Source organism: Burkholderia sp. GbtcB21, assembly GCF_019091065.1.
Classification (GTDB): domain Bacteria; phylum Pseudomonadota; class Gammaproteobacteria; order Burkholderiales; family Burkholderiaceae; genus Burkholderia; species Burkholderia pyrrocinia_C.
In genome coordinates, this window is the sequence record NZ_JAGXKA010000030.1 from 1 (window position 1) to 42,609 (window position 42,609).

38 protein-coding genes, 1 pseudogene and 1 riboswitch are annotated in these 42,609 nt (G+C 68.2%); of the genes and pseudogenes, 13 read left to right on the plus strand and 26 right to left on the minus strand.

Annotated elements, in window-relative coordinates; genetic code table 11:
• Positions 1–212: 212 nt before the first annotated feature.
• The 5 genes from KVT39_RS34780 to glyQ are packed head-to-tail and all read right to left on the minus strand — an operon-like array spanning position 213 to position 5,655.
• Complete coding sequence (locus KVT39_RS34780; protein ID WP_034179426.1) at positions 213–1,100, minus strand: M48 family metallopeptidase; 888 nt, start codon at positions 1,098–1,100, stop codon at positions 213–215.
• Positions 1,101–1,146: 46 nt separating this feature from the next.
• Complete coding sequence (locus KVT39_RS34785) at positions 1,147–1,911, minus strand: 1-acyl-sn-glycerol-3-phosphate acyltransferase (RefSeq protein WP_034178979.1); 765 nt, start codon at positions 1,909–1,911, stop codon at positions 1,147–1,149.
• Between the two features lie 43 nt (positions 1,912–1,954).
• The gene (gene gmhB, locus KVT39_RS34790; RefSeq protein WP_034178978.1) at positions 1,955–2,518 is read right to left on the minus strand and encodes a D-glycero-beta-D-manno-heptose 1,7-bisphosphate 7-phosphatase; all 564 of its coding nucleotides are present in this window, start codon (positions 2,516–2,518) and stop codon (positions 1,955–1,957) included.
• A 10-nt stretch (positions 2,519–2,528) separates the two neighbouring features.
• Positions 2,529–4,628, minus strand: a complete 2,100-nt coding sequence (glyS, locus tag KVT39_RS34795) for a glycine--tRNA ligase subunit beta (RefSeq protein ID WP_034178977.1) — start codon at positions 4,626–4,628, stop codon at positions 2,529–2,531.
• Between the two features lie 22 nt (positions 4,629–4,650).
• Positions 4,651–5,655, minus strand: coding sequence for a glycine--tRNA ligase subunit alpha (gene glyQ, locus KVT39_RS34800; protein WP_082729061.1), 1,005 nt, complete (start codon positions 5,653–5,655; stop codon positions 4,651–4,653).
• A gap of 321 nt (positions 5,656–5,976) precedes the next feature.
• Here glyQ and KVT39_RS34805 point away from each other — a divergent pair, with 321 nt between their 5' ends.
• Positions 5,977–7,632: a hypothetical protein gene (locus tag KVT39_RS34805; RefSeq protein WP_217591222.1), complete on the plus strand. Its 1,656-nt coding sequence runs from the start codon at positions 5,977–5,979 to the stop codon at positions 7,630–7,632.
• 31 nt (positions 7,633–7,663) lie between these two features.
• Here KVT39_RS34805 and lnt read toward each other — a convergent pair whose 3' ends face one another.
• The 8 genes from lnt to KVT39_RS34845 all read right to left on the minus strand — a co-directional run bounded on the left by lnt (position 7,664) and on the right by KVT39_RS34845 (position 16,058).
• Positions 7,664–9,355, minus strand: coding sequence for an apolipoprotein N-acyltransferase (lnt, locus tag KVT39_RS34810; protein WP_034178975.1), 1,692 nt, complete (start codon positions 9,353–9,355; stop codon positions 7,664–7,666).
• A 52-nt stretch (positions 9,356–9,407) separates the two neighbouring features.
• Positions 9,408–10,295, minus strand: coding sequence for an HlyC/CorC family transporter (locus KVT39_RS34815; protein ID WP_034178974.1), 888 nt, complete (start codon positions 10,293–10,295; stop codon positions 9,408–9,410).
• Positions 10,296–10,680: 385 nt separating this feature from the next.
• The gene (locus KVT39_RS34820; protein WP_165948079.1) at positions 10,681–10,830 is read right to left on the minus strand and encodes a hypothetical protein; all 150 of its coding nucleotides are present in this window, start codon (positions 10,828–10,830) and stop codon (positions 10,681–10,683) included.
• 70 nt (positions 10,831–10,900) lie between these two features.
• Positions 10,901–11,533, minus strand: a complete 633-nt coding sequence (locus KVT39_RS34825) for a gamma-glutamylcyclotransferase (RefSeq protein WP_034178973.1) — start codon at positions 11,531–11,533, stop codon at positions 10,901–10,903.
• Positions 11,534–11,545: 12 nt separating this feature from the next.
• Positions 11,546–12,322, minus strand: a complete 777-nt coding sequence (gene ybeY / locus KVT39_RS34830; RefSeq protein ID WP_034178972.1) for an rRNA maturation RNase YbeY — start codon at positions 12,320–12,322, stop codon at positions 11,546–11,548.
• A gap of 142 nt (positions 12,323–12,464) precedes the next feature.
• The gene (locus KVT39_RS34835; RefSeq protein WP_105391414.1) at positions 12,465–13,508 is read right to left on the minus strand and encodes a PhoH family protein; all 1,044 of its coding nucleotides are present in this window, start codon (positions 13,506–13,508) and stop codon (positions 12,465–12,467) included.
• A 29-nt stretch (positions 13,509–13,537) separates the two neighbouring features.
• Positions 13,538–14,911, minus strand: coding sequence for a tRNA (N6-isopentenyl adenosine(37)-C2)-methylthiotransferase MiaB (gene miaB / locus KVT39_RS34840; RefSeq protein WP_034178970.1), 1,374 nt, complete (start codon positions 14,909–14,911; stop codon positions 13,538–13,540).
• A 214-nt stretch (positions 14,912–15,125) separates the two neighbouring features.
• Positions 15,126–16,058 (minus strand): LysR family transcriptional regulator, encoded by a 933-nt coding sequence (locus KVT39_RS34845; RefSeq protein WP_034178969.1) that lies wholly within the window; start codon positions 16,056–16,058, stop codon positions 15,126–15,128.
• 146 nt (positions 16,059–16,204) lie between these two features.
• On the opposite strand from KVT39_RS34845, the gene KVT39_RS34850 reads away from it, so the two are divergent.
• The 4 genes from KVT39_RS34850 to KVT39_RS34865 all read left to right on the plus strand — a co-directional run bounded on the left by KVT39_RS34850 (position 16,205) and on the right by KVT39_RS34865 (position 19,866).
• Positions 16,205–17,380: an MFS transporter gene (locus KVT39_RS34850; protein WP_217591223.1), complete on the plus strand. Its 1,176-nt coding sequence runs from the start codon at positions 16,205–16,207 to the stop codon at positions 17,378–17,380.
• A 217-nt stretch (positions 17,381–17,597) separates the two neighbouring features.
• Complete coding sequence (locus tag KVT39_RS34855) at positions 17,598–18,281, plus strand: helix-turn-helix domain-containing protein (RefSeq protein ID WP_072443458.1); 684 nt, start codon at positions 17,598–17,600, stop codon at positions 18,279–18,281.
• A 186-nt stretch (positions 18,282–18,467) separates the two neighbouring features.
• Positions 18,468–18,616: riboswitch (FMN riboswitch) on the plus strand.
• Between the two features lie 118 nt (positions 18,617–18,734).
• The gene (gene ribB, locus KVT39_RS34860) at positions 18,735–19,445 is read left to right on the plus strand and encodes a 3,4-dihydroxy-2-butanone-4-phosphate synthase (protein WP_034178966.1); all 711 of its coding nucleotides are present in this window, start codon (positions 18,735–18,737) and stop codon (positions 19,443–19,445) included.
• Between the two features lie 187 nt (positions 19,446–19,632).
• Entirely contained in the window at positions 19,633–19,866 is a 234-nt protein-coding gene (locus tag KVT39_RS34865) for a hypothetical protein (RefSeq protein ID WP_152603871.1), read from the plus strand.
• Positions 19,867–20,073: 207 nt separating this feature from the next.
• On the opposite strand, the gene KVT39_RS34870 is transcribed toward KVT39_RS34865, so the two are convergent.
• The 5 genes from KVT39_RS34870 to KVT39_RS34890 all read right to left on the minus strand — a co-directional run bounded on the left by KVT39_RS34870 (position 20,074) and on the right by KVT39_RS34890 (position 25,175).
• Positions 20,074–20,760: an HAD family phosphatase gene (locus KVT39_RS34870; protein ID WP_217591231.1), complete on the minus strand. Its 687-nt coding sequence runs from the start codon at positions 20,758–20,760 to the stop codon at positions 20,074–20,076.
• Positions 20,761–20,945: 185 nt separating this feature from the next.
• Positions 20,946–21,932, minus strand: coding sequence for an inositol 2-dehydrogenase (iolG, locus tag KVT39_RS34875; protein ID WP_217591224.1), 987 nt, complete (start codon positions 21,930–21,932; stop codon positions 20,946–20,948).
• A gap of 132 nt (positions 21,933–22,064) precedes the next feature.
• Positions 22,065–22,892: a TIM barrel protein gene (locus tag KVT39_RS34880; protein WP_175750269.1), complete on the minus strand. Its 828-nt coding sequence runs from the start codon at positions 22,890–22,892 to the stop codon at positions 22,065–22,067.
• A 38-nt stretch (positions 22,893–22,930) separates the two neighbouring features.
• Positions 22,931–23,965: a xylose isomerase gene (locus KVT39_RS34885; RefSeq protein WP_217591225.1), complete on the minus strand. Its 1,035-nt coding sequence runs from the start codon at positions 23,963–23,965 to the stop codon at positions 22,931–22,933.
• Positions 23,966–24,110: 145 nt separating this feature from the next.
• Positions 24,111–25,175, minus strand: a complete 1,065-nt coding sequence (locus tag KVT39_RS34890; RefSeq protein WP_105391431.1) for a LacI family DNA-binding transcriptional regulator — start codon at positions 25,173–25,175, stop codon at positions 24,111–24,113.
• 177 nt (positions 25,176–25,352) lie between these two features.
• On the opposite strand from KVT39_RS34890, the gene KVT39_RS34895 reads away from it, so the two are divergent.
• The 3 genes from KVT39_RS34895 to KVT39_RS34905 are packed head-to-tail and all read left to right on the plus strand — an operon-like array spanning position 25,353 to position 28,032.
• Positions 25,353–26,435 (plus strand): fatty acid desaturase family protein, encoded by a 1,083-nt coding sequence (locus KVT39_RS34895; protein ID WP_217591226.1) that lies wholly within the window; start codon positions 25,353–25,355, stop codon positions 26,433–26,435.
• Between the two features lie 36 nt (positions 26,436–26,471).
• The gene (locus tag KVT39_RS34900; RefSeq protein WP_034178961.1) at positions 26,472–26,780 is read left to right on the plus strand and encodes a non-heme iron oxygenase ferredoxin subunit; all 309 of its coding nucleotides are present in this window, start codon (positions 26,472–26,474) and stop codon (positions 26,778–26,780) included.
• 4 nt (positions 26,781–26,784) lie between these two features.
• The gene (locus KVT39_RS34905; RefSeq protein ID WP_217591227.1) at positions 26,785–28,032 is read left to right on the plus strand and encodes an NAD(P)/FAD-dependent oxidoreductase; all 1,248 of its coding nucleotides are present in this window, start codon (positions 26,785–26,787) and stop codon (positions 28,030–28,032) included.
• Positions 28,033–28,116: 84 nt separating this feature from the next.
• Here the strand turns inward: KVT39_RS34905 and KVT39_RS34910 are convergent, their stop codons facing one another.
• The 3 genes from KVT39_RS34910 to glpD all read right to left on the minus strand — a co-directional run bounded on the left by KVT39_RS34910 (position 28,117) and on the right by glpD (position 32,046).
• The gene (locus KVT39_RS34910; RefSeq protein WP_105391421.1) at positions 28,117–28,833 is read right to left on the minus strand and encodes an MIP/aquaporin family protein; all 717 of its coding nucleotides are present in this window, start codon (positions 28,831–28,833) and stop codon (positions 28,117–28,119) included.
• Positions 28,834–28,914: 81 nt separating this feature from the next.
• Positions 28,915–30,417, minus strand: coding sequence for a glycerol kinase GlpK (glpK, locus tag KVT39_RS34915; RefSeq protein WP_111016167.1), 1,503 nt, complete (start codon positions 30,415–30,417; stop codon positions 28,915–28,917).
• A gap of 105 nt (positions 30,418–30,522) precedes the next feature.
• Positions 30,523–32,046 carry a glycerol-3-phosphate dehydrogenase gene (glpD, locus tag KVT39_RS34920; protein ID WP_217591228.1) on the minus strand — a complete coding sequence of 508 codons (1,524 nt, stop codon included), beginning with the start codon at positions 32,044–32,046 and terminating at the stop codon, positions 30,523–30,525.
• Positions 32,047–32,208: 162 nt separating this feature from the next.
• Between glpD and KVT39_RS34925 the strand changes: the two genes are divergently transcribed.
• Positions 32,209–32,577 carry a hypothetical protein gene (locus KVT39_RS34925; protein ID WP_034178956.1) on the plus strand — a complete coding sequence of 123 codons (369 nt, stop codon included), beginning with the start codon at positions 32,209–32,211 and terminating at the stop codon, positions 32,575–32,577.
• 97 nt (positions 32,578–32,674) lie between these two features.
• Here KVT39_RS34925 and KVT39_RS34930 read toward each other — a convergent pair whose 3' ends face one another.
• Entirely contained in the window at positions 32,675–32,872 is a 198-nt protein-coding gene (locus KVT39_RS34930; protein WP_034179421.1) for a hypothetical protein, read from the minus strand.
• 314 nt (positions 32,873–33,186) lie between these two features.
• Entirely contained in the window at positions 33,187–33,966 is a 780-nt protein-coding gene (locus KVT39_RS34935; RefSeq protein WP_006493999.1) for a DeoR/GlpR family DNA-binding transcription regulator, read from the minus strand.
• Positions 33,967–34,188: 222 nt separating this feature from the next.
• Here KVT39_RS34935 and KVT39_RS34940 point away from each other — a divergent pair, with 222 nt between their 5' ends.
• The 3 genes from KVT39_RS34940 (at position 34,189) to KVT39_RS34950 (ending at position 37,547) form a co-directional block, all read left to right on the plus strand.
• Complete coding sequence (locus KVT39_RS34940) at positions 34,189–35,829, plus strand: gamma-glutamyltransferase family protein (protein WP_217591229.1); 1,641 nt, start codon at positions 34,189–34,191, stop codon at positions 35,827–35,829.
• Between the two features lie 313 nt (positions 35,830–36,142).
• Complete coding sequence (locus tag KVT39_RS34945) at positions 36,143–36,970, plus strand: ferritin-like domain-containing protein (protein ID WP_034178954.1); 828 nt, start codon at positions 36,143–36,145, stop codon at positions 36,968–36,970.
• A gap of 70 nt (positions 36,971–37,040) precedes the next feature.
• A complete protein-coding gene (locus tag KVT39_RS34950; RefSeq protein WP_034178953.1) occupies positions 37,041–37,547 on the plus strand; it encodes a hypothetical protein in 507 nt (168 codons plus the stop codon).
• Here KVT39_RS34950 and KVT39_RS34955 read toward each other — a convergent pair.
• The 3 genes and pseudogenes from KVT39_RS34955 to KVT39_RS34965 form a co-directional block, all read right to left on the minus strand.
• Positions 37,541–38,980, minus strand: coding sequence for a DEAD/DEAH box helicase (locus KVT39_RS34955; protein ID WP_217591230.1), 1,440 nt, complete (start codon positions 38,978–38,980; stop codon positions 37,541–37,543). The two genes, KVT39_RS34950 and KVT39_RS34955, sit on opposite strands and share 7 nt — an antisense overlap.
• Positions 38,981–39,053: 73 nt before the next feature.
• Positions 39,054–40,346, minus strand: a pseudogene (locus tag KVT39_RS34960) (cytochrome c); the annotation flags it as partial.
• Positions 40,347–40,365: 19 nt separating this feature from the next.
• Positions 40,366–41,130 (minus strand): c-type cytochrome, encoded by a 765-nt coding sequence (locus tag KVT39_RS34965; protein ID WP_072443436.1) that lies wholly within the window; start codon positions 41,128–41,130, stop codon positions 40,366–40,368.
• A gap of 378 nt (positions 41,131–41,508) precedes the next feature.
• Here KVT39_RS34965 and KVT39_RS34970 point away from each other — a divergent pair, with 378 nt between their 5' ends.
• Positions 41,509–42,441 (plus strand): CopD family protein, encoded by a 933-nt coding sequence (locus KVT39_RS34970; RefSeq protein ID WP_034178949.1) that lies wholly within the window; start codon positions 41,509–41,511, stop codon positions 42,439–42,441.
• The last annotated feature ends 168 nt before the right edge of the window (positions 42,442–42,609 follow it).

Below are 42,609 nucleotides of genomic sequence, written 5' to 3' on the forward strand. Positions count from 1 at the left end.
TGCAAACGCAACCTCGATGTCTCGCACACTAAAACCCGACCTTGCCAACAGGGAGGTGTTCATATAAGGACGTCAACCAGAAGAAGGCGCACTGAGCGCGGGATGAGCAGGCCGCGGCGCGCGATGCATGTGGCGGCCGGTCGAACGAACGGGCGGTGCGGGGTGACCCGCAGCGCCCGTTTGCATTTGCGCGCGAGGAAAGACTGCGCGCGTTACAGCGACGGCAGCAGCTCGGGCGGGTGATGCTTGAGCGTGTGCCGCGCTTCGCGGAACTCGGGGAAGATCGATTCGACGGTCTGCCAGAAGGCGGGGCTGTGGTTCATCTCGCGCAGGTGCGACAGTTCGTGCGCGACCACGTAGTCGACGATCGACATCGGAAAATGGATCAACCGCCAGTTCAGGCGGATCTTGCCGTCGCTCGAGCAGCTGCCCCAGCGCGTCGCGGCCGACGACAGCGCGTACATCGAATACGTGACGCCCAGCTTTTCCGCATAGACCGCGAGGCGTTCGCCGAAGATCCGCTTCGCCTCGCCCTGCAGCCAGCCCTGCACGCGATCCTTGATCTGCTGCATGTCGGCCTGCGCGGGCAGCGGCAACGACAGCCGCAGCGCATCGGCGTCGAACCCGACGGCGCCCGCGCCGAGCGCGATCGTCACCGTCTTGCCGAGATACGGAAGCTGCGCGCCGTCGCGCCAGTCGATCTGCGGCAGCGCGCGCTGCTCGGTGCGCGTTTTCCACTCCGCGAGCTTCGCGAAGATCCAGCGTTGTTTCTCGGAGATCGCGGCTTCGATGTCGGCGAGCGTGACCCAGCGCGGCGCGGTGATCGACAACCCGCTGCCGTCGATCGTGAAGCCGATCGTGCGGCGCGCCGAGCGCTTCAGGCGGTATTCGAGCACGCGGCTGTCGAGTGCGAACGTGCGCACGCGCGAGCGGTCGGGGGCCGGGCCCGGATCGAGCGGTGCGGCGGGCGCCGCTTCAGGCGGCGCCGGCGGCGTAGCGGGCGCCGACGGTGCGGCGGCCGGCCCGTCGAAGAGCGGCAGATCCATCTGGCGATGATCGAGAGCCACGACGGCTGGCCGTGGCCGCGGACGCTGTTTCATCAGTTCGCTTCTTTTTGACGTACGCAACGGCTGCAACCCGCGGGATTCAGACTCGCGCGGCATCGCGCGTGCCGGCATTGCCCGCTTGACGATACGCATCGGGATCGATACGGCGCATTTCCGCTTCGATCCATGCTTCGACCTGCGAGTTCAATGCATCGGGCGTGAGGCCGGTCGAATCGATCGGCTTGCCGATCGACACGGTGACGACGCCCGGGAATTTCATGAACGAGTTGCGCGGCCACACCCGTCCTGCATTGTGCGCGATCGGCACGACGGGCGTGCCGGTTTCGATCGCGAAGCGCGCGCCGCCCGTCTTGTACTTGCCCTGCTTGCCGACCGGCGTGCGCGTGCCCTCGGGGAACATGATCATCCATGCGCCTTCCGACAGGCGCTTCTTGCCCTGGCGGATCACCGAGTTGAACGCGTTCTTGCCTTCCTTGCGGTTGATGTTGACCATGTGCAGCATCCCGAGCGCCCAGCCGAAGAACGGCACGTACAGCAGCTCGCGCTTGAACACGTAGCAGAGCGGCTTCGGCATCAGCGCCGGAAACGCGAGCGTCTCCCACGCGGATTGGTGCTTCGACAGCAGCACGGCCGGGCCGTCGGGCAGGTTGTCCATCCCTTCGATCCGGTAGCGGATGCCGTTCAGCCAGCGCACGACCCACAGCGTCGACTTGCACCAGCCGGCCGCCATCCAGTAGCGCGCGTCGGGGCGCATGAACGGGAACGCGATGAAGCACGCGGTGGCATACGGCACCGTGTACAGGATGAAGTAGATCAGCAGCAGCAGGGAGCGGACGAAGCGCATCGGCGTGAGTCTGGCGTTGGGGAGGATGCGCGCGGCAGCCGCATCACTCGTGTTCGTGTGAAAGGAAATCGAGCGCAAATGCGCGCAGGTCGTCGTGGACCTTCGTGCCGGGCGGCAGATTGCCGGCGGCGAGCGTTTTCTTGCCCTTGCCGGTCAGCACGAGGTGCGGCTGGAAGCCGACCGCGACACCGGCCTGCAGGTCGCGCAGCGAATCGCCGACGGCCGGCGTGTGACCGGGATCGATCTCGAAGCGCTCGGCGATCATCTGCATCATCCCGGGCTTCGGCTTGCGGCAGTCGCAGTGATCCTCGGCCGTATGCGGGCAGAAGAACACCGCGTCGATGCGCGCGCCGACCGCGGCCGCCGCGCGATGCATCTTCAGGTGCATCTCGTTGAGCGCGGCCATGTCGAACAGCCCGCGACCGATGCCGGACTGGTTGGTCGCGACGACCACGCGATAGCCCGCGTGGTTGAGCCGGGCGATCGCCTCGAGGCTGCCGGGCAGCGCGATCCATTCGTCGGGCGTCTTGATGAACGCATCCGAATCGACGTTGATCACGCCGTCCCGGTCGAGGACGACGAGCTTTCGGGTGGGGCTGGTCGGCATCGTGCGGCCCTTATGCGGCGAGCTTCGAGATGTCGGCGACGCAGTTCATCTGCTGGTGCAGCGCCGACAGCAGCGCGAGACGGTTCGCTCGCAGCGCGGGATCTTCCGCGTTGACCATCACGTCGTTGAAGAACGTGTCGACCGGTGCGCGCAACGCGGCGAGCGCCGACAGCGCGCCCGTGTACGCACGCGCCTCGAGCTGCGACTGCACGTGCGGCGTCACGGCCGCGAGCTGTTCGTGCAGCGCCTTCTCGGCGGCTTCGACGAGCAGCGCCGGCTGTACCGCGCCGTTCACGCCGCCTTCCGACTTCTTCAGGATGTTCGAGATCCGCTTGTTCGCGGCCGCGAGCGCTTCGGCTTCCACGAGAAGCGTGAATTCGCGCACCGCGTCGAGGCGTGCGACGAGATCGTCGACGCGCGTCGGGTTCAGGCTCAGCACCGCGTCGACTTCGCCGGCCGAATAGCCGCGCTCGCGCAGCAGGCCGCGCAGGCGATCCATGAAGAACGCGAAGATCGCATCGGTCGATTCGGCGACGCCCGGCACGCCTTCGAAGCGCGCGTGGGCCGTGCGCAGCAGCGACACGAGATCGAGCGGCAACTGCTTCTCGAGCAGCAGGCGCAGCACGCCGAGCGCATGGCGGCGCAGCGCGAACGGATCCTTCTCGCCGGTCGGCGCGAGGCCGATGCCCCAGATGCCGACGATCGTCTCGAGCTTGTCGGCGAGCGCGACGGCGGTCGATACGGGCGTGGTCGGCAGCGCGTCGCCGGAGAAGCGCGGCTGGTAGTGCTCGGCGCACGCGAGCGCGACGTCGTCGGCTTCGCCGTCGTGGCGCGCGTAGTACGTGCCCATCGTGCCCTGCAGTTCCGGGAATTCGCCGACCATGTCGGTCAGCAGGTCGGCCTTCGCGAGGCGCGCGGCGCGCTTCGCGTGCACGGCGTCAGCGCCGATCGCGGGTGCGATCTCGCCGGCCAGCGCCTCGAGGCGCTCGACGCGCGCGAGCGCCGAACCGAGCTTGTTGTGATAGACGACGTTCGCGAGCAGCGGCACGCGGTCGGCGAGCGGCTTCTTCTTGTCCTGCTCGAAGAAGAACTTCGCATCGGCGAGGCGCGGGCGCACGACGCGCTCGTTGCCTTCGACGATCTCGTCCGGCGTCTTCGTCTCGATGTTCGACACGATCAGGAAGCGCGAGCGCAGCTTGCCGCCGATATCGGTCAGCGCGAAATACTTCTGGTTCGTCTGCATCGTGAGGATCAGGCATTCCTGCGGCACCTGCAGGAATTCGTCCTCGAAGCGGCACGGGTAGACGACCGGCCATTCGACCAGCGACGTCACTTCGTCGAGCAGCGATTCGGGCATCACGACCGTGTCGCCGCTCGCGTGCTCGTTCAGTTGCGTGCGGATCGTTTCGCGGCGATCGGCGAAGTGCGCGATCACGCGGCCCTTGTCGCGCAGCGTGTCGGCGTAGGCGCGCGCATGCTGGATCGCGACGAGGCCGTCGGACAGGAAGCGGTGGCCGAGCGTGGTGTCGCCGGCGTCGATGCCGAACGCGGTGACGGGCACGATGCGATCGTCGTGCAGCACCGTCAGGCGATGCACGGGGCGCACGAACTGCACGTCGGAGCCGTCCGGGCGTTGATACGTCATCACCTTCGGGATCGGCAGCTTCGCGAGCGTTTCGTCGAGCGCGGCCTGCAGGCCGTCGGCGAGCGTCGCGCCGGCTGCCGAATAGTTGATGAAGAACGCTTCGGCCTTGCCGTCCTGCGCGCGCTCGAGATCGGCGATCGACAGGTTCGGGTGGCCGAGCGCCGCGAGCTTCTTCGCGAGCGGGGCCGTCGGCTTGCCTTCGGCGTCGAGCGCGACCGACACGGGCAGGACCTTTTCGCGGACCTGTTTTTCAGGTGCGACGGCGCGCACGTTCTGCACGACGACGGCGAGGCGGCGCGGCGTGGCGTAGCGTTCGAACACGAGTTCGCCTTCGACGAGGTCGCGCGCCGCGAGGCGTTGCGCGAGACCTTCGGCGAATGCGTCGCCGAGGCGCGCGAGGGCCTTCGGCGGCAGCTCTTCGGTCAGCAGTTCGACGAGCAGGGGAGCGGGATGATTGTGCGTCATGTTTGGAGGAAATCTCGTCTCGTCAGTCTTGGTCGATCTTGCGTTCGACCTTGAGCGGCGGCGCCCATGCCGGCTGCGCGGCGTCCTGGGCGTCGGTGGTGAGGCCCGGCACGCCCGGCGGGTTGCCGAGCATCGGGAAGCCGAGCTTCTCGCGCGAGTCGTAATAAGCCTGCGCGACGAGACGCGACAGCGCGCGGATGCGGCCGATGTACGCCGCGCGCTCGGTCACCGAGATCGCACCGCGCGCATCGAGCAGGTTGAACGTGTGGCCGGCCTTCAGCACGAGTTCGTACGCGGGCAGCGCGAGCTGCGCGTCGATCATCTTCTTCGCTTCCGCTTCGTAGCTGTTGAAGAACGTGAACAGCAGGTCGACGTTCGCGTGCTCGAAGTTGTAGGTCGACTGCTCGACCTCGTTCTGGTGGTAGACGTCGCCATACGACAGGCGGCGCAGCTCGGGGCCGTTCGGGCCGTGCTCTTCCCACTCGGTCCACACGAGGTCGTACACGTTCTCGACCTTCTGCAGGTACATCGCGAGGCGTTCGAGGCCGTACGTGATTTCGCCGAGCACGGGTTTGCAGTCGAGGCCGCCGACCTGCTGGAAATACGTGAACTGCGTGACTTCCATCCCGTTCAGCCACACTTCCCAACCGAGGCCCCACGCGCCGAGCGTCGGGTTTTCCCAGTCGTCCTCGACGAAGCGCACGTCGTTCTGCTGCAGGTCGAAGCCGAGCGCTTCGAGCGAGCCGAGGTACAGGTCGAGGATGTTCTCCGGCGCCGGCTTGAGCACGACCTGGTACTGGTAGTAATGCTGCAGGCGGTTCGGGTTCTCGCCGTAGCGGCCGTCCTTCGGGCGGCGCGACGGCTGCACGTATGCGGCGCGCCACGGCTCGGGGCCGACCGCACGCAGGAACGTGTGGACGTGCGACGTGCCCGCGCCGACTTCCATGTCGATGGGCTGGAGCAGGGCGCAACCCTGCTTGTCCCAGTAGGACTGCAGCGTCAGGATGATTTGCTGAAACGTAAGCATGAAGAGCCTTCGAGGCGCTGGCGCTCCGTTGCGGGCCGCGCTCCGGGCAGGGCCCCGAGGGTCGGCTCGCGCGGCGGCGCGGCTTGTTAGTGTGCTGAAACGTGTAATTTTACCGGATCGGCGACCGGATGCGGCCGGAACGCTGGCGAGGCCGCTGCCGGCCCGCTTCCTGCGGCCTCGCCAGCGTGGCCCCGTGCGCTCCGCGCAGGCGCATACGGCCCGTCGCGACGCGCGTGCCGCGACGCTTCGCGCGGGCGTTAAGATGCGCGTATTGCGGCTCGCGCGACGCGTGCCGCGCCACCGCTTGCAGGCTCCGATCGCATGGACGACCCGACCGACATCCTCATTCCGCTGCTTCCGCCGTTCCTTGCGCTGCTCCGGCACGCCGCCGATGCGCAGGCGCGCGGCGAGCGCGCCGCGCACGATCTGTGGTTCGCCGCAGCCGCCCATCTGCATGCGGTCGACGCCGATGCGCTCGCGCAGCTCACATCGACGCTCGTCGCGCGGCAGCGCACGGCCGACGCGCTCGCGCTCGCCGAATGCGCGGCGCGCGTGCGGCCGGGCGCGGCCGCGCACTTCAATCACGGCTATACGCTGCAGATGGCCGGCCGTCACGCGGACGCGGTCGCGCCGTACCGTGCGGCGCTGGCGGCCGATGCCGGCTGGCCGTCGCTGCGCAACAACCTCGCGATCGCGCTGCGGCTGTCGGGCGGCGATCGCACGGAGGAAATCGCGCTGCTCGACGCGGCCGTGAATGCGGACTCGCGCGACGTGCAGGCGTGGATCAACCTCGTCGTCGCGCGGCTCGCGACGCACGACCTCGACGGCGCGCTCTCGTGCGCCGCACGGCTCGCCGACCTCGCGCCCGACAACGCGCTCGCGATGAACAACGTCGCGATGGCGATGAAGGAGGCGCAGCGCTGGGGCGACGCCGAGCGTTACGCGGCGCGTGCGTGCGAGCTGGCGCCCGACGACGCGTCGTTCCGTTTCAATCTCGCGATCATCCAGCTCGTGCGCGGCAATCACGCGGCCGGCTGGCGCGGCCACGAGGCGCGCTGGGACGGCGCCGGCGAACTGCGCGGCCGCCGGCCGGCGCTGCCGGGCCCGCGCTGGCAGGGCGAGCCGCTCGCGGGCAAGACGCTGCTCGTATGGGGCGAGCAGGGGCTCGGCGACGTGCTGCAGTTCTGCCGCTTCGTCACGCCGCTCGCCGAGCGCGTGCATCGCGAGGGCGGCCGGCTCGCGTGGAACACGTTCCCGCAGGTGGGCACGCTGATGCAGCGCAGCCTGGGCGCGCAGGCGGACGCGTTCGGCGCGGGCGGCGGCGTCGACGCGCTGCCTGCATTCGATTACGAAGTGCCGCTGATCGGCCTGCCGCTGATGCTCGGCATGGAAGCCTCGACGCTGGCGTCGTCGGTGCCGTACTTGCGGGCCGATCCGGATGCGCGCGATGCGTGGCGCGCGCGGCTCGCGGGCGACCGCCGGCTGAAGGTCGGGCTCGTGTGGACGGGCAGTGCGGGCCACCAGCGCAATCCGTTCCGGCGCGTCGGGCTCGAGCGTTATGCCGATGCGTTCCGCGGGATCGACGGGGTCGCGTTTTATTCGCTGCAGCCGGGCGCGGATGCGGATGTCGCGGCGGCGCGTGCAGCCGGCTTCGCGATCGAGGACTTCACGGCGGAACTGAAGAGCTTCGACGATACGGCCGCGTTCATCGGCGCGCTGGATCTCGTGATCACCGTGTGCACGTCGGTTGCGCACCTGTCCGGCGCGCTCGGTGCGCGCACCTGGGTGCTGCTCGACGTGAATCCGCACTGGCCGTGGCTGCTCGAACGCAAGGACAGCCCGTGGTATCCGACCGCGACGCTGTATCGGCAGCGGAGGTTCGGCGCGTGGGAACCGGTGATGGAGGAGGTGGCGGGTGATTTGCGGAGCCTGGCCGCGCAGCCGGCTCAATCGGCCCGATCGGCCCGGCAGGCCTGAGCGGCCGACCGCATTGCGGTCACGGGCCGCGTCATGCGCGCCGGTCGTCGTCGGGCTTCGCGCCGTTGCGCCGGCGCAGCCCCGGCCCGAACGTGAAGCCGAACGCAAGCAGCACGAACGACACCGCGAGCACGATGTTGTTGCCGCTCGTCACGTACGGCGTGAAGCCGCTCGTGCCTTCGATCCGCACGTCGAGCGAGCCGATCGTGAACGGCTTCAACTGGCCGAGCACGCGGCCGTGCGCGTCGATCGCGGCCGTCATCCCGGTATTGGTCGAGCGCAGCATCGGCCGGCCCGTTTCGAGCGAGCGCATCCGCGCGATCTGCAGGTGCTGGTCGAGCGCGATCGTGTCGCCGAACCATGCGAGGTTCGTCACGTTGACGAGCACGCCGGGCGGCTGCGGATTGTCGCGGATCGTTGCGGCGATTTCCTCGCCGAACAGATCCTCGTAGCAGATGTCGGCCATCACGGGCTGGTTGTGCACGAGGAACGGTTTCTGCACCGGCGCGCCGCGCGCGAAATCGCCGAGCGGCATCTTCATCAGGTCGACGAACCACCGGAAGCCCCACGGAATGAATTCGCCGAAGGGCACGAGGTGGTGCTTGTCGTAGTGATAGATGTCGCGCGAGTTCGGCGTCACGCCGTACAGGCTGTTCGTATAGTCGACGTAGCGGCCTTCCTCGGTCACCGACGCGCCGACCGCGCCGAACAGCACGGCCGAACCGGTCGTGTCGCTGAACTTGCGGATCGCGACGGCGAACGGCTCGGGCAGTTCCTGGATCATCACCGCGATCGCGGTCTCGGGCGTGACGATCAGGTCGGCCGGCTTCTCGACGATCATCTGCTGGTACATCTTGATCGCCGCGTCGATGCCTTCCTGCTCGAACTTGATGTCCTGCTTCACGTTGCCCTGCAGCAGCCGCACGGTGAGCGGCGCGTTCGCGGGCACGGTCCACGTGACCTGCGACAGCCCGAGGCCGGCCGCGACGAGCGCGACGGCGACGCCGGCCGGCGCGGCGATACGCACGCGCGCGTTGCCGCCGGTGCTGCCTTCACGCAAGGGCGACGGGCGCGCGACGGCGAGCGCCTGCACGACCAGCGCGGCGAACAGTGCGAGCACCCACGCGATCCCGTACACGCCGACGATCGGCGCGAAGCCCGCGAACGGGCCGTCGACCTGCGGGTAGCCGCTCGCGAGCCACGGAAAACCGGTGAGCAGCGTGCCGCGCAGCCATTCGCCGAAGGCCCACGCGCTCGCGAACGCGAACGCGCCGTGCCAGGTCGGCGAGAACGGCCGCGGGTCGGGCGCGCGGCGATGCCACGCATGGCCCGCGCAGAACGACCACAGCCCGGCCGAGAACGCCGGGTACAGCGACAGGTACAGCGCGAACAGCACGAGCGCGCCGCCCGCGAGCGGCGCGGCCATCTCGCCGTATACGTGCATGCTGATGTAGAGCCACCAGATGCCGCTGATGAAGTTGCCGAAGCCGAACGCGCCGCCCGTGAGCGCGGCGCCGCGCCAGCTCGACGTGCGCGTCAGTTGCGCGAAAAACCAGACGAATACGGCGAGCTGCAGCCAGCCGCCGTGCGGCGTCGGTGCGAAGCTGAGCGTATTGGCCGCGCCGGCGAGCAGCGCGGCCGGGTAATGCCAGCGTGGCAGCGCGCGGCCGGGTGCCGGCGCGAGAAGGCCGCCAGCCGGGCGGGACGGGATCGGATCGTCCATGTGAAGCGGAAGTGGGCGAGCGGTTGAAGGAGACGCGGCTGGCGCGGGACGGTCAGTCCTCGTGCGAGGTTTCGGCGCGACGGCTGGCGAGCGGATTGCGGCGCACCAGCAGCACATGAACCTGGCGCGCATCGCCGCGCTGGATCTCGAATACGAGGTTGCCGAGCTGCAGCTTCTCGCCGCGGTGCGGCACGCGTCCGAAATGATGGGTGATCAGGCCGCCGATCGTATCGACTTCGTCGTCGGGGAAATCGGTGCCGAACGCCTCGTTGAACTGTTCGATCTCGGTAAGCGCGCGCACGCGGTAGCGGCCGTCCGGCCCTGCGATGATGTTGCCGGCTTCCTCGTCGAAGTCGTATTCGTCCTCGATGTCGCCGACGATCTGCTCGAGCACGTCCTCGATCGTGATCAGGCCCGCGACGCCGCCGTATTCGTCGACGACGATCGCGAGGTGGTTGCGGTTCACGCGGAAGTCGTGCAGCAGCACGTTCAGGCGCTTCGATTCGGGAATGAACACGGCCGGGCGCAGCATCCCGCGCACGTCGAACTCTTCTTCGGCGTAGAAGCGCAGCAGATCCTTCGCGAGCAGCACGCCGATCACGTTGTCGCGGTTCTCCTCGAACACGGGGTAGCGCGAGTGCGCCTTTTCGAGGACGAACGGGATGAAATCTTCGGGTTTGTCGGCGATGTTGATCGCGTCCATCTGCGCACGCGGCACCATGATGTCGCGCGCGCACAGGTCGGATACCTGGAACACGCCTTCGATCATCGACAGCGAATCGGCGTCGATCAGGTTGCGTTCGTGGGCGTCCTGGAGGATTTCCAGCAGCTCGCCGCGGGATTCGGGCTCGGGCGAGATGAAGTCGGTCAGGCGCTCGAGGAGCGAGCGCTTTTCTTGCGGTTTGTCGGTTGGCTTACGACTGGGATACGAATCGTTCATGGTGGTGCGCCCGGGTCGTGCCGGGGCGCGCTGTCACGGAGTAGGCAAGGATACACCAAGGGCACGACGCGACCGTGTCACCCCGGCCGTGCGGCCAGGGTGCGCAGCCCGCGCGGGCCTGCTCGCGGACGGCCGCGCCGGGCGCGGCATCGTCCTCGTGTCCATCCTATCCCAGAAAAGGGCGGCGGCGCAGCCGCGGCAAAAATCGGGTGTGGGCAGGACGGGGGCGGCGTGGAAAGGCGACCGGCCGGCCGGTCGGTACCGGGGCGGCATTCTGCCGCACGCGATCGCGCCCGGCGCGCGGCTCTCAAGAAAACGCCGGGCCGCCCCAAGTCTTCTTGACCCCGTCGGGGGGCCTGGCGCGAAGCGACAGGTCCGGGGGCGCTCAGAACCGCATGCCGGTCGAGCAGCCGCCGGCGGCCGCGCCGTTGGTCGCGGCGCCGCCGCAGCCGAGTATTCCGCAGCCGGACAGCGCGACGCTCGCGGCGACGATCAGCGCGGCGACCTTGCAGCGGGACCAGCGTGATGGTTTCATCGGCAGGAACCTCGTTCGAATGCGCAGGGAGCGCGGTTTCGCGCAGCGGCAAGCCGGGCGTCGCGTTGCGTCACCGGCATCGCGCGAGCAGCCCTTCCAGCGCGCGATCGGGGATGCCGCTCGCGCGCAGCGCGTCGACCGTGCGGCTCACGTAGTCGAGCGTCGTGCCGTAGCGGCCGGCCGCGCAGCCGAACACCTCCTTCACGACGGAGTCGGACAGCTTGCCCGTATAGGTCGGCGCGTCGCGGCGCATCACGAACGCGAGCGCGTTCACGCGTTCGCCGTTCTCGAGCGAGCACGGCAGCCACGCGGGCCGGTACGAACCCATCGGCATCTCGCGCTTCCACAGCGTCTCGAGGTGCGGCTGCGCGGTCGGGCCCGAGAGCCGGAACGCGATGCCCGAGCACGAGCCGCCGCGATCGAGCGCCAGCACGAGGCCCGGACGTTCGGGCGTGCCGCGGTTCACGCGCGACCACAGGTAGAGCCCGCGATGGTAGCCGTGCACCTTGCCGCGCACGGCGGCGACGGTCGGCAACCCCGGGTTCCAGATCAGCGAGCCATAGCCGAACAGCCAGAGGTCCTGCCGGCCGTCCCAGTCGCGCATCGTGTGCGCGAGCGACGCCGCGAGCTCGTCTTCCGTCAGCAGCCGCCCGTCGCCGATCGACGGCGGGTAGGCGGGCGGGAGCATCGCGGCGTTGCGCATCGTGCGGCCGGCTTACTGGTACGGGTTCGGGAAGCCCAGCTTCGCGAGGATGTCGACTTCGAGCGCTTCCATTTCGGCCGCGTCCTCGTCGCTCGTCTCGTGGTCGTAGCCCTGCGCGTGCAGCGCACCGTGCACCAGCAGGTGCGCGTAGTGGGCCGTGAGCGGCTTGCCCTGGTCGTGCGCTTCCTGCTCGACGACCGGGCAGCACAGCACGAGGTCGCCGATCACGGTGCCGTCGGGCGCCGCGTCGTACGCGAAGGTCAGCACGTTGGTCGGGTAGTCCTTGTGGCGGTAGCCGGCGTTCAGCGTGCGGCCTTCGTTTTCGCCGACGAAGCGCACGGTGAGCTGCGCGCCGGCGAACAGCGCCGGCTCGATCCATTCGGCGATCAGCTTGCGCTTGGGCAGCGTCTTGCGCACGTCGCTCGTGATTTCGTCGCCGTATTGCACGGACAGGTCGAGTTCCGGCTCGTGCAGCGCGTCTTCGATTTCGTCTTCGTGCGGCGCGAGTTCGGCGCCCACGTGCAGCGTCACGCTGTCGTAGTGCTCGGGCTGCAGCGCCAGCTTCGCGCGCATCGCGGGATCGTTGTGCTGCGCGACGATCGCGACGGCCGCGTCCCCCGAGCTGCCCGACAGGTCGAACATCAGGCTGCGGCCGTCCGGGAAGTCGATTCGCAGCCCCTGTGCGTTGACGGTCCGGGCCTTGCCCTTCGCATCGAACAGCGAAAGACGGGGGGATTCGGGCGCGGCGGACTGGGCGCGCCCGGACTTGCGAGAACGGGAGGATTTCATGACACGTGCGGCGATTGGAACGCGTTGAGGATACACCAAACGGCCGATCGCGCCCGAATTCGCGCGGGCGAAAAAAGGCCCGGCGCGCCGTCTGGCGGGCCGGGCCGGCAGGCCGGGGCAGCGCGCGGGCGCCGCCGGCCGGTCAGCTATCCTGGTGCTGCGCGTGGAACTCGTCGTACGCCTCGACGATGCGCGCGACGAGCGGATGGCGCACGACGTCCGCGCTCGTGAAACGCGTGAGCGCGATGCCGCGCACGCCGCTCAGCACCTGCTGCGCCTCGACGAGGCCGCTCTTGTGGCCGCGCGGCAGGTCGACCTGGCTCGTGTCGCCGGTCACGACCGCCTTCGAGCCGAAGCCGATCCGCGTGAGGAACATCTTCATCTGCTCGGGCGTGGTGTTCTGCGCCTCGTCGAGAATGATGAACGCGTGGTTCAGCGTGCGGCCGCGCATGTACGCGAGCGGCGCGATCTCGATCATCTGGCGCTCGAACATCTTCGCGGTCTTGTCGAAGCCGAGCAGGTCGTACAGCGCGTCGTACAGCGGACGCAGGTACGGGTCGACCTTCTGCGCGAGGTCGCCCGGCAGGAAGCCGAGCCGCTCGCCGGCCTCGACGGCCGGGCGCGTCAGCACGATCCGCTTGACCTGGTCGCGCTCGAGCGCGTCGACCGCGCACGCGACCGCGAGGTAGGTCTTGCCGGTGCCGGCCGGCCCGATGCCGAGCGTGACGTCGTGCGACAGGATCTGCTTCAGGTATTCGCGCTGCGCGGGCGTGCGGCCGCGGAGGTCGGCGCGCCGCGTGTAGAGCTTCGGCCCCTGCTCTTCGAGCGCCTCGTCGTCGAGCTGCACGACAGGCTCGTCGAACGGATGGTCGGGGTCGCCGCGAAAGCGCACGTCGAGCGTGTTCTCGCGGCCGTTGCCGGCGGTGTGGCGCACTTCGACCAGCGCGAGCTGGATGTCGTCGACCGACAGCGGATCGCGTGCGCGGTTGTAGAAGTTGTCGAGCGCCGCGAGCGCGAGCTTGGCGCCGCGCCCGCGGATCGTGATCCGGTGGCCGCGCCGCGCGAGCGTCACGTCGAGCGCCTGTTCGATCTGCCGCAGGTTTTCGTCGAGCGGGCCGCAGAGATTGGCGAGGCGCGCGTTGTCGTCGCGCGGCGCGATGAATTCCAGGGGGTGGGCGGGCTTCAAAGTGGCGTCGGGCTCCGGTGATGCGTCGGTCAGTGGGTGGCCGCGCTCGCGTCGTCGCTGACGAGCACGAGCTCGCCGCGCAGCGAATGCGGGTACGCATGGTTGATCTTCACGTCGATCATCTGGCCGATCAGGCGCGGGTGCGACGCGAGCGGCGCCGGGAAATTCACGACCCGGTTGTTCTCGGTGCGGCCCGCGAGTTCGTTCGGGTCCTTGCGCGACGGGCCCTCGACGAGGATCCGCTCGACCTTCCCGACCATCGACTGGCTGATGCGCGCGACGTTCTCCTCGATGGTCGCCTGCAGATGTTGCAGGCGTTTGAGCTTCACTTCGCGCGGCGTGTCGTCGTGCAGGTTCGCGGCCGGCGTGCCGGGGCGCGGGCTGTAGATGAACGAGAAGCTCGTGTCGTAGCTCATGTCGTGCACGAGCGCCATCATCTTGTCGAAATCCTCCTCGGTCTCGCCGGGGAAGCCGACGATCATGTCGGTCGACAACGACAGGTCGGGGCGGATCGCGCGCAGCTTGCGGATCACCGACTTGTATTCGAGCACCGTGTAGCCGCGCTTCATCGCCATCAGGATGCGGTCGGAACCGTGCTGCACGGGCAGGTGCAGGTGGCTCACGAGCTTCGGCACCTTCGCGTAGGTGTCGATCAGCCGCTGCGTGAATTCCTTCGGGTGCGACGTCGTGTAGCGGATCCGCTCGATGCCGGGGATGTCGGCGACGTATTCGATCAGCGTCGCGAAATCGGCGATCTCGGATGCGCCGGCCGTCAGCGCGCCGCGATACGCGTTCACGTTCTGGCCGAGCAGCGTGACTTCGCGCACGCCCTGGTCGGCGAGGCCGGCCACTTCGGTCAGCACGTCGTCGAGCGGGCGCGACACTTCGTCGCCGCGCGTGTACGGCACCACACAGTAGCTGCAGTACTTCGAGCAGCCTTCCATGATCGACACGAACGCGCTCGGCCCCTCGACGCGCGCGGGCGGCAGGTGGTCGAACTTTTCGATTTCGGGGAACGTGATGTCGACCTGCGCGCGGCCGCTCGCGCGGCGCGCGTCGATCATCTGCGGCAGGCGGTGCAGCGTCTGCGGGCCGAACACGAGGTCGACGTACGGTGCGCGCGACACGATCGACGCGCCTTCCTGGCTCGCGACGCAGCCGCCGACGCCGATCAGCAGGCCGGGCTTCGCTTCCTTCAGCTCGCGCACGCGGCCGAGATCGGAGAACACCTTCTCCTGCGCCTTTTCACGCACCGAGCACGTGTTGAACAGGATGACGTCCGCGTCTTCGGGGTTGTCGGTCTTTTCGAGGCCTTCGGCCGCATTGAGCACGTCCACCATCTTGTCCGAGTCGTACTCGTTCATCTGGCAGCCGAAGGTCTTTACGTAAACTTTCTTGGTCATGGGGATTCGCCGTTCGCAGTGGTTGACCTGGGGGCGTCGTCAAGGGTGAATCGGGACGGCCGTGCGCTGCACGCAGGTTGCGCGCGTCAAGCAGGAAAGGCCGTCGGGAAAGCTTTCCATTATAGCTTTTCGCGCTGCGCCGGACGGCCGGCGGGTTGCGGCCGCGCGACGTCGATCGTCAGGTTCCGACCCTTGAGCGGCCATGCATCGGCCGTCAGCGGCACGCGTTCAGCAGGTCGTCGAGCGCGGCTTCCTCGCGCGCGAAGCGTTCGGCGAGAAAGTCGAGCAGCACGCGCACGCGCGGCGCCATGTAGCGCTTGCTGTGATAGATCGCGTGCAGCGGCGCGTCCTGGTGCCGCCAGTCGGGCAGCAGCACGCGCAGCCGGCCCGCGCGGACGTCGTCGGCGATGTCCCACAGCGATTTCAGCGCAATGCCATGGCCGCGCAGCGTCCATTCGCGCGTGAGGCCGCCGTCGTTGGTCTCGAATGCGGTCGCGACCGGCACCCTGTGGATCTGCACCTCGTCGCCGCGCGTGAAGTGCCAGACGTTCATCGGACCGGACGCGATCGTGATCACGTTGCACGGAAAGCGGGCCAGATCGTGCGGATCGGCCGGCACGCCGTGGCGCTCGACGAACGACGGCGCCGCGCACAGCACGCGCCGGTTCGTCGCGAGACGGCGGGCGATCAGCGCACCGTCGGGCGGCGCGGCGAAGCGGATCGCGAGGTCGATCTCGTCCTGCCACAGGTTCGACGACGAATCGGACGCCGTCAGCGCGAACGTGACGTCGGGATGGCGTGTCGTGAATTCGTCGAGCCAGTCGAGCAACTGGTTGCGGCCGAAATCGGACGTCGACGACAGCCGCACCTTGCCGCCGACGACGTTGCGGCCTTCCTGCAGCATCGCGTCCGCGTCGTCGAGCGCCTGCAGCGCCTGGCGGCAGCAGTTCAGGTACAGCCGGCCTTCGTCGGTGAGCCGCAATTGCCGCGTCGAACGTTCGAACAGCCGTGTCGCGGTCTTCGCCTCGAGTTTCGCGAGGCGCGCGCTCGCGGCGGCCGGCGTGAGGTTCAGCTTGCGGCCGGCAGCGGACAGGCTGCCCAGTTCCGCCGCCTCGACGAATAGCCGGATATCGCCCAGTCGATCCATTCGATTTTCCAGAGTTTTTTGAAAATGGTTCAAATGCCACGCCAATTATCAAATATAGGCATCTTCGGGACAATGCGCGCACATCCCGCTTCTTGTGCGGTGCGGCACCGACCGGGCGCCGCTTCCGCCGCCCTCCGGAGAACGTCATGCCCATCCCGTTACTGGCGCTCGCGATCAGCGCCTTCGCCATCGGCACCACCGAATTCATCATCATGGGCCTGCTGCCCGAAGTCGCGCACGATCTCGCCGTTTCGCTGCCGTCGGCCGGCCTGCTCGTCACGGGTTACGCGCTCGGCGTCGCGGTCGGCGCGCCGCTCCTCGCGGTGCTGACGAGCCGCATGCCGCGCAAGGCTGCGCTGCAGTTGCTGATGGCGATCTTCATCGTCGGCAACGTGCTGTGCGCCACCGCGTCCGGCTACGCGATGCTGATGGTCGCGCGCGTGGTTACGTCGTTCGCGCACGGGTCGTTCTTCGGGATCGGCGCGGTGGTCGCCGCGTCGCTCGTGCCGACCGACAAGCGGGCGAGCGCGATCGCGCTGATGTTCACGGGGCTCACGCTGTCGAACGTGCTCGGCGTGCCGTTCGGCACGTTCGTCGGCCAGCTGCTCGGCTGGCGCGCGTCGTTCTGGATCGTCGCCGCGCTCGGCGTGCTGGCGCTCGGCGGCGTGGCCGCGCTCGTGCCGAACCGCCACGACAGCGGGCCGGTCGGCCTCGGCCACGAGGTGCGCGTGCTGAAGGAGCCGCAGGTGTGGCTCGCACTGCTGATGACCGTGCTCGGCTTCGGCGGCGTGTTCGTCGTGTTCACGTATATCGCGCCGATTCTCGAGACGGTGTCGGGCTACTCGCCGCGCTCGGTCGCGCTGCTCCTCGTGCTGTTCGGCGCGGGGCTGACGATCGGCAATACGATCGGCGGCAAGCTCGCCGACCGCGCGCTGATGCCGTCGCTGGTCGCGATCCTCGTCGCGCTGATGGCCGTGATGGCCGCGTTCGCCAAAACGAGCCACCTGCCGGTCGCGGCCGCCGTCACCGTATTCGTGTGGGGGATCGCCGCGTTCGCGACGGTGCCGCCGCTGCAGGCGCGCATGGTCGAGAAGGCCGCGAGCGCGCCGAATCTCGCGTCGACGCTCAATATCGGCGCGTTCAACGTCGGCAATGCGGGCGGCGCGTGGCTCGGCGGCCTCGCGCTGGAACACGGCTTCGCGCTCGATGCGTTGCCGTGGGTTGCCGTCGCGGTAACGTTCGCGGCGCTCGTCGTCACGTGGCTCGCGATGCGGCTCGATGCGCGCGGTCCGGCGCGCGGCGCGGCGCCGGCGGCACAATGAGCGGCGCGATGGTGGCATGACGGCGACGCCATAGCGGCAGGAAAAGGTTCGCGAGAAACGCATTCCTCCGCGATGCTGATAACGGTGTGAAGATAACTTCGTTTGCCCGCGCAAGGCCGGGTGATAGCGTCTCGATACGCGCCGTTGCAGGCGCAACCCGATTCCGATCCCGGCTTACCCCATACGCAGGGCCGCGCGGCGGCCCGGAGGCAATGCTATGTCTTCACCCCTGGCGCTGGTGCGCGATGTGTCTTCCTTCGAGTCCGGCAATGCCGCCGACGCGCGGGCATCCGCGTCGCTCGATGTCCTCGAACAAGTCGTCGGCGTGAATCTCGCGCGCTTGCGCGCCGAGCGGCAACTGTCGCTCGATGCGCTCGCGCGGCTGTCCGGCGTGTCGCGCGCGATGCTCGCGCAGATCGAGTCGGCGCGCAGCGTGCCGTCGATCAAGGTGCTCTGCAAGATTGCCGCGGCGCTGAAGGTGTCGGTCGCCGCGTTCCTGCGCCGCCATGCGGTGAACGGCTTCGAACACCTGGCGGCCGAGCGCGCGTCGCGCGTCGTCAGCTCGAACGGCCGTTTCTCGGCGCGCGCACTGTACCCGGAAGGCGAACCGGCCGCGGCCGAATTCCACGAGCTGCGGATCGCGCCGCTGCATACGGAGCCCGGCACGCGCCGCGCGCCCGGCACGACGGTCAACCTCGTCGTCAGCGAGGGCACGCTTGAAGTCAGCGTGCATGACCGCCGCCAGTTGCTCGCGACCGGCGACGCGATCGTGTTCGATGCCGACCAGCCGTACAGCCTGCGCAACCCGGGCGACAGCGAAGCGCGCGCGTTTCGCGTGACGGTGAGCCCCGAGGTGCCGCCGCGCTGGCTCGTGCCCGACGCGGCGCACGCGGCCGGTTGATCGTGCGGGTCGTACGGAGCGGTTGCCGTCCCCATATCGGGCGGGACCGCAGCGCGGCCGTCGGCCGTCTGGACGATGCCGTTAGACGGAGTCGTCAGTAAGGTTTTAGGTGCTGTTGGCTGCGCCATGCGCGCGGCTGTTGTATGCTTGGCCCGCCGCTGATGGGCAGCCCCCATCCGGCAATCAGTGCGTCTTCAGGGCGGGGCGAAATTCCCCACCGGCGGTAGGCTGGCGTAAGCCGGCGAGCCCGCGAGCGCCCGCGCCACCGCGCGGGGTCAGCAGATCTGGTCGAATGCCAGAGCCGACGGTCACAGTCCGGATGAGAGAAGATGTGCAGATAGTCATGTCCGCCAGGGCCGCTTCGCGATGCGTGCGAAGCGGGTTGTCGTTCTGTCTGTTTGCAATGCCCTGAAACGTTTTTCGCCCAAATCGTATTTGCGAGGAGCGTTTCACATGTCCTTGATGTCCGTTTCGTCGGCACCCGCCGACGCCTTTGCCGATCTCCCGTTGCTGGATTCCGAACCGGTGCCGCCGCGCATCGCCGCTGCGCTCGAAGCGATGCGCGCGGGCCGCGCGGTCGTGCTGCAGGACGACCACGACCGCGAGAACGAGGCCGACCTGATCGTCGCCGCCGAGCGCATCACACCCGAGACGATGGCGCTGCTGATTCGCGAGTGCAGCGGCATCGTGTGCCTGTGCCTGACCGACGACACGGTGCGCGCGCTCGAACTGCCGCCGATGGTGCAGACCAACGAGAGCCGCAACGGCACCGCGTTCACCGTCTCGATCGAGGCACGCGAAGGCGTGCATACGGGCGTATCGGCGGCCGACCGCGTGACGACGATCCGCGCGGCGATCGCCGACGGAGCGAAGCCGCACGACATCGTGCGTCCCGGCCACGTGTTTCCGCTGCGTGCGCAACCGGGCGGCGTGCTCGCGCGCCGCGGTCACACCGAAGGCACGGTCGACCTTTCGATCCTTGCGGGCCTGAAGCCGGCCGGCGTGCTGTGCGAGCTGATGAATCCGGACGGCACGATGACGCGCGGCGACGACGTCGAGCGTTTCGCGCGACAGCACGGGCTGCCGATGCTGACGATCGCGGAACTCGTCGAATTCCGCGAGGCGCTGGCCGCTGCGCGCGAGGGCTGCTTGAGCGACGCGTAGAGGGCTGCACGCGTAGTCCCGAAATTTGGCGATTCGGCGATATTCGGCTTCCGGAGCGCTACCTATACTCGACCGGGCTCGTCGGCATGGCGAACCGATAGTCCGGTTCGTGGTGTCGTGCTTGCACAAGGAGCCCGCGGCGGTCACGCACGGGTGTCGATCACGAACCAACAGAGGTAGGGAAATCATGCGAACAATCAACATGACGGAACGCGCATGCGTCGGTGGCGGGGCAGGCGGCCAGAACGCGATTCAATTGCCGGAGGGCACCGTCGATGCGGGGTTTGCGGCCCACGAGATTATGACGGCGCGTCCCGTTTTGCCGGGAGCAGCGGTTGGCGGCTCACGTGGGCGCTATCTCATCTACAAGTTCCCGCACGGCTGTACCCTGCCGATGATCCCGCGAGAGTGGCTGCGTTAAGCGCCGACGGCCCGGCGTGAAGGCGGGCCGCCAGTACAGCGGGCCCGGCTTCACGCCGGGCATCGCACTGACAACATGTCCTGGCTGATCAAGCGCGGCAATTGGCTGGTCGGCTAGCGCCCCTGCAGAATTCCGCTGCACCTGCTGCGCTGAACGGCGCGTTCCGTTCGCGACGGCATATCGTCCAGCGCTGCCGTCGCGACACGTTTACGACTGCACGTCGCCGAATTCGCCGCGCATGCCGGCTTCGACGAGCGCCGGCAGTTCGTCCATCTTGCGCATGATCCGCGTGATGCCCATCGCGCGCAGCGCGTCCGCGTAGTTGTCGGGGATGTGGCTTGCGCCGACGAACGCGATCGTCTTCATCCCCGCCGCGCGCGCGGCATTCAACCCCGATACGCTGTCCTCGACGACGATGCAGCGCGCCGGCGCCACGCCGAGCGTCTGCGCCGCATGCAGGTAGACGTCGGGGTAGGGTTTCGGCCGCGACACCTGCTCGGAACTGAACACGCGTTCGCCGAAGATCTCGGTGAGCGACGCGCGCTTCAGCGAGTTGCGCACGCGCACGAGCCGGCTGTTCGACACGACGGCGGCCGGCAGGCTGACCTTCAGCAGCGCGTCGCGCACGCCGGTGATCGGCGCGAGCGATTGCGCCAGTGCGATCTCGATGTTGTGCTCGATGGTCTCGATGAAGTCGGCCGGCATCTCGACGCCGAAGCGGGATTCGAGCCCCGCGAGGAAACGCGACGTCTGCTGGCCGAACGCCGACTTCGCGGCGGCTTCGAAATCGATATGCGGGAAGGTGGCGGTCAGCGTGTCGAGCAGCACGCGGTCGGCGATGACTTCGCTATCGACGAGCACGCCGTCGCAGTCGCAGATGAGGTGATCGAGCATGATGGTGAACAAGCGGGATATCGGCGACGCCGATCGATTCGCCATGATACGTGCTTTCACGCGCATGCCGCGCGACGTTTCGGCAAATCTGCCCGATGCGGCCGTGCCGTCGCGGCATTTCGTACGGGTGTGCTGCCGATCGTGCGACGGCGGCGGTCCGCTTGCACGGGCCGCCATCGTTCGCGTCACATCTCGATCACGAGCCCCGTTTTCCACGACGTCATCGCGGCCTCGGCCAGCTCGAGCGCGGCGAGCCCGTCGTCGATCGTCGTCCTGATCGGCGTGCCGTCGCGCAGCGCGTCGACGAAGTGCGCGATCTCGGCCGCGTACGCATGCCGGTAGCGCTCGAGGAAGAACGGCTCCGGCACGTCCGTCGCGATGCCGCCGGCCAGCCACGCGCTCACCTCGGTCGGCCGCACGTTGCCGGCCTGCAGCATCCCGTTGCTGCCGAGCAGCTCGAAGCGCTGGTCGTAGCCGTAGGCCGCGCGCCGCGACGTGTTGATCTGGCACAGCAGCCCGCGCCGCGTGCGGATCGTCACGGCGGTCGAATCGATGTCGCCGGCATCGAGCACGGCCGGGTCGGTCAGGCAACTGCCGGTCGCGTGCAGCGTCTGCGCTTCGTCACCGAGAATCCAGCGGAACACGTCGAAATCGTGGATCAGCATGTCCTTGAAGATGCCGCCCGAGCTGCGGATGTAGTCGACGGGCGGCGCGCCCGGGTCGCGGCTCGTGACGATCAGCATCTCCGGCGTGCCGATCTCGCCGCGTTCGACACGCGCCTTCAGCGCGGCGAAGGTCGGGTCGAAACGGCGCTGGAAGCCGATCATGCAGGTCACGCCGGTGCGCCGCACGACGTCCGCGCATGCGCGCGAGCGCTCGACGGTCAGGTCGACCGGCTTCTCGCAGAACACGGCCTTGCCCGCGTTCGCCGCCGCGACGATCAGGTCCGCATGCGTGTCGGTGCTCGACGCGATCACGACCGCCTGCACGGCCGCATCGCCGAGTGCGCGTTCGATGTCGGCGACCTGCGCGCCGTGTGCGTGTGCGAGCGCTTCGGCCGACGGCGCGTGACGGTCGATCACGTATTTCAGTTTCGCGCCCGGATGGCGCGCCAGATTCGCCGCGTGGATCTTGCCGATTCTTCCCGCGCCGAACAAAGCGAATTCGATCATTCTGTTCTCCTCTTTCTTTGAGTTCGTTGTCTTCTTCCTGTCAGGCCCGTGCCTGGCGCGCACATCGAGTGCATGGCCGCGCGCGTCGTCACGTGTACGGGGCGTCACGCCGGCCGCGCACCGCGGCGACGCTCAGCAATCCGCCAGTTCGCGCCGCACATAGTCGATGCTTGCCCGCAGCCGGTCTTCGATGTCGTCGGCTTCCGCGATTTCGTTCGCGAACGGCTCGAACGAGAACGCGCCGCGGTAGCCGCGCGCGAGCAGTTCGCGCAACTGCCGGATGTTGCCGAGCCGGTCGGCGCCGCCGACCAGCACGCGATGGCCGTCGCGCATCCGGTCGACCGGCAGGTCGGCTTCGTCGACGCCAGAGATGTGCACGAGGCCCGTCAGGTTCGGGAAGAAGATGTCCTCGCCCGACAGGTGATGGTGGAACGTGTCGTGCACGAGCCGGAAGACCTGTTCGCCGGCTGCGTCGTAAATGCCTTTCACCGCGTCGGACTTGCGGCGCAGCGCGCACTCGTCGAAGCCGAGCGGCTCGATGAAGCCGAGCAGGCCGCGCGCTTCGAGGATCGGCTTGAGCGCCTTCAGCGCCTTCACGAGATCCGCATGGCGCACGTCCGCGCCGCGCGTGTCGCCGCGGCTGTTGGTCGGGCACAGCACCAGCGCACGCGCGCCGCACTGCGCCGCGTAGTCGGCCAGCACGGTCGCTTCGTCCGCGCGCTCGGCGTTCCATTGCTCGAAGCGCTGCAGCGCGTTGATCGTCAGGATCGTCACGCCGCCGGCTTCGGCCGTCGCGCGCACGACGGCGGCCGGCGTGCCGTCGGCGATCTCGACGCCGTCGAGATCGTTGCGGATTTCGATCGTGTCGATGCCGAGGCGCCGGCACAGTGCGACATAGCGGTCGAGCGGCAGGCGCGGCGCGCTCATCCGGTTCAGCGAAAAGTGGAATGCTTGCGTCATCGTTCTGTCCTTGTGTGTCGAGTATGGCTGGGTCCGGATCAGGTGCCGGTGCGAGCGGTGTCGCCGGCCGGCGCGTTTGCCGGCGGCGCGGCGAGTGCGTGCCACGTGTCGCGCAGCCAGTGCGCGCATGCGACGTTGTTGTCGAAGATCGAATAGCGTGCGCCGCCGCCGTAGTCGGGAAACGGGATGAACTCGCAACTGATCTGCTCGAGCCGATCCGGCCGCGCGTGAGCCTGCGATTGCAGCAACTGGCGCAGCGCGGCCTTCCACGTGTCGAGCGCCGCCGCGTGCCATTCGCCGTGCCAGGCGCCCGGTGCCGGCGCGACGAACGGATACTGGATGCCGCGGCCGGGCCGGCCGTCCGCGCGGCGCATCCAGCGGTTCTCCGGGTTGTTCGGAATCACGCTGCGCGCATGCGCATGCCGGACCCAGCCGCGCGCGATCCAGTCGGCGTAGATGGCGGCCGGCGATGCGGGGTCGAGCACGAGACTGCCGCTGTCGACCCGTTCGCGAATGCCCGACGCATCGAGTTCGGCGCGATTGCCGATCTTGAACAGCAGGTGCGAATGATCGAGCGTGATCCGGAACGGCGCACCGGCCTGCTCGACATGCCGCGCGACACGCGCGACGCGCGTGAAGTCCTCGCTCCACATGTCGACGTGCACTTCGAGGCTCGGCAGGCAGCCGACCGGCTCGCCGCGTTCGTACGTGCGCAGGTAGAAATCGGCGACTTCGCGGTCCGACAGCGGATGGCCGTCCGCGTGATGCGCGTACAGCTGGCAGTTGAGTACCGTGCTGCCGAACCGCGCGCCGGCATCGACGATTTCGGCGGCATGCGCTTCGTCGCGGCCCGCGCACCAGATGCCGCCGATCACGCGAATCGGCAGCGCGTGGCGTTCGACCAGCGCGAAATACGGCGACAGATCTTCGCCGCGCGACGGGTTCTTTTCGACGTAGTCGAACACGCCGGCGTCGGCGATCATCCGGAAGCGTTCGGCAGGCGTGGGCAACGGCAGGCCGTCGTGTTCGAGCACGCCGTCGAGGTTCACGCCGATGAGGATCGGTTCAGCCATCGTCTCCTGTCCGTTGTTGTGCTGGGGATGGCTGTCCAATGTACGGATGCGCGGCGCGGGCTGCATGACAAACGTTGACGAAAAATCGCCAATGCGTCGGTCGATTTTTTTCGCCGCGCGCATGCGCCGCGATGCGCGGCGACATTCAGGGCTGCAGGTAGGCGCTCGTCCTCACGTTCGCCGCACAGAACACGCGGAATTCGACCGGGTCGCCGGGCGGCGGCTGTTCGACGATCCCGCACGCATGCAGTACGTGCTGCAGCGCGGAAATCGCCTGTCCGTCCGGATCCTGGTCGATCGCGAGGTCCATCGCACCGGCGTCGATGAAGGTGCGGTGCTCGTCGAGCATCTCGTGCCCGATCCAGACCACGCGGCCGGTCGCGCCGGCCTTGCGCAGCGCCGCTTCGATGCCGGCCGAGCCGGCGCCGCTGTTGTAGATCGCGACCACGTCGTCGTGTGCCTGCAGTGCCTTCGTCACCGCGCGGTAGCAGCGGTCGTCCTGGTCGAGCGTCTCGACCGGCTCGCCGTCGCAGCGCAGCGCGGCGAACGCATCGGCGAGCTGGTCGCGGCAGCCGGCCATCCGGTCGGCGTGCGCGCGGTAGCCCATGCGGCCGCCGAGCAGCAGCACGCGGCCGGGGCGTGCCGCCAGGCGGCCGACGTAGTAGCCGGCCGTGCGCCCGGCGCGGTAGTTGTCGATGCCCGCGTAGTGCACGCGGTCGATGCCGCCGATGTCGGTGACCATCGTGACGACGGTTTCACCGCGCGCGATCGCGCCGGCCAGCGCATCGCGCACGCGGGCGGTGTCGCGTGCCGTGACGATCAGCGCCGCGCGCCGGTATGCGGGCCGTTCGATCAGCGCGGCGGCGCGTTCGTCGTCCGCGGCGGGCAGGATCGTCCGGTGCACGACCACGCGCCGGTCGAGCATCTGCAGCGAGCGCTGCAGCGCCTGCTGCAGCCGCCGGAAGAACGGCGCGTCGGTGTCCGGCAGCAGCACGTCGACGTGGATCAGCCCGTGCCGCGTGTCGGGCAGCTGCCGCGGCACGCCGAGCTGCCGCGCCGCTGCGACCACGCGCTCGCGCGCCTGCGCCGACACGCTGCCGCGCTCGTTCAGCACGCGGTCGACGGTGGTCGTGCTGACGCCGGCGAGCGCCGCGATCTCGTCGAAGCGCGCGGTGCGCTTGCGCCAGCGCGGCCCGGATTCACCTGCCATGGTCGTCTCCATCGTCGTGGTCGCCATCATCGGGTGCGTGGCGCTGCCAGGAACGCTAAAACGATGGCGAAATTTCGTCAACGTTTCGATTGAGCGGGGGCGGCCGGTCGCCTAATTTTGGTTCCATGCAGAAGCGCTTGCCGCGCTTCCCACGCACAAGCAAACCAGGAGACACGAGTGGCTCATATCGACGACCAGGCGCGCGATCGCACGGCGGCGCGCCGTCAGGAATACCGACTGATCGGCGGCGCCGGCGAGCGTGCGCACGCGGCGGGGCTCGTCAACGCCGAGTGGTACCGGTGCGCGGTGCCGCGGCCGCTGATGAAGCAGTTGATGCAGCGCGGCGACGCGCGTGCGATCCGCGACACGCTGATCTGGTACGCGGCGATCGCGGCCAGCGGTGTGCTCGCGTGGCTTGCCTGGCGCGCGCATTCGGCGTGGGCGATCCCCGCGTTCTTCGTGTACGGCACGCTCTACTGCAGCCCGGCCGACTCGCGCTGGCACGAATGCGGGCACGGCACCGCGTTTCGCACGCGCTGGATGAACGACGCGCTGTACCAGGTCGCGTCGTTCCAGGTGTTCCGCCGCGCGACGGCATGGCGCTGGAGCCATGCGCGCCATCACACCGACACGCTGGTCGTCGGACGCGATCCGGAAATCGCCGCGCCGAAGCCGACCGACTGGCTCGCGCTCGCGCTGAACGTCGTCGCGCTGAAGCATGTGGCCGGCGAACTGCGCAAGATGATTGCGGCCGCGTTCACCGGCCGGCTCGACGACGAGGAGCGCACCTACGTGCCCGAATCGGAATGGCCGAAGGTCGTGCGCGAGTCGCGTATCCATCTGGCGGTCTATGCGCTCGTGGCCGGTGCGTCGCTGTACCGGCACACGCTCCTGCCGCTGCTCTACATCGGCTTGCCGAGCCTCTACGGCGCATGGCTATACCTGTACTTCGGCCTCACGCAGCACGCGGGCATGCCCGAGAACGTGCTCGATCACCGGCGCAATTGCCGCACCGTGATGATGAATCCGGTGTTCCGCTTCCTGTACTGGAACATGAACTACCACGTCGAGCACCACATGTTCCCGATGGTGCCGTTCCACGCGCTGCCGAAGCTGCACGAGGCCGTGAAGGCCGACATGCCGCCGCCGTACCGCAGCACGCTCGCCGCGTATGCGGAGATCGTGCCGGCGCTGGTCCGGCAGACGCGCGACCCGTCCCATTACGTCGTGCGGCCGGTGCCGGACACGGCGCGCGCGTGATCGACATCGAACAACCCAAGCAAGGAGACACGCATCATGACGCAATGGATCGACACCGGCGCGCTCGACGACATCGACGATGAAGACGTTGCGCGCTTCGATCACGCAGGCCGCACGTACGCGATCTACCGGATCGACGGCCAGGTCTATGCGAGCGACGGCCTGTGCACGCACGAGCGCGTGCATCTCGCGGACGGGCTCGTGATGGGCCATGTGATCGAATGCCCGAAGCACAACGGCCGCTTCGACGTGCGCGACGGCCGGCCGCTGTCCGCGCCCGCATGCGAGAAGCTGCGCACGTACCGCGCGAAGATCGAGGGCGGCCGCGTCCTGATCGAGGTGTGATGCGATGACGAACCACCGTGTGATGGCGATCGTCGGTGCGGGCCATGCGGGCGGCCGCGCGGCGCAGGTGCTGCGCGAGTCCGGCTGGCACGGGCGCATCGTGCTGATCGGCGCGGAGTCGCACCTGCCGTACGAGCGGCCGCCGTTGTCGAAAGGCGTGCTGACGGGCGAGCGCAGTGCGGCGCAGTGCCGGTTGCGCGATCCGGACGCATGGGCGGCCGACGGCATCGAGCCGGTCGTCGCGATGGTCGAGCGCATCGATCCGCACGCACGCGAAGTGCGCGTGTCCGGCGGCCGGGTGTTCGGCTACGACGCGCTGCTGCTCGCGACCGGCGCTCGCGCGCGCCGCCTCGCGATTCCGGGCGCGGCGCTCGACGGCGTGTTTGCATTGCGCACGCTCGACGACGCGGCGGCACTCGGCGCGCGGCTCGTGCCCGACGCGCGGATCGTGCTGATCGGCGGCGGCTTCATCGGTCTCGAAGTCGCGGCGTCGGCGCGGCGGCGCGGCTGCCGCGTGACCGTGCTCGACGCCGCACCGCGCCTGCTCGGGCGCGCGGTGCCGGAGACGATCGCGGCGCGCGTGCACGCGCTTCACGAGGAGCAGGGCGTGGCGATCCGCGTGAACCGGAAACCCGTTGCGATCGAGCGGACCCCGGGCGGCGCGCTGGCCGTCGCGCTCGACGACGGCGACACGCTGATCGCCGATACGGTCGTGGCCGGCATCGGCATCGAACCGGCCGACGAGCTGGCGCGCGACGCGGGCCTCGCGGTCGATCGCGGCATCGTCGTGAACGCTCGGCTCGAGACGTCGGCGCGCGGCATCCATGCGGCCGGCGACGTCGCGGTGTTTCCGAGTACGTTGTCGGGGCGACCGGTCCGGCAGGAGACATGGCACGGTGCCGAGACCCAGGCGCGCGCCGCCGCGCGCAACATGCTCGGCGCCGACGAACCGTATCGAGAGATGCCGTGGTTCTGGTCGGATCAGTACGACGCGCAATTGCAGGTGGCCGGGGAGCCGGCGCTCGGTGAACGGTCGGTTGCGCGCGTGCTCGGCGACGATGCGGAAATCCACTTTCATTTCGACGCGGGCGGACGGCTCGTCGCGGCGAGCGGCTTCGGCCGCGCGTCCGGATTCGTCAAGGAGATGAAGCTGGCGAGGACGCTGGTCGAACGCGGCGCCGCGGTGGTGCCCGCGATGGTCGCCGATGCGAACGTGAAACTGAAGTCGCTGTTGCCGACAGACGGCGCGTAGGCGGTAGGCGCAACGCCCGATGAAAAACAGCCCGCGGCCTTCCGGCACGCGGGCTGTGTTGCTTCGTCGATGCGACGGGCTACGTCAGTGCGGCACGTGCAGTTGCAGATAGAGCACGGCTGCGAGCGAGCCGCCGATCAGCGGGCCGACCACCGGAATCCACGCATAGCGCCAGTCGCTGTCGCGCTTGCCGGGAATCGGCAGCAGCGCATGCATCAGGCGCGGCGCGAGGTCGCGCGCGGGGCTCATCGCATAGCCGGTCGGGCCGCCGAGCGAGATGCCGATGCCGAGCACGAGCAGGCCGACGGGCAGCGCGTCGAGCGCGCCGAGGCCGACCTGCGGCGATGCGAGATACAGCACGCCGAGGATCAGCACGAACGTGCAGATCGCCTCGGTCAGCACGTTGTGCCGGACGCTGCGAATCGCGGGCGCCGTGCAGAACACCGCGAGCTTCAGGTCCGCATCGGCTTCCTTCGCGAAGTGCTGGCGATATGCGAGCCACACGAGCAGTGCGCCCGCCATCCCGCCGAGCATCTGCGCGACGATGTAGCCGCCGACTTTCGACCACGCGAACTTGCCCGCGAGCGCGAGGCTGATCGTCACGATCGGGTTCAGGTGCGCGCCGCTGAACGACGCGGTCACGTAGACGGCGACGAATACGGCCATCGCCCAGCCCCACACGATCACGATCAGGTCCGCGCCCTTGCCCTTGGTCTTCGCAAGCAGCACGTTCGCGACCGCGCCGTTGCCGAGCAGCACGAGGATCGCGGTGCCGATGAATTCTGCAATATAAGGTGACATGCTTGTCTCTCGTATGTCGCGGCGGACTCGCGCGCTGCGCGGTCCGCCGGTGTTGTTGTATTTCGTACGGATGGCTGACGATTACTGGGTGTCGTCGGCCCACGCCTTCGCGGCGCGCACCGCACGCTGCCAGCCGGCCATGCAGCGTTCGACCTGCTCCTTCGGCATCGACGGCGAGAAGCGGCGGTCGAGCTGCCACTGGTCGCGCACTTCGTCGAGGTTCTTCCAGTAGCCGATCGCGAGGCCCGCGAGGTAGGCCGCACCGAGCGCGGTCGTTTCGGTGATCTGAGGACGCACCGCGTCGACGCCGAGCAGGTCGGCCTGGAACTGCATCAGCAGGTCGTTCGCGCTCGCGCCGCCGTCGACGCGCAGCTCGCCGATGCTGATGCCCGAATCGGCTTCCATCGCGGCGAGCACGTCGAGCGACTGGTACGCGATCGAATCGAGCGCCGCCCGCGCGAGGTGCGCGGCCGTCGTGCCGCGCGTGACGCCGAACACCGAGCCGCGCGCCCGCGCGTTCCAGTGCGGCGCGCCGAGGCCGGCGAACGCGGGCACGAGATAGACGCCGTCGGTGTGCGGCACGCTCGCGGCGAGCGCTTCGATTTCAGCGGCCGTCTTGATGATGCCGACGCCGTCGCGCAGCCACTGCACGACCGCGCCCGCGATGAAGATGCTGCCTTCGAGCGCGTACTGCACGTCGTCGCCGATCTGCCATGCGATCGTCGTGACGAGGTTGTTCTTCGACTCGATCGGCTTGTCGCCGGTGTTCATCATCAGGAAGCAGCCGGTGCCGTAGGTGTTCTTCACCATGCCCGACGTCGTGCACATCTGGCCGAACAGCGCCGCGTGCTGGTCGCCGGCGATGCCCGCGAGCGGGATCTTCGACGCGAATACGGTGGTTTTCGTATGGCCGTAGATTTCCGACGACGCCTTCACTTCCGGCAGCATGCTGCGCGGGATGTCGAGCAGTTCGAGCAGCTCGCTGTCCCACTCGCGCGTATGGATGTTGAACAGCATCGTGCGCGACGCGTTCGTCACGTCGGTCACGTGCAGTTCGTGCTTCGTGAAGTTCCACACGAGCCAGCTGTCGACGGTGCCGAATGCGAGCTTGCCCTGGCGTGCCTTGTCGCGCGCGCCCGGCACGTTGTCGAGGATCCAGCGGATCTTCGTCGCGGAGAAGTACGAGTCGATCGGCAGGCCGGTCTTCGCGCGCACCTTCGCTTCGAGACCCTGCTGCTTCAGCGAGTCGCAGAAATCGGCCGTGCGGCGATCCTGCCAGACGATCGCGTTGTAGACGGGCTGGCCAGTCTCGCGATCCCAGACGATCGTCGTCTCGCGCTGGTTGGTGATGCCGATCGCCGCGATCGACGTGCCGTTCAGGCCCGTGCGCGTGACGGCTTCCGCGGCGACGCCGGCTTGCGTCGACCAGATTTCCTGAGGGTCGTGCTCGACCCAGCCGGGTTGCGGGTAGATCTGTTCGAATTCCTTCTGGGCGATCGACACGATATTGCCCTGGCGATCGAACAGCATCGCGCGGGAACTCGTGGTGCCCTGGTCAAGCGCGAGGATGTACTGGTCCTGCATGTCTCTCATCTCCATCCGTGGATTGGCTTAGTTGTGATGCGCGCCGCATGGTGGGCGGCGCGTCGGTGAGTCAACTTCGGTCAGACAACTGCAACTGCTTTCGGATCACGCGTGCGGCGCATGCGCGGCGGCGAACCACGCGTCGACCGCGGCCGTCACGGCGTCGAGCGTGCCCGGCGCGACGTGCAGGCCGAGCTTCGAGCGGCGCCACAGCACGTCCTGCGCGCAGGTCGCCCATTCGGCGTCGCGCAGGTAGCGCAGTTCGGCGTCATAGATGCCCGGCGCGATTTCGGTGCCGAGATCGGCGAGCGACTTCGCGTCGTCGACCACGCGTTCCGCACGCGTGCCGTAGGCGCGCGCATAACGACGGGCGAGTGCGGCCGGCAGCCACGGATGACGTTTCGCGAACGTGTCGGCGAACACATCGAACTTCGCGTTCGCGATGTCGCCGCCCGGCAGCGCGACGCCGGCCGTCCAGGTTTTCGCGTCGCGGCCGAGCGCGCGGCACAGCATGTCGCCGGCTTCTTCCGCGAGCTTGCGGAACGTCGTGATCTTGCCGCCGAACACCGACAGCAGCGGCGCGCCCGCGCCGTCGTCCAGCTCGAGGCGGTAGTCTCGCGTGACGGCCGATGCATTCGCCGCGTTCTCGTCTTCCAGCAGCGGGCGCACGCCCGAATAAGTCCAGTGCACGTCGGCCGGCGAAATCTTCCGCTTGAAGTAGCGGTTGATCGAATCGCACAGGTACTGCGTCTCGTCGCGATCGATCGCGACCTTCGCGGGATCGTTCGTGTACTCGACGTCGGTCGTGCCGATCAGCGTGAAGTCGTGTTCGTACGGAATCGCGAAGATGATCCGCTTGTCCGGGTTCTGGAAGATGTACGCGTGATCGTGATCGAACAGGCGGCGCGTGATGATGTGGCTGCCCTTCACGAGCCGCACGCTGTGCTGCGCGCCGCGGCCGAGCGCGCCGTGCAGCACGTCGCCGACCCACGGGCCGGCCGCGTTCGCGATCGCGCGAGCATGCACGACGCGGATCGAACCGTCGGCGTGCTGCAGCCGCGCTTCCCATTCGTCGCCGCGGCGTTCGGCGGATACCAGCTTCGTGCGCGTCAGGATCTCGGCGCCGCGCTCCTTCGCATCCATCGCGTTCAGTACGACGAGGCGTGCGTCGTCGACCCAGCCGTCCGAATACACGAAACCGCGCTTGATCGAGTCGATCAGCGGTGCGCCGGCCGAATGGCGGCGCATGTCGATGCCGCGCGAGCCGGGCAGCAGTTCGCGTTTCGCGAGGTGATCGTAGAGGAACAGGCCGATGCGGATCAGCCAGGCCGGACGCAGGTTCGGCATGTGCGGCATCACGAAGCGCAGCGGCCACATGATGTGCGGCGCCGCGCGCAGCAGCGTCTCGCGCTCCTGCAGCGCCTTGCGCACGAGCCCGAACTCGTTGTACTCGAGATAGCGCAGGCCGCCGTGAATCAGCTTCGTGCTGGACGACGACGTGTGCGACGCGAGATCGTCCTGCTCGCAGAGCATGACCGACAGGCCGCGGCCGGCCGCATCGCGCGCGATCCCCGCGCCGTTGATGCCGCCGCCGACGACGAGCAGATCGTAGCGATTCGGTTGGGTCACCTGCTGTCCTTATCGTCTGATGGAAATGGGCGAACACGAAATGTTCGAATTCGAAATTTAACGAACGAAATCGAAAAAGTAAAGTTCGGAAAAGCGGGGCCAGTAGCGCGCGGCGCGATCCCGGACGATACTGGCGCAATCGACCGTTTCGCGAGGTGAATCATGCGTATTGGGATGTGGGCCGGCGTGTGCGCCGTCCTTCTGGCGGGGTGCAGCACCGGCACGCCGCCGCTTGCCGGCAACTGGCGGGCGCCGTCGTTCGCCGACCTGCAGACGTCGTGCGGCGGCGCCGCGCGCGACTGGGGCGCGGACGCGCAGCCGGTCTACTCGACGCTGTACGACGCGTACGTGGCGAAACGGTATCGCGGGCTGACCGAAGCGAACTATTGTGCGTTCGTAAACGAACTTTCGACGCACTATGCGGCGCCTGACGCGGCGGCGCGCGCCGGCTGGATCGCGTATTTCAACGGTGCGCGCGCGCAGGCCATCAGTTGGCGGGCGGCGGTCGATCCGACGCTGCGCGGCGGCTGAAGCCGGCTGCGGCCGGGTGAGGCGAACCGGCGGGGAAGCGGAAACGACCGTGCGGCCGAAAATTCGGCCGCACGGTCAGGTCAGGAACAGCGGGGTTTCACGAATAGCGGTACTTGATCGATCGCAGCGCAGCGTCGCCGGTCTCGGTCACGCAGTATTTGCGCCCCGAGCCGAGTCCTTCCAGGCGGACGAGCTGCTGTTCGAGCAGTGTGTCCAGTTCATCCCGATCCATGTCGCGCTGATCAGGCGCGTCCTTTACAAGCAATAGCGTGGCGAATTCATGCGGACTCAGCATCGTTCTCTCCATGGCAACCGGTCTGCCCGCGCGGCCGGCGCAAACGCCGACGCACGATACCCCGCGGGGTATGGCTTGGGGGGAAAGCTGTATTCGCCGGCCCTGAAGTTCGCTCACGCCCTGGCACAGGCGGATCGGGCGAACGAGCCGGGGAACTGGAGTCTAGTCGAGCGCGCGGGCAACGACAAATCGTGCCCCGTTAATTTTCCGTTTGACAGGAGAATGCGCCGCAAGCGGTCCGCTCGCGGCGCCAACTTCTTGATTTCACTTGAAGTTTCGGGTGCGGTGCAGCATCGCCGGCGCCTGCGCAAGCGTCATTCCGCGACGTACACCTGGGTGCCGGCGGCGGCCACGGTATCGGCCATCTCGGGCGGCAGCGGCTTGTCGGTAAAAAGCGCGTGCACCTGGCTCAGGTGGCCCTGGCGCACCAAAGCCGGGCGGCCGACCTTCGAATGGTCGGTCACGAGGTAGACCGTGCGCGCATGCTGCATGATCGCCTCGGCGACGCGCACCTCGCGCGTGTCGAAGTCGCGCAGCGTGCCGTCGGCCTCGATCGCCGACGTGCCGATGATCGCGTAGTCGACCTTGAACTGGCGGATGAAGTCGATCGCGAGTTCGCCGACGATGCCCTTGTCCCATGGCCGCACGATGCCGCCCGTGATCAGCACCTCGCAGTCGGGGTAGCCGCTCATCATCGACGCGACGTTCAGGTTGTTCGTGATCACGTGCAGCCCGTGGTGGCGGTTCAGCGCGCGCGCGACTTCCTCGGTCGTCGTGCCGAGGTTGATGAACAGCGACGCCTGGTCGGGGATGTGCGATGCCGCGAGCGCCGCGATGCGCCGCTTCTCGTCGTGGAACATCCGCTGGCGCGCCGTGTACGACACGTTCTCCGAGCTGGTCGGCAGGCTCGCGCCGCCGTGGTAGCGGCGCAGCAGGTTCAGGTCGGCGAGCCAGTTCACGTCGCGGCGGATCGTCTGCGGCGTCACCGCGAAGTGCGCGGCGAGATCGTCGACGGTCACGAAGCCGTCGCGCTGCACCCATTCGAGCAGTTCCTGCTGGCGCGCGTTGAGGGTGAGGCGGGGATCTCGGGTCATGGCTCGATGGTCGTGTCGTGAGACGGAGCGGGTATTGTAAGGGCGGCAACGCCGTTCGGCCGGCCTGGCCGGCCCGGTCGCGTGAAATTCATGCGTAAATTGCATGGATTCATGTGACAAATGAATTTGTGCGATTGCGCTGATCGCGCTGCAATGGCGGACTGCCCGCGCATGCGGGCACGCGTTCGGCGCGTTCATTCAGCTTTCGACGAGGTGGCACCGATGACAGGCTTCAACTGGCACAACCCGTATCCGACGACCCGCATCCCGGTATTCGCGCGCAACGTCGTGTCGACGTCGCATCCGCTCGCCGCGCAGGCCGGGCTGCGGATGCTGTGGAAAGGCGGCAACGCGGTCGACGCGGCGCTGGCCGCCGCGGCCGCGATTACCGTCGTCGAGCCCGTGTCCTGCGGGCTCGGCGGCGACGCGTTCGCGCTCGTATGGGACGGCGAGCGGCTGTCCGGGCTCAACGCATCGGGCGTCGCACCGGCCGCGTGGAACGTCGACTATTTCCGCAAGCGCCACGGCGAGGATGCGCACGGCATCGCGAACAAGCCGACGCGCGGCTGGGATACCGTCACCGTGCCGGGCGTGATCGCGGGCTGGGAAGCGCTGCACGCGAAATTCGGCTCGCTGCCGTTCGCGGACTTGCTCGAGCCGGCGATCGAGATCGCGGAGCGCGGTTATGCGGTGCCGCCGATCGTCGCGCACAAGTGGGCGGCGGCGGTGCCCGCGCTGCAGGGCCTGCCGGGCTTCGCGGAGACCTTCATGCCGCGCGGCCGTGCGCCGCTCGTCGGCGAGCGCGTGTGCCTGCCGGGCCATGCGCAGACGCTGCGCACGCTCGCGAAGGACGGCGCCCGTGCATTCTACGAAGGCGAGCTCGCCGAGCGCATCGCCGCGTTCGCCCGCGAAGGCGGCGGCGCGCTGACCGAAGCCGACCTGCGCGCATACCGGCCGGAATGGGTCGAGCCGATCGGCAAGCGCTTCGGCCGTCACACGATTCACGAGATCCCGCCGAACGGGCAGGGCATCGCCGCGCTGATCGCGCTCGGGATCGCCGAGCATGCGGGCCTGACCAATTGGCCGCTCGATTCGGTCGATTCGCAGCACCTGCAGATCGAGGCGATGAAGCTCGCATTCGCGGACGTCTATCGTTACGTCGCCGATCCGCGCGCGATGGAAGTCACACCCGGGCAGATGCTCGACGATGCGTATCTCGCCGAACGCGCGAAGCAGATCGATCCCGCGCGGGCGACGCACTTCGGCGCCGGCCGGCCGCATTCGGGCGGCACGATCTACCTGTCGGCGGCCGACGAGCGCGGGATGATGGTGAGCTTCATCCAGTCGAACTACATGGGCTTCGGCTCGGGGCTCGTGGTGCCGGGCACCGGCATTGCGCTGCAGAATCGCGGGTACGGCTTCTCGATGGATCCGACTTCGCCGAACGTCGTCGCGGGCGGCAAGCGGCCGTTCCACACGATCATCCCGGCGTTCGTGACCGAGCAGGTCGACGGCCGCACCGAGGCCGTGATGAGCTTCGGCGTGATGGGCGGCGACATGCAGCCGCAGGGCCATCTGCAGACCATCGTGCGGATGCTGGGCCATGGGCAGCAGCCGCAGGCCGCATGCGATGCGCCGCGCTGGAAGGTCAACCGCGACTTCACGCTCGACGTCGAAGCGACGATGAATCGCGCGACGGTCGACGCGCTGGCGGCACGCGGCCATACGATCAAGTCGATCGACGATCCTTACATGGATTTCGGTTCGGGGCAGTTCATCTGGCGTCTCGATCGCGACGATCGCGAGCGCGGCTACGTGGCCGCGAGCGACAGCCGGCGCGACGGTCTGGCGGCCGGCTTCTGACGGTTCGCGTCAATTTCATGCGCTCGACGGGCGGCCGAACGGCCGCCCGTTTCGTTTGATGCGGCCGTACTACCGAACGGCTGCAAGCAGTTCGAAGGACTCGTCTAACGAACGGCAACAGACGCCGTGGAACTGCGCCTGTCCGGTATGGTCAGTGCTCTGGAGCACGAACGTCAAAGTCCGGCTAAGATGCCAGGATGGTTCGGCCGGACCAATTCACTAGAAACGCAAGTAATACGCCGCCTGCGGGACGGTCGGCGCCTGTGCCAAGGCATGGCGCCGGCCCCCGCGCGACGACTGGGAGCGCACCACCATGGACACTAAAACGACGCATGTCATGCCGTGGCGAATCGAGGACATCGACCTGAACCGGATCGATCGTCAGCGTGCCGCCGCGAACGAGGATCTGCTGCTGCTGCTGTGCGCGTCGTCGTTCATCGAAAGCGGCTCGGATCTCTACACGAGCAATCTGAGCGAATTCTTCAACGACGATCCTGAAGTATCCGAGTGGCTCAACAATGCATGGGAGCACGAAGAATTGCAGCACGGCCGCGCGCTGAAGGCGTACATCGCGCACGTGTGGCCCGAGTTCGACTGGGATACCGCGTTCGCGAATTTCTTCGCCGAGTATTCGAAGACCTGCAAGGTCGAGGCATTCGAGAAGACCCGCGCGCTCGAGATGGTCGCGCGCTGCGTCGTCGAGACGGGCACGGCCACGCTCTATCGTGCGATCAACGAATGCTCGGACGAACCCGTGCTGAAGGAAATCACCGACAACATCCGCACGGACGAAGTGCGTCACTACAAGCACTTCTTCAAATTCTTCAAGAAGTACAACAAGCTCGAAGGCAATGGCCGGCTCGCGGTGCTCGGCGCGCTGGCGCGCCGCGTGATGGAAATCAAGAACGAGGATTCCGAGATCGCGCTGCGCCACGTGTTCGCGGTTCGTTATCCGGATCGCGTCGGCGACAGCCAGTACAACCGCGAGCGCGCCGCGCGCATCAGTACGCTCGTGCGGCGCAACCTGTCGGCCGACATGTGCGTGAAGATGCTGCTCAAGCCGCTCGACCTGCCCGCGAGGATCCAGCCGGGCGTCCACTATCCGCTCACGAAGATCACGCGGCACGTATTCCTGCGCTGAGCGCCGCGGCGCGGCCGGTCGAGCGTATGCTTGCCGCATCGTCTCCGATCTGCACCAGGGCCACGCCACCATGACCGATACCCATCGCCACGCGCTCGAACAATGGACGTTCGACGCGTGGCCGCCGGCCGTCGTATCGCTGTTCGACGGCACCGCGCTCGAGCGTCATGCCGATATCGCCGCATCGCTGATCGTCGCGACCGACGACGGCCAGTTGCGCACGACGCTGCTCGGCGTCGGCGAGATCTATGCGCACGATGCGCGCACGCTGCTGCTGGCGCTATGGCCGCAATCGCGTGCGGCGCGCGCGCTCGCGCAACGGCGCGCGGCCGCGTTGACGCTCGTCGCGGACGGCGCATTCTTTCAGGCGCAATTGAGGATCGAGCCGCTCGAAGGCGACTTCGGCGGACTGGCCGGATTCGCTGCGACGATCGCGCACGGCGATGCGCAGCGGGTCGGTTATGCGCGTCTCGCGACAGGCGTCACGTTCACGCTGGAAGGGGAGCGCGCCGCGGTGCTCGCGCGCTGGCAACGCCAGCTCGAGCACCTGCGGCGCGCGGCCGCGCGGCTTCAGTGACCGCGCTGGCCGCTGCGCGACGAACGGTTGCGGTTCGGGTGCGCGGCGTTGCCGCTCGCGGGGCGCGCGCTGTTGCCGCCGCCCGCCGGGCGTCCGCCGCTGCCGCCGGCGCCGCCTTGCGTGCGCGGCTTCGCGGCCTTCTGCTGCGATGCCTTCGGTTGCGCGTTGCCGTCGCGCTTCGCGGCCGGCTGGCCTGAGCCGCCTGCGCGCGGCTGGCGGTTGCCGCCGCCGCCGCCGCCGCGAGGTTGCTGCTGCCCGCGGCGCTGCTGGATCGGCTCCGGCTTCGCATTCGGATCGGGTTCGAAGCCCGCGATCACTTCCTGCGGAATCTCGCGCTTGATCAGCCGCTCGATGTCGCGCAGCAGCTGCTTCTCGTCGACGCACACGAGCGACACGGCTTCGCCGGTCGCGCCCGCGCGGCCCGTGCGGCCGATCCGGTGCACGTAATCCTCGGGCACGTTCGGCAGGTCGAAGTTGACGACGTGCGGCAACTGGTCGATGTCGATCCCGCGCGCGGCGATATCGGTCGCGACGAGCACCTGCAGCGTGCTGTTCTTGAATTCGGCAAGCGCGCGCGTGCGGGCCGACTGGCTCTTGTTGCCGTGGATCGCCATCGCGCTGATGCCGTCCTTCGTCAACTGTTCGGCGAGCCGGTTCGCGCCGTGCTTGGTGCGCGTGAACACGAGCACCTGGAACCAGTTGTGTTCGCGAATCAGGTGCGTGAGCAGCTCGCGCTTGCGGTCGCGGTCGACCGGATGGATCTTCTGCGCGACGCTCTCGGCGGTCGTGTTGCGGCGTGCGACCTCGATCAGTGCGGGCGAGTCGAGCAGGCTGTCGGCGAGCGCCTTGATCTCGTCGGAGAAGGTCGCCGAGAACAGCAGGTTCTGGCGCTGCGGCGGCAGCTTCGCGAGCACGCGCTTGATGTCGTGGATGAAGCCCATGTCGAGCATCCGGTCGGCTTCGTCGAGCACGAGGATGTCGAGATCCGACAGGTCGATCGTCTTCTGCTGCATGTGGTCGAGCAGGCGCCCCGGTGTCGCGACGACGATGTCGACACCGCGCTTGAGCGCATCGATCTGCGGATTGATGCTGACGCCGCCGAACATCACGGTCGAGCGCAGCTTCAGGTACTTGCTGTAGGCACGGACGCTTTCCTCGACCTGTGCGGCGAGTTCGCGCGTCGGCGTGAGGATCAGCGCGCGCACCGCGCGCTTCGCGCCGCGATGTTCGGCGTAGAACGTGTGCAGGCGCTGCAGGATCGGCAGCGTGAAGCCGGCGGTCTTGCCGGTGCCTGTTTGTGCGCCGGCGAGCAGGTCGCCGCCGCCGAGCACGGCGGGGATCGCCTGCTGCTGGATCGGAGTCGGCGACGTGTAGCCGAGCTCGTTGACCGCCTTGACAAGCGGTTCGGCCAGGCCGAGAGATTCGAAAGACATAGATACCACTCTTGAGTTTTATGATCGGCGACACCTCGCGCGGCCCGCGCGGGGACTGGCGTCGCAAAAAGCAAAGGGGCGCGGAACGCAGGTCGCTCACCTGCTGCGGCGAGATCGGCGTACCGTTGTTGCCCCACGACATCCGGATATACGTTACAACGGCTGCGACTTCCTGGTTCGACAGCGACTGCGCGAACGGCGGCATGCCGTACGGACGCGGATTCTTGAACGTGCTCGGCGGATAGCCACCATTCAGCACCATGCGGATCGGGTTGACCGCCGATTCCATCATGATCGAGTGGTTGCCCGCGAGCGGCGGATATGCCGGCGGCTTGCCGGCGCCGGTTTCGGCGTGGCAGGTCGCGCAGTTGTCGGCGTAGATCTTCTTGCCCTGATCGAACAGCGCATTGCCGAACTGCTTCGACGGCTCGTACTGCATGTTCTTCGGCGCTTCAGCCTTCTGCGGGATCGACTTCAGGTACGTCGACATCGCGCGCGTATCTTCGTCGGTCATGTACTGCAGGCTGTTGTGGACCACGTCCGCCATCGGGCCGAACACCGCGCCCTTCTGCGACACGCCGGCCTGCAGCAGGTCGGACAGCTCCTGCACGTGCCAGTCTCCGAGGCCGAGTTCCTTGTCGTTCGTCAGCGACGGCGCATACCAGTTCTGCAGCGGGATCAGGCCGCCTGCGAACGCCGACGAGCTCACCGGGCCGCCCATCATGTTGATCGACGTGTGGCACATCGAGCAGTGGCCGAGGCCTTCGACGAGGTAGGCGCCGCGGTTCCATTCGACCGACTTCGTCGGATCCGGCTTGTATTCGCCTTCCTTGAAGAACAGCGTGCGCCAGCCGATCAGCAGGTTGCGGTTGTTGAACGGGAACTTCAGTTCGTGCGGACGGCTCGGCACCGACACCGGCGGGACCGAACGCAGGTACGCGTAGATCGCGTCCGAATCCGAGCGCGTGACCTTCGTGTAGCTCGCGAACGGGAAGCCCGGGTAGAGCAGGCTGCCGTCCTTCGAGCGACCCGTGTGCATCGCGCGGTAGAAGTCGTCCGACGTCCACTTGCCGATGCCATCCTTGTCGTCCGGCGTGATGTTCGGCGTGTACATCGTGCCGAACGGCGTCGCCATCGGCAGGCCGCCCGCGAACGACTTGCCGCCGCGCACGGTGTGGCACGCGATACAGTCGCCGACGCGCGCGAGGTATTCGCCCTTCTTGATCAGCGCGGCCTGGTCGGCCGGCGTGGCTGCGACGGCGGCAGCGCCGTGCAGCGTGTCGTTGCCCGGCCACAGGACCGGCACGAGGGCGGCAGCCGCGACGATCGCGACAGCCGAGAGTGCAAACAGGGACTTGCGTTTCATTGTGTCTGTCTCCCTTGCCTTATTGCGGTTCGCTGCCGCAGGCGAGCGGAGTCTTCATCGAACGCGCCGGTGCCGGCACGGGGTTGGCGGGCGCCGGTTGCGCGGCGAGCCACGCGGTCACGGCCGTCACGTCTTCGTCGGAAAGCTTTGCTGCGATGTCGTGCATGCAATCCGGTGCCTTCGCGTGGCGGTTGCCCGAGCGCCATGCGCCGAGCTGTGCGCTCAGGTAATCGGCGTGCAGGCCGACGAGGCCCGGGATCGCCGGCTGCATGCCGGTCAGCCCCGCGCCGTGGCAGGCCACGCAGGCCGGCAGCTTGCGGGACGGGTCGCCCTGCGTGACGAGCTGCTTGCCGCGTGCGAGCGTCGCGGCCGGCAGTGTCGGCTTCGCCGGCGTCGGGTACGGCGGACGCTCGGCCGAGAAGTGCTCGGCGATTTCGCGCAGGTAGTCGTCGTTCAGGTACGTCAGCAGATAGTTCATCGGCGGGTACTTGCGCCGGCCGTCACGGAAGTTGACGAGCTGGTTGTACAGGTACTCGGCCGGCTTGCCGGCAAGACGCGGGAAGTAGTCGTTGTCCGTGCCCTGGCCGTGGACGCCGTGGCATGCGGTACAGCCGCGCACGCGCTCGGCCATCGTATCGGGTGCCTTGAGCGGCGCCTGCTGGGCGTGCGCTTGCTCCGTGGGCTTGGTCTGCGCTTGGGCAGCGCTCATAAGGCCCGCTCCGCCGATCAACAGAACGGCGAGCAGCGGACGGAAGAGGCGTCTTGAAGACACACGAGACTCCATGATTATTCGTCGGGGACCTTGTCCGGGCTACGATCGGCTCGGCGCATGGACGGCAGGACAGCCGGGCTGCTGCGACGCGGCATTCTATCATCGATGGGTAATGACGGCTATTTGGCAAAAGGACAGCGGTTCCTGTCTGTTTACGACTTGCGACAATTTGACGCGTATTGCGCGGCGGCGAAGTGAACCGGCGTGCGCTTTCACCATCGAAGACCGTACACTCGCGGGTCGCGCGGCGCCGCCTCCGCCGCAGGTCCAGTCATTTCTCCCGTTTCCGGATTCATCAATGACGTTTTATACCGTGCCGTTGCCTCGTTCCCGCTGTCTGTCCCGTTGCCGCCGCGCCGCCGGCCGGCCGTTTCCGGGAGGGTGCGCGCAATGAAGTTCGACAGCTTGTGGATCGGGCAGGTCGCGCTCGCGGCGCTGATGGACGCCGCGTTCGCGATGGCGGTCGGCTCGGCGCTGCTCAAGGCGTGGCTCGGCAAGGACGGCGCGCGGCCGGTCATCTCGCCTTCGCATCCCGCGTGGTTGCGCGCACAACATTCGCTGGTCGCGGCGGCGCTGGCGCTCGTGCTCGCGGATCTCGGCTGGCTGGTCTACGAGGCCGCGACGATGAGCGGCGCGGGGCTCGGCGGCGCGTTCGCCGCGATTCCCGTCGTGCTGATGCAAACGCACGCGGGCTTCGCATGGAGCGTCGCGTTCGCCGGCGCGGTGGTGCTTGCGATCGTCGCGCTGGCGAAGCCGGAGGGCCCGGGCGCGCACGCGGTGCTGTGGCTCGCGGTGATCGTGGTCGCGGCCGGCAAGGCATCGCTCGGCCATGCGGCCGATCCGGGTGCGCTGTCCGCGGCGGTCGGCGTGCAGACGCTGCACCTGCTCGCGACAGCCGTGTGGGGCGGCCTCGTGCTCGCGGGCGGGCTCGCTGTGCTGCCGGCGCTCGGTTCGTCGGTCGCACGCGGCGCGCTGATCCGCATCGGCCAGCACCTGTCGCGTACGTCGATCATCGCGGTCGTATTCCTGCTCGGGACGGGCGTGCTCAATGCGCTGCGCGGGCTCGGCGGCTCGCTCGCGCCGCTCGACGGCAGCACGTGGGGGCGCGTGTTGCTGCTGAAGCTGCTGCTCGTCGCACTCGCGCTCGTGCTCGGCGGCCTGAACCGCTTCTCGGCGCTGCCGCGGCTGCGCCGCACCGCGTCGACCGAGGATGCGCACACGTTCCGCAACATCCTGCATCTCGAAGGGATGACGATGATCGGCGTGTTCGTCGCGGCCGCCGTGCTGTCGTTCAGCGTGCCGGGGTTCGCGGCGCTCGGTTGACGGCAGGTTCCTCGCGGCGCGACGCAAGGCCGCCGGCGCGTGTCTGGCGCGTGCAACTCGTCGCGCCGCTCACGTAAAAACGGCCGCCTGTCTGAGCTGACCCCGTAAAGTTGGACGGGTAAATTAGGCCGCCAAGGGCTGAGTTCTGTACTGCACGGGACTCAGCCC

Excerpts from the sequence above, each read along its gene's own strand:
- KVT39_RS34885 (WP_217591225.1), bottom strand. The coding sequence starts at position 23,965 with ATGGCTGAACCGATCCTCATCGGCGTGAACCTCGACGGCGTGCTCGAA.
- KVT39_RS34820 (WP_165948079.1), bottom strand. The coding sequence starts at position 10,830 with ATGAAACCATCACGCTGGTCCCGCTGCAAGGTCGCCGCGCTGATCGTC.
- miaB (WP_034178970.1), bottom strand. The coding sequence starts at position 14,911 with ATGACCAAGAAAGTTTACGTAAAGACCTTCGGCTGCCAGATGAACGAG.
- KVT39_RS34880 (WP_175750269.1), bottom strand. The coding sequence starts at position 22,892 with ATGACGCAAGCATTCCACTTTTCGCTGAACCGGATGAGCGCGCCGCGC.
- KVT39_RS34940 (WP_217591229.1), top strand. The coding sequence starts at position 34,189 with ATGACAGGCTTCAACTGGCACAACCCGTATCCGACGACCCGCATCCCG.
- KVT39_RS34910 (WP_105391421.1), bottom strand. The coding sequence starts at position 28,833 with ATGTCACCTTATATTGCAGAATTCATCGGCACCGCGATCCTCGTGCTG.
- KVT39_RS34945 (WP_034178954.1), top strand. The coding sequence starts at position 36,143 with ATGGACACTAAAACGACGCATGTCATGCCGTGGCGAATCGAGGACATC.
- KVT39_RS34950 (WP_034178953.1), top strand. The coding sequence starts at position 37,041 with ATGACCGATACCCATCGCCACGCGCTCGAACAATGGACGTTCGACGCG.
- glyQ (WP_082729061.1), bottom strand. The coding sequence starts at position 5,655 with ATGCTTACGTTTCAGCAAATCATCCTGACGCTGCAGTCCTACTGGGAC.
- iolG (WP_217591224.1), bottom strand. The coding sequence starts at position 21,932 with ATGATCGAATTCGCTTTGTTCGGCGCGGGAAGAATCGGCAAGATCCAC.
- KVT39_RS34855 (WP_072443458.1), top strand. The coding sequence starts at position 17,598 with ATGTCTTCACCCCTGGCGCTGGTGCGCGATGTGTCTTCCTTCGAGTCC.
- ybeY (WP_034178972.1), bottom strand. The coding sequence starts at position 12,322 with ATGAAATCCTCCCGTTCTCGCAAGTCCGGGCGCGCCCAGTCCGCCGCG.
- lnt (WP_034178975.1), bottom strand. The coding sequence starts at position 9,355 with ATGGACGATCCGATCCCGTCCCGCCCGGCTGGCGGCCTTCTCGCGCCG.
- ribB (WP_034178966.1), top strand. The coding sequence starts at position 18,735 with ATGTCCTTGATGTCCGTTTCGTCGGCACCCGCCGACGCCTTTGCCGAT.
- KVT39_RS34845 (WP_034178969.1), bottom strand. The coding sequence starts at position 16,058 with ATGGATCGACTGGGCGATATCCGGCTATTCGTCGAGGCGGCGGAACTG.
- KVT39_RS34935 (WP_006493999.1), bottom strand. The coding sequence starts at position 33,966 with ATGACCCGAGATCCCCGCCTCACCCTCAACGCGCGCCAGCAGGAACTG.
- KVT39_RS34890 (WP_105391431.1), bottom strand. The coding sequence starts at position 25,175 with ATGGCAGGTGAATCCGGGCCGCGCTGGCGCAAGCGCACCGCGCGCTTC.
- glpK (WP_111016167.1), bottom strand. The coding sequence starts at position 30,417 with ATGCAGGACCAGTACATCCTCGCGCTTGACCAGGGCACCACGAGTTCC.
- KVT39_RS34825 (WP_034178973.1), bottom strand. The coding sequence starts at position 11,533 with ATGCGCAACGCCGCGATGCTCCCGCCCGCCTACCCGCCGTCGATCGGC.
- KVT39_RS34905 (WP_217591227.1), top strand. The coding sequence starts at position 26,785 with ATGACGAACCACCGTGTGATGGCGATCGTCGGTGCGGGCCATGCGGGC.
- glyS (WP_034178977.1), bottom strand. The coding sequence starts at position 4,628 with ATGACGCACAATCATCCCGCTCCCCTGCTCGTCGAACTGCTGACCGAA.
- KVT39_RS34785 (WP_034178979.1), bottom strand. The coding sequence starts at position 1,911 with ATGCGCTTCGTCCGCTCCCTGCTGCTGCTGATCTACTTCATCCTGTAC.
- KVT39_RS34870 (WP_217591231.1), bottom strand. The coding sequence starts at position 20,760 with ATGCTCGATCACCTCATCTGCGACTGCGACGGCGTGCTCGTCGATAGC.
- KVT39_RS34970 (WP_034178949.1), top strand. The coding sequence starts at position 41,509 with ATGAAGTTCGACAGCTTGTGGATCGGGCAGGTCGCGCTCGCGGCGCTG.
- KVT39_RS34925 (WP_034178956.1), top strand. The coding sequence starts at position 32,209 with ATGCGTATTGGGATGTGGGCCGGCGTGTGCGCCGTCCTTCTGGCGGGG.
- KVT39_RS34850 (WP_217591223.1), top strand. The coding sequence starts at position 16,205 with ATGCCCATCCCGTTACTGGCGCTCGCGATCAGCGCCTTCGCCATCGGC.
- KVT39_RS34955 (WP_217591230.1), bottom strand. The coding sequence starts at position 38,980 with ATGTCTTTCGAATCTCTCGGCCTGGCCGAACCGCTTGTCAAGGCGGTC.
- KVT39_RS34805 (WP_217591222.1), top strand. The coding sequence starts at position 5,977 with ATGGACGACCCGACCGACATCCTCATTCCGCTGCTTCCGCCGTTCCTT.
- KVT39_RS34865 (WP_152603871.1), top strand. The coding sequence starts at position 19,633 with ATGCGAACAATCAACATGACGGAACGCGCATGCGTCGGTGGCGGGGCA.
- KVT39_RS34815 (WP_034178974.1), bottom strand. The coding sequence starts at position 10,295 with ATGAACGATTCGTATCCCAGTCGTAAGCCAACCGACAAACCGCAAGAA.
- KVT39_RS34900 (WP_034178961.1), top strand. The coding sequence starts at position 26,472 with ATGACGCAATGGATCGACACCGGCGCGCTCGACGACATCGACGATGAA.
- KVT39_RS34930 (WP_034179421.1), bottom strand. The coding sequence starts at position 32,872 with ATGCTGAGTCCGCATGAATTCGCCACGCTATTGCTTGTAAAGGACGCG.
- gmhB (WP_034178978.1), bottom strand. The coding sequence starts at position 2,518 with ATGCCGACCAGCCCCACCCGAAAGCTCGTCGTCCTCGACCGGGACGGC.
- KVT39_RS34780 (WP_034179426.1), bottom strand. The coding sequence starts at position 1,100 with ATGAAACAGCGTCCGCGGCCACGGCCAGCCGTCGTGGCTCTCGATCAT.
- KVT39_RS34965 (WP_072443436.1), bottom strand. The coding sequence starts at position 41,130 with ATGGAGTCTCGTGTGTCTTCAAGACGCCTCTTCCGTCCGCTGCTCGCC.